Origin of the sequence: Delftia sp. DT-2, from assembly GCF_028401915.1 — a bacterium.
GTDB classification, from domain to species: Bacteria; Pseudomonadota; Gammaproteobacteria; order Burkholderiales; family Burkholderiaceae_C; genus Comamonas; species Comamonas tsuruhatensis.
Window position 1 is genome coordinate 282325 of record NZ_JAQOTI010000008.1, and the last position, 51360, is coordinate 333684.

General features: G+C 66.7%; 46 protein-coding genes. 31 read left to right on the forward strand and 15 right to left on the reverse strand.

Annotation, left to right across the window (positions count from 1 at the left end; all coding sequences use genetic code 11):
• The 4 genes from PO605_RS16535 to mnmG form a co-directional block, all read right to left on the reverse strand.
• Nucleotides 1-106 (reverse strand): ParA family protein (locus tag PO605_RS16535; RefSeq protein WP_272206661.1); only part of this gene is annotated, 106 nt, incomplete at its 3' end.
• A gap of 13 nt (nt 107-119) precedes the next feature.
• Nucleotides 120-734: a LysE family transporter gene (locus tag PO605_RS16540; RefSeq protein ID WP_016447290.1), complete on the reverse strand. Its 615-nt coding sequence runs from the start codon at nt 732-734 to the stop codon at nt 120-122.
• 106 nt (nt 735-840) lie between these two features.
• The gene (gene rsmG, locus PO605_RS16545) at nt 841-1503 is read right to left on the reverse strand and encodes a 16S rRNA (guanine(527)-N(7))-methyltransferase RsmG (RefSeq protein WP_047471583.1); all 663 of its coding nucleotides are present in this window, start codon (nt 1501-1503) and stop codon (nt 841-843) included.
• Nucleotides 1500-3479, reverse strand: a complete 1980-nt coding sequence (mnmG, locus tag PO605_RS16550) for a tRNA uridine-5-carboxymethylaminomethyl(34) synthesis enzyme MnmG (RefSeq protein WP_016447288.1) — start codon at nt 3477-3479, stop codon at nt 1500-1502. The genes rsmG and mnmG overlap by 4 nt, the downstream gene beginning before the upstream one ends.
• 302 nt (nt 3480-3781) lie before the next feature.
• On the opposite strand from mnmG, the gene PO605_RS16555 reads away from it, so the two are divergent.
• Nucleotides 3782-4369: an NADPH-dependent FMN reductase gene (locus PO605_RS16555; RefSeq protein WP_047471584.1), complete on the forward strand. Its 588-nt coding sequence runs from the start codon at nt 3782-3784 to the stop codon at nt 4367-4369.
• A 95-nt stretch (nt 4370-4464) separates the two neighbouring features.
• Nucleotides 4465-5073 (forward strand): glutathione transferase GstA, encoded by a 609-nt coding sequence (gene gstA, locus PO605_RS16560; protein ID WP_272206652.1) that lies wholly within the window; start codon nt 4465-4467, stop codon nt 5071-5073.
• 71 nt (nt 5074-5144) lie between these two features.
• Here the strand turns inward: gstA and PO605_RS16565 are convergent, their stop codons facing one another.
• A complete protein-coding gene (locus PO605_RS16565; protein ID WP_012201983.1) occupies nt 5145-5918 on the reverse strand; it encodes an IclR family transcriptional regulator in 774 nt (257 codons plus the stop codon).
• A gap of 114 nt (nt 5919-6032) precedes the next feature.
• Between PO605_RS16565 and PO605_RS16570 the strand changes: the two genes are divergently transcribed.
• From PO605_RS16570 to PO605_RS16595, 6 genes are all read left to right on the forward strand, one after another.
• Complete coding sequence (locus PO605_RS16570) at nt 6033-6788, forward strand: SDR family NAD(P)-dependent oxidoreductase (protein ID WP_047469596.1); 756 nt, start codon at nt 6033-6035, stop codon at nt 6786-6788.
• A 13-nt stretch (nt 6789-6801) separates the two neighbouring features.
• Nucleotides 6802-7188 (forward strand): NIPSNAP family protein, encoded by a 387-nt coding sequence (locus PO605_RS16575; RefSeq protein ID WP_047469599.1) that lies wholly within the window; start codon nt 6802-6804, stop codon nt 7186-7188.
• A gap of 12 nt (nt 7189-7200) precedes the next feature.
• The gene (locus tag PO605_RS16580; RefSeq protein ID WP_047469601.1) at nt 7201-7752 is read left to right on the forward strand and encodes a VOC family protein; all 552 of its coding nucleotides are present in this window, start codon (nt 7201-7203) and stop codon (nt 7750-7752) included.
• A gap of 64 nt (nt 7753-7816) precedes the next feature.
• The gene (locus tag PO605_RS16585) at nt 7817-8791 is read left to right on the forward strand and encodes a tripartite tricarboxylate transporter substrate binding protein (RefSeq protein WP_047469604.1); all 975 of its coding nucleotides are present in this window, start codon (nt 7817-7819) and stop codon (nt 8789-8791) included.
• Between the two features lie 4 nt (nt 8792-8795).
• Entirely contained in the window at nt 8796-9377 is a 582-nt protein-coding gene (locus PO605_RS16590; protein ID WP_047469608.1) for an NADPH-dependent FMN reductase, read from the forward strand.
• An 81-nt stretch (nt 9378-9458) separates the two neighbouring features.
• Nucleotides 9459-10577: an alkene reductase gene (locus tag PO605_RS16595; RefSeq protein WP_047469610.1), complete on the forward strand. Its 1119-nt coding sequence runs from the start codon at nt 9459-9461 to the stop codon at nt 10575-10577.
• A 105-nt stretch (nt 10578-10682) separates the two neighbouring features.
• Here the strand turns inward: PO605_RS16595 and PO605_RS16600 are convergent, their stop codons facing one another.
• Nucleotides 10683-12386, reverse strand: coding sequence for a methyl-accepting chemotaxis protein (locus PO605_RS16600; protein WP_016447285.1), 1704 nt, complete (start codon nt 12384-12386; stop codon nt 10683-10685).
• Nucleotides 12387-12686: 300 nt separating this feature from the next.
• Here PO605_RS16600 and PO605_RS16605 point away from each other — a divergent pair, with 300 nt between their 5' ends.
• Nucleotides 12687-12881, forward strand: a complete 195-nt coding sequence (locus tag PO605_RS16605; RefSeq protein ID WP_012201975.1) for a heavy-metal-associated domain-containing protein — start codon at nt 12687-12689, stop codon at nt 12879-12881.
• 21 nt (nt 12882-12902) lie between these two features.
• Nucleotides 12903-13340 (forward strand): Cu(I)-responsive transcriptional regulator, encoded by a 438-nt coding sequence (cueR, locus tag PO605_RS16610; RefSeq protein WP_043789533.1) that lies wholly within the window; start codon nt 12903-12905, stop codon nt 13338-13340.
• Here cueR and PO605_RS16615 read toward each other — a convergent pair.
• On the reverse strand, nt 13337-14128 hold the full coding sequence (locus PO605_RS16615; protein ID WP_047469613.1) for a TetR/AcrR family transcriptional regulator: 792 nt from the start codon (nt 14126-14128) through the stop codon (nt 13337-13339). The genes cueR and PO605_RS16615 overlap by 4 nt on opposite strands.
• Before the next feature lie 130 nt (nt 14129-14258).
• Here PO605_RS16615 and PO605_RS16620 point away from each other — a divergent pair, with 130 nt between their 5' ends.
• From PO605_RS16620 to PO605_RS16655, 8 genes are all read left to right on the forward strand, one after another.
• Nucleotides 14259-15143 (forward strand): ABC transporter ATP-binding protein, encoded by an 885-nt coding sequence (locus tag PO605_RS16620; RefSeq protein ID WP_272206653.1) that lies wholly within the window; start codon nt 14259-14261, stop codon nt 15141-15143.
• Nucleotides 15140-16021 (forward strand): branched-chain amino acid ABC transporter permease, encoded by an 882-nt coding sequence (locus PO605_RS16625; RefSeq protein ID WP_017406956.1) that lies wholly within the window; start codon nt 15140-15142, stop codon nt 16019-16021. Before PO605_RS16620 ends, PO605_RS16625 begins: the two co-directional genes overlap by 4 nt.
• 22 nt (nt 16022-16043) lie before the next feature.
• Nucleotides 16044-17081: a branched-chain amino acid ABC transporter permease gene (locus PO605_RS16630; RefSeq protein WP_046239407.1), complete on the forward strand. Its 1038-nt coding sequence runs from the start codon at nt 16044-16046 to the stop codon at nt 17079-17081.
• A 37-nt stretch (nt 17082-17118) separates the two neighbouring features.
• On the forward strand, nt 17119-18300 hold the full coding sequence (locus PO605_RS16635) for an ABC transporter substrate-binding protein (RefSeq protein WP_047217531.1): 1182 nt from the start codon (nt 17119-17121) through the stop codon (nt 18298-18300).
• Between the two features lie 25 nt (nt 18301-18325).
• Nucleotides 18326-19144, forward strand: a complete 819-nt coding sequence (locus PO605_RS16640) for an ABC transporter ATP-binding protein (protein ID WP_016447277.1) — start codon at nt 18326-18328, stop codon at nt 19142-19144.
• Between the two features lie 145 nt (nt 19145-19289).
• A complete protein-coding gene (locus tag PO605_RS16645; RefSeq protein WP_047473715.1) occupies nt 19290-21125 on the forward strand; it encodes an AMP-dependent synthetase/ligase in 1836 nt (611 codons plus the stop codon).
• A gap of 9 nt (nt 21126-21134) precedes the next feature.
• On the forward strand, nt 21135-21923 hold the full coding sequence (locus PO605_RS16650) for an enoyl-CoA hydratase/isomerase family protein (protein ID WP_272206654.1): 789 nt from the start codon (nt 21135-21137) through the stop codon (nt 21921-21923).
• A 99-nt stretch (nt 21924-22022) separates the two neighbouring features.
• Complete coding sequence (locus PO605_RS16655) at nt 22023-23210, forward strand: acetyl-CoA C-acyltransferase family protein (protein ID WP_016447274.1); 1188 nt, start codon at nt 22023-22025, stop codon at nt 23208-23210.
• Between the two features lie 64 nt (nt 23211-23274).
• Here PO605_RS16655 and PO605_RS16660 read toward each other — a convergent pair whose 3' ends face one another.
• On the reverse strand, nt 23275-24312 hold the full coding sequence (locus PO605_RS16660; protein WP_016447273.1) for a recombination-associated protein RdgC: 1038 nt from the start codon (nt 24310-24312) through the stop codon (nt 23275-23277).
• A 310-nt stretch (nt 24313-24622) separates the two neighbouring features.
• Between PO605_RS16660 and PO605_RS16665 the strand changes: the two genes are divergently transcribed.
• Together PO605_RS16665 and PO605_RS16670 are read left to right on the forward strand one after the other, a co-directional pair.
• Nucleotides 24623-25177 carry a Spy/CpxP family protein refolding chaperone gene (locus tag PO605_RS16665; RefSeq protein WP_141833093.1) on the forward strand — a complete coding sequence of 185 codons (555 nt, stop codon included), beginning with the start codon at nt 24623-24625 and terminating at the stop codon, nt 25175-25177.
• A 176-nt stretch (nt 25178-25353) separates the two neighbouring features.
• A complete protein-coding gene (locus PO605_RS16670; RefSeq protein WP_046984862.1) occupies nt 25354-25986 on the forward strand; it encodes an acyloxyacyl hydrolase in 633 nt (210 codons plus the stop codon).
• A gap of 1513 nt (nt 25987-27499) precedes the next feature.
• Here the strand turns inward: PO605_RS16670 and dinG are convergent.
• Nucleotides 27500-29674, reverse strand: coding sequence for an ATP-dependent DNA helicase DinG (gene dinG, locus PO605_RS16675; RefSeq protein ID WP_272206655.1), 2175 nt, complete (start codon nt 29672-29674; stop codon nt 27500-27502).
• 816 nt (nt 29675-30490) lie between these two features.
• On the opposite strand from dinG, the gene PO605_RS16680 reads away from it, so the two are divergent.
• The 5 genes from PO605_RS16680 (at nt 30491) to PO605_RS16700 (ending at nt 38448) form a co-directional block, all read left to right on the forward strand.
• Nucleotides 30491-31639 (forward strand): efflux RND transporter periplasmic adaptor subunit, encoded by a 1149-nt coding sequence (locus tag PO605_RS16680; RefSeq protein ID WP_016454185.1) that lies wholly within the window; start codon nt 30491-30493, stop codon nt 31637-31639.
• A gap of 21 nt (nt 31640-31660) precedes the next feature.
• Nucleotides 31661-34774, forward strand: a complete 3114-nt coding sequence (locus PO605_RS16685; protein ID WP_016447267.1) for an efflux RND transporter permease subunit — start codon at nt 31661-31663, stop codon at nt 34772-34774.
• Between the two features lie 196 nt (nt 34775-34970).
• Nucleotides 34971-36185: a TolC family protein gene (locus PO605_RS16690; RefSeq protein WP_231574395.1), complete on the forward strand. Its 1215-nt coding sequence runs from the start codon at nt 34971-34973 to the stop codon at nt 36183-36185.
• A gap of 153 nt (nt 36186-36338) precedes the next feature.
• Nucleotides 36339-37043: a response regulator transcription factor gene (locus tag PO605_RS16695; RefSeq protein ID WP_017407046.1), complete on the forward strand. Its 705-nt coding sequence runs from the start codon at nt 36339-36341 to the stop codon at nt 37041-37043.
• Between the two features lie 4 nt (nt 37044-37047).
• Complete coding sequence (locus tag PO605_RS16700) at nt 37048-38448, forward strand: sensor histidine kinase (RefSeq protein WP_046239392.1); 1401 nt, start codon at nt 37048-37050, stop codon at nt 38446-38448.
• 7 nt (nt 38449-38455) lie between these two features.
• On the opposite strand, the gene PO605_RS16705 is transcribed toward PO605_RS16700, so the two are convergent.
• The 3 genes from PO605_RS16705 to PO605_RS16715 all read right to left on the reverse strand — a co-directional run bounded on the left by PO605_RS16705 (nt 38456) and on the right by PO605_RS16715 (nt 40432).
• A complete protein-coding gene (locus tag PO605_RS16705; protein ID WP_013799932.1) occupies nt 38456-38854 on the reverse strand; it encodes a YkgJ family cysteine cluster protein in 399 nt (132 codons plus the stop codon).
• Nucleotides 38855-38984: 130 nt separating this feature from the next.
• Nucleotides 38985-39449 (reverse strand): MaoC family dehydratase, encoded by a 465-nt coding sequence (locus PO605_RS16710; RefSeq protein WP_034365445.1) that lies wholly within the window; start codon nt 39447-39449, stop codon nt 38985-38987.
• Nucleotides 39450-39460: 11 nt separating this feature from the next.
• A complete protein-coding gene (locus tag PO605_RS16715; protein WP_047468275.1) occupies nt 39461-40432 on the reverse strand; it encodes a tripartite tricarboxylate transporter substrate binding protein in 972 nt (323 codons plus the stop codon).
• Nucleotides 40433-40558: 126 nt separating this feature from the next.
• On the opposite strand from PO605_RS16715, the gene PO605_RS16720 reads away from it, so the two are divergent.
• Both PO605_RS16720 and PO605_RS16725 read left to right on the forward strand, forming a co-directional pair.
• Entirely contained in the window at nt 40559-41479 is a 921-nt protein-coding gene (locus PO605_RS16720; protein ID WP_047468272.1) for a LysR family transcriptional regulator, read from the forward strand.
• Nucleotides 41480-41573: 94 nt separating this feature from the next.
• Nucleotides 41574-42719: a CaiB/BaiF CoA transferase family protein gene (locus PO605_RS16725; RefSeq protein WP_082001449.1), complete on the forward strand. Its 1146-nt coding sequence runs from the start codon at nt 41574-41576 to the stop codon at nt 42717-42719.
• Nucleotides 42720-42800: 81 nt separating this feature from the next.
• Here PO605_RS16725 and gyrB read toward each other — a convergent pair whose 3' ends face one another.
• The 3 genes from gyrB to dnaA all read right to left on the reverse strand — a co-directional run bounded on the left by gyrB (nt 42801) and on the right by dnaA (nt 48229).
• Nucleotides 42801-45380, reverse strand: a complete 2580-nt coding sequence (gene gyrB / locus PO605_RS16730) for a DNA topoisomerase (ATP-hydrolyzing) subunit B (RefSeq protein WP_047468267.1) — start codon at nt 45378-45380, stop codon at nt 42801-42803.
• 202 nt (nt 45381-45582) lie between these two features.
• The gene (gene dnaN / locus PO605_RS16735; RefSeq protein WP_016447260.1) at nt 45583-46701 is read right to left on the reverse strand and encodes a DNA polymerase III subunit beta; all 1119 of its coding nucleotides are present in this window, start codon (nt 46699-46701) and stop codon (nt 45583-45585) included.
• A gap of 121 nt (nt 46702-46822) precedes the next feature.
• Nucleotides 46823-48229 carry a chromosomal replication initiator protein DnaA gene (dnaA, locus tag PO605_RS16740; RefSeq protein ID WP_016447259.1) on the reverse strand — a complete coding sequence of 469 codons (1407 nt, stop codon included), beginning with the start codon at nt 48227-48229 and terminating at the stop codon, nt 46823-46825.
• A 414-nt stretch (nt 48230-48643) separates the two neighbouring features.
• Here dnaA and rpmH point away from each other — a divergent pair, with 414 nt between their 5' ends.
• Genes rpmH through yidC form a run of 4 tightly spaced genes read left to right on the forward strand, consistent with a single transcriptional unit; the run spans nt 48644 to nt 51339 of the window.
• Nucleotides 48644-48778 carry a 50S ribosomal protein L34 gene (gene rpmH / locus PO605_RS16745; RefSeq protein ID WP_012207856.1) on the forward strand — a complete coding sequence of 45 codons (135 nt, stop codon included), beginning with the start codon at nt 48644-48646 and terminating at the stop codon, nt 48776-48778.
• Between the two features lie 58 nt (nt 48779-48836).
• The gene (locus PO605_RS16750) at nt 48837-49346 is read left to right on the forward strand and encodes a ribonuclease P protein component (RefSeq protein ID WP_047217511.1); all 510 of its coding nucleotides are present in this window, start codon (nt 48837-48839) and stop codon (nt 49344-49346) included.
• Nucleotides 49343-49633 (forward strand): membrane protein insertion efficiency factor YidD, encoded by a 291-nt coding sequence (gene yidD, locus PO605_RS16755; protein ID WP_016447257.1) that lies wholly within the window; start codon nt 49343-49345, stop codon nt 49631-49633. Before PO605_RS16750 ends, yidD begins: the two co-directional genes overlap by 4 nt.
• Nucleotides 49630-51339, forward strand: a complete 1710-nt coding sequence (gene yidC, locus PO605_RS16760; RefSeq protein WP_016447256.1) for a membrane protein insertase YidC — start codon at nt 49630-49632, stop codon at nt 51337-51339. The genes yidD and yidC overlap by 4 nt, the downstream gene beginning before the upstream one ends.
• Nucleotides 51340-51360 lie beyond the last annotated feature (21 nt).

The following is a 51360-nucleotide window of genomic DNA, read 5'->3' on the forward strand; positions in this document are numbered from 1 at the left end:
TCAGCACGCGCTGGCCGATCTTGGCCAGGCCCGCAGCAAGGTTGACGGCGGTGGTGGTCTTGCCGACCCCACCCTTTTGATTGGCGACACAGAAGATTTTGGCCATGGTATTTACACGCTTATTTGGCGATGGCCAGCTTGAGGCCAAAACCGATCAGGAACACGCCCGCAGTCTTTTCGAGAACCCGGGAAACCGCAGGATTGGCGCGCATGCGCTCGGCCAGATGCGCGGTCAGCAGCACCACGATCAGGCAATAGAGAAAGGTCAGAGCAGCCACCGTGGCCGCCATCACCGCGAACGTGAGCAGGCCCTGGTGGCTTGCGGGATCCACGAACAGCGGGAAGAAGGCCATGTAGAACACGATGGACTTGGGGTTCATCAGGGTGATCAGGCCGGCCTGGCGAAAGTAGTGGCGCGGCTCGATGTGCAGCACGGGCTTGTCGCCGGGCCTGGCTGTGAGCATCCTGAAACCCAGCCAGCCCAGGTAGGCGGCGCCCAGCCACTGCACGGCATGGAAGGCCGCGGGATAGGAGGCCAGCAGCGCGGCAACGCCCGCCACCGCCATCCAGATCAGTACCTGGTCGGCCGCCAGCACGCCGGCGCAGGCCGCCATTCCGGCACGTATGCCGCCCTTGCCGGTGGAGGTGATCAGCGCCAGATTGCCCGGCCCCGGAATCAGCAAAAACAGAAGAATGGCAACAACGAATGCGCTGAAATCGGAGATGCCGAACATGCTGACCCCTGAGCGATGAAAGCTGGGAGTTTATGCGAGGGCCATGGCCAGCGCATGGGGAACATGGCTCCGCCGCAACGCGGCAGTGTGCTATTCGGTAAAAAAATCAGGCTGCAGCAGTGCGCAGCCAGAGGATGCAGCGCTCGGCATCCAGGCCCGGCACCTTCAATGGTTCCACGTGAAACACCTGCACGTCGGCAGGCAGCGCGGCGATTTCCTCGTCGGGGTGCTTGCCCTTCATGGCCAGCCATGTGCCGCCCTCCTCCAGCGCCTGGCGCGACCAGCTGGTGAAGTCCGCCAGCGAGGCAAAGGCACGGCAGCTGATCAGCGGATAGCGCGTGGTCAACTGCTCCACGCGGCTGTGGATGCCGCGCAGGTTGGGCAGGCGCAGAGTGGCCGCCGCCTGCTGGATGAAGGCCGCCTTCTTGCCCACCGTGTCCACGCAGTGCACGTCGATCTGCGGGCAGCAGACGGCAAAGACCACGCCGGGCAGGCCGCCGCCCGATCCCACGTCCAGCATGGCGGTGCGCCCTGCGCGCGCAGGCATCTGGGCCAGGTGGCGCTGCAGGGGCGGCACGGCGGCCAGGCTGTCGAGCAGGTGGTGGGTCAGCATTTCCTGCGGATCACGCACTGCCGTGAGGTTGTAGACCTTGTTCCACTTGCCCAGCAGGGCTTGGAATTCCATCAGCGTATCGACCTGGGCAGGGGAAAGCTCCAGGCCCAGCGCCCGCAGGCCGGCCTCGAGAGGAGCGCGCAGTTCCTGGCTCATGCGGATGCCTCCTCGCCCTTCGCGTCTGTCACATCAGGGGCAAAGCCCCGAAAGCCCCCCTTCTTCAGGTGCACCATCAGCAGCGAGATCGCCGCTGGCGTCACGCCCGACATGCGCGATGCCTGGCCCAGCGTCTCGGGCCTGTGCTTTTGCAGCGACTGGCGCACCTCGAAGGACAGGGCCGGCACCTGCATATAGTCCAGCTCGGCCGGCAGGCGCAGGTTCTCGAAGTGGGCGGCGCGCTGCACCTCGTCCTTCTGGCGGTCGATGTAGCCTGCGTACTTGGCCGCGATCTCCACCTGCTCGACGACGGAGGCGCTGAGATCGCCCAGCACCTCGGGCTGCACATCGGCCGAGGCATAGCGGCCTTCGTTCAGGCTCATCAGCTTGCCGTAGCCCACATCGGGGCGGCGCAGCAGGTCGAAGAGGTTGTATTCACGCTCGATGGACTTGCCCAGCACCCGCTCCGATTCCTCGGGCGCGACGATGCGCGGATTGACCCAGGTGGACTTCAGGCGCTCTGTTTCACGTGAAACAGCATCGCGCTTGCGGCTGAAGGCATCCCAGCGCGCATCGTCCACCAGGCCCATGGCGCGGCCGGCCTCGGTCAGGCGCATGTCGGCGTTGTCCTCGCGCAGCTGCAGACGGAACTCGGCGCGGCTGGTGAACATGCGGTAGGGCTCGGTCACGCCCTTGGTGATCAGGTCATCGACCAGCACGCCCAGGTAGGCCTCGTCGCGGCGCGGCAGCCAGGCTTCCTGGCCGCGGCACTGCAGCGCGGCGTTGAGGCCGGCGAACAGGCCCTGGGCCGCCGCTTCCTCGTAGCCGGTCGTGCCGTTGATCTGGCCCGCGAAGAACAGGCCCTGGATCTGGCGCGTCTCGAAGCTGCTCTTGAGCGAGCGCGGATCGAAGTAGTCGTACTCGATGGCGTAGCCGGGACGCAGGATGTGCGCGTTCTCCAGCCCCTTCATGCTGCGCACCAGTTCGTACTGGATGTCGAAGGGCAGGCTGGTGGAGATGCCGTTGGGATAGAACTCGTTGGTGGTCAGGCCTTCGGGCTCCAGGAAGATCTGGTGGCTTTCCTTGTCGGCAAAGCGGTTGATCTTGTCCTCGACGCTGGGGCAGTAGCGCGGGCCCACGCCCTCGATCTTGCCCGTGAACATGGGGCTGCGGTCAAAGCCGCTGCGGATGATGTCGTGCGTGCGCTCGTTGGTGTGGGTGATCCAGCAGGGCATCTGGCGCGGATGCATGGCCGCATTGCCGATGAAGCTGAACACGGGCAGCACGCCTTCGTTGACACCGCCGGGCATGCCGTCGCCGGGCTGCTCCTCGCACTGCGAGAAGTCGATGCTGCGGCCATCCAGGCGCGGCGGCGTGCCGGTCTTCAGGCGGCCCTGGGGCAGCTGCAGTTCCTTGAGCCGCGACGACAGGCTGACGGCCGGCGGGTCGCCCGCGCGGCCTGCCGCGTAGTTGTTCAGGCCCACGTGGATCTTGCCGTCCAGGAAGGTACCCGCCGTGAGCACCACGGTGCGGCTGCGAAAGCGCACGCCGACCTGCGTGACGGCGCCCACCACGCGGTCGCCTTCGACCATGAGGTCGTCCACCGCCTGCTGGAACAGCCACAGGTTGGGCTGGTTCTCCAGCATGTCGCGGATGGCGGCCTTGTAGAGAATGCGGTCGGCCTGGGCGCGCGTGGCACGCACGGCCGGGCCCTTGGAGCTGTTGAGGATGCGGAACTGTATGCCGCCGATATCGGTGGCCAGCGCCATGGCGCCGCCCAGCGCATCCACTTCCTTGACCAGATGGCCCTTGCCGATCCCGCCGATGCTGGGATTGCAGCTCATCTGGCCCAGGGTCTCGATGTTGTGGCTCAGCAGCAGCGTCCTGCAGCCCATGCGCGCAGCAGCCAGCGCGGCCTCGGTGCCGGCGTGGCCGCCACCGACCACGATCACATCAAATTCCTGTGGGTACAACATGCTTATCACTCCGGGGGCCTGCCCGGCCCAAGCCCCCGACACGGAGCACTCACGCTCCGGCGCTCATGGCAGGTGGCCCTCGTTCATGTAGCGAGGGGAACCCAGCGGGGAACCCGCGATTTTCCCACCTTTGCCGCACCAGTGCCTTGCAAGGGGTCGGCCAGCCCTGCCACCGGGCCGGTACTCTGCCGGTGTTCCACGTGAAACAGGGCGGCGGGCGGCGGCATTCTCCGCAGGATGCTGCGCGCCGCCGCCCGCAACGCGGCCCGCTTGCAAGAAACATGTGCAGGGCCTGTGATGCAATGGCGGCCATGCAGATCCTCATCTTCGCGGGCAGTACCCGCCAACAATCGCACAACCGGCGCCTGGCCGCCGCCGCCGCCGACATGGCGCGCGAACTGGGCGCCCAGCCCACGCTGCTGGAGCTGTCGGATTTCGACATCCCCATGTACAACGCCGACCTGGAGGCCAGCGGCACACCGCCCAACGTGCTGCGCTTCAAGGCCGCGCTGCACAGCCACCCGGCCTGGCTGATCTGCTCGCCCGAGTACAACGGCAGCTACCCCGCCCTGCTCAAGAACGCCATCGACTGGGCTTCCAGCCCCGTGGCCGGTGATGCGGTCTGGTCCGACGGCACCCTGCCCTTTCGCGGCAAGGTCGTGGGCATGGCCAGCGCCTCGCCCGGCGGCCTGGGCGGCCTGCGCGCCCAGTCGCACCTGGCGCCGCTGCTGCTGAACCTGCAGTGCTGGCTGGCACCCGTGAGCCACGCCGTGGGCCAGGCAGGCCAGGCATTCGACGACGCCGGCCGCCTGCAGCGCCCCCAGGACCAGCTGGGCATGAAGGCCGTGCTGGAACAGGTGCTCTGGGCTGCACGGCGCCTGTCGGCCTGAACCCTGGCGCCAGCGCGGTCCCATCATGCGCAGCCCCGCCACATGGGGTTAGCATGGGCGCTTGTCTTTCTTACCCTGATCGGAAGCCATCCACCATGAAGCTCTACTACAGCCCTGGCGCCTGCTCTCTGTCTCCCCACATCGTCCTGCACGAGGCAGGCCTGACCTACGAGCCGGTCCTGGCCAGCACCAAGACGCACAAGCTGCAGGACGGCACGGACTACTACGGCATCAACCCGCTGGGCTATGTTCCCTTCCTCGTGCTCGACGACGGCGACACGCTGCATGAAGGCCCGGCCATCGTCCAGTACCTGGCCGATCTGGTCCCCGAGAAGAAGCTGGCGCCTGCCAACGGCACCATGGCCCGCTACCACCTGCAGGAGTGGCTGAACTTCATCGGCACCGAGCTGCACAAGGGCTTCGGTCCCCTGTTCAACCCCGCCACGCCCGACGACTACAAGCCCGTGGTGCGCCAGCGCGTGCTGGACCGCCTCAAGTGGGTGGACGGCGAGCTCAATGGACGCGACTACCTGATGGGCGAGCAGTTCACCGTGGCCGACGCCTACCTGTTCACCGTGACGGGCTGGGCCCAGTTCGTGGGCGTGGACATCTCCGAGCTGACCAACCTCCTGGCCTACCGCGAGCGCGTGCTGGCCCGCCCTGCCGTGCAGGCCGCGATGAAGGCCGAAGGCCTGCTCAAGTAAGCAGCGCCGAGCCCGGGCTCGGCGGCACAAGGGGCCGACAAGGGGCCGGCTGGTGTAGACCAGCCGGCCCCTTATCTTTTGCGCGTGCGGATGCGCTGCTCTATCTGGGCCGCCGCAGCGCGCACCTGCTGGGCGATGCGCCGCACGCGCGCCGCCGTCATGCGCTGGGTCAGCGCGGCCACGCTGACCGCCCCCATGGCCTGGCCCATGCTGTCGCAAAAATGCGCGCCCACGGCCGTCACGCCCAGGCTCACGCGGTTCTGTATCACGGCCACGCCTGCGCGGGCCGTTTCCTCGCAGGCCAGGCGCAGTCCCGCATCGGTGAGCTTGCCAAAGGCCGGCAGGGCGGGCGCCACGCGCTCGATGATGGCCTCGCGCTCCTCGGGCGCAATGGCGGCCAGCACGGCCAGCCCACCGGCGCCCACGCCCAGCGGGCGCCGGCTGCCGACCTGCAGCACCAGCGTGCGTATGGGGAAGTCGCCTTCGAGCCGGTGCAGGCACACGGCCTCGAATCCGCTGCGCACCACCAGGTAGGCCGTGTCCTCGGTTTCACGTGACAGCGCCGCCATGGCCGGCTCGCACAGGTCGCGTATGTCGTGCAGCATCGACCCGGCCAAGCCCAGCTCGAAGGCCAGCGGCCCCAGCCGGTAGCGGTGGGTCTGGGCGTCGTGCACCACCAGGCGCTCGGCAATCAGCTGCTTGAGGATGCGGTGGGCCGAAGGGTGGGGCACGCCGGATTTTTCGGCCAGTTCGCTGAGCGGGCAACCGCGCACGCCCCCGGTCGCCAGCAGCTTGAGAAAGGCCACGCCCCGCTTGAGGGAGCCGGCATCGGACGATGAGGTCATGTTCGTTTATCGGACAACTGAGTGGCGCCGCCGGGCGATTTGAAAACAATCGGAATGGCCGATCAACCACGGCCCGGCCAGGGCACGGCAAGGCCGGGCGCCACGGATTTCCGAATGATGCAACTCTCCCATCCGCCATTGCAAGACAGAATCGCCGTCGTCACCGGCGCTAGCAGCGGCATAGGCGCCGCCACGGCGCGGGCCCTGGCCCGCGAGGGCGCCACCGTCGTGATCGGCTACCACCAGGGCCGCGACCGCGCCCAGGCGCTGCGCGAGGAACTGCCGGGCAGCCACCACACGCTGCAGCTGTCGCTGCAAGACGAGGCCAGCCACGCCACCGCCGCTCAGTGGCTGCAGCAGCACCTGGGCCGGGTGGACCTGCTGGTCAACTGCGCGGGCTTCACCGAGCGCATCGCGCACGCGCAGATCGATGCGCTGGAGCCCGCGCTGTTCAACCGCATCCTGTGCGCCAATGTGGGCGGCACCTATGCCGTGACGCGGGCCCTGCTGCCGCTGCTGCGCGCCTCGCAGGATGCCGCCGTGGTCAACGTGTCCTCGGTCTCCGCCTTCACGGGCCTAGGCAGCAACATGGCCTATTGCGCCGCCAAGGCCGCGCTGGACACGCTGACGGTGTCCATGGCGCGCGCCTTCGGCCCGGTGCGCTTTCTCTGCGTCTCGCCCGCCGCCGTGGACACGGGCTTCGTGGGGGGCCGCAGCCGCCAGGAGCTGGAGAAAAAGGCCGCGCACACGCCGCTGGGCCGCGTGGTCGAGCCCGGCGATGTGGCGCAGGCCATCCTCGCCTGCGCCACGCATCTGCGCACGGCCACGGGCACGCGCATCGTGATCGACGGCGGCCACAGCCTCGGTTGAAAAAAGGCACGGCATGCTCGTCGAACAACGCACCTACACCGCCCACCCCGGCAAGTGGCGGGACTACCTGGCGCTCTACCAGGCCGAGGGCCTGGAGCTGCAGCAACGCATTCTGGGCCGCATGGTCGGCTACTACACCAGCGACTCGGGGCCACTCAACCAGATCGTCCACCTGTGGGCCTATACGGACCTGAACGAGCGCGCCGAGCGCCGCGCCCGCCTGCTGGCCGAGCCACGCTGGCAGGCCTATGTCGCGCGCATGCTGCCGCTGCTGCAAAGCCAGGAATCGAAGCTCCTGGTCCCGGCCCCCTTCTTCCAGCCCCAGTGGAGCGGCTGCCAGGAGCCGCTCCACGGCGCCACAGGCCCCGCGTCCACTTCCGGCCCCTTTTCCACCGACTGACAGGAGACATCCATGCTGTGCAAAAAGCTTCACCACGCCGCCTACCGCTGCAAGGACGCGGCCGAGACCGTGCGCTTCTATACCGAGGTGCTGGGCCTGCGCTTCACCCACGCCATGGGCGAGGACCATGTGCCCTCCACGGGCCAGTACAGCCCGCACATCCACATCTTTTTCGAGATGGAGGACGGCAGCTCCATCGCCTTCTTCGAGTGCCCCAGGGACCCGGGCCAGATGAAGGACATGGAGTCGCCGGGCTGGATACAGCACTTCGCCTTCGAGGTCGCCGACGTGGACACCGTGCTGCGCGCCCGGCAGGACCTGCTGGACCGGGGCATTGACGTGGTGGGCCCCACCAACCACGACGACTTCATCACCTCCATCTACTTCTTCGACCCTTCGGGCCACCGCCTGGAGCTGACCGCGCGCACGGCCGACGCGGCGCGCCACCAGGTCTTCGAGCAGGAGGCCATGCAGGTGCTGGCCCTGTGGAACGAGACCCACGACTGGTCGCAGCGCGCAAAGCTCTACGGCGCCCAGACCGGCTACGCGCGCGCGGACCGCTAGCAGCAACGCCAGCGAAGCCACTGGACACGTCCGCCGCGCGCAATACAAAAAAAGGAGACACGACATGAATGCCATCACCCGACGCGCGGCCCTGCTTGCAGGCGCCGCCTCACTCGCCCTGCCCACGGCCCGGGCCCAGGGCGGTTTTCCCAACCGGCCCATTCAATTGATCCACGGCTTTGGCGCGGGCGGCAATGCCGACGTGGTGGCCCGGCTCGTGGCCCAGAAGCTGCAGGAATCGCTCAGGCAGCCCGTGGTGGTGGAGATCAAGAGCGGCGCGGGCGGCTCCATTGCCAGCAACTTCGTGGCCAAGGCGGTGCCGGACGGCTACAGCCTGGTCATGCTCACGGGCGCGCACACCGTGTCGGCCGCGCTGCGCAAATCGCTGCCCTACGACGCGGTCAAGGACTTCGCCTTTGTCTCCACCGTCTCGTCCTTTCCCTTCGTGGTGGCCGTGCGCGCCGAGCATCCCGCCAGGACCCTCGCCGATCTGCTGGCCATGGCCCGCAAGGAGCCGGGACGCATCACCTTCACTTCGGTGGGCGTGGGCTCCACCCAGCACATGGCCGGCGAGCTGCTGGGCTCCACGGCCAAGGTGCAGCTGCTGCACGTGCCCTACCGGGGCGGCGGCGCACCCGTGCAGGCCGTGATAGCGGGCGATGTGGACGTGCTCAGCGACACGCTGACCGTGGCCATGCCGCACATCAAGTCGGGCCGGCTGCGCGCCCTGGCTGTCACCAGCGCCCAGGCCTGGCCCACTCTGCCCGAGGTGCCGCCGGCCTCGGCCGTGCTGCCCAGCTTCGAGGTGCGCTCCTGGCTGGGCCTGGCCGCGCCCGCAGGCACGCCCGCCGACGTGGTGCAAAGGCTGGCCGCCGAAACCCACAAGGCCCTGAAGGAGCCCGACCTGCTCCAGGCCCTGGCCAGCGCCGGCAGCGCGGCCACGCCCTGCAGCCCCGAGGAGATGCGTGGCATGGTGGGCGCCGAGATCGCGCGCTGGCGCGGCGTCATCCAGCAGGTCGGCATCGCGCTGCAGGCCTGACGCCATGGACATCATCGGACTGTGCGGCAGCCTGCGCCGCCATTCCCTGAACCGCCTGCTGCTGGAGCTGGCGGGCGAATGCCTGCCACCCCAGGCCACGATGCAGGTCTGCGACTGGCGCGCGCTGCCGCCGCTGGATGCCGACCTGCTGGCCACGGGCATGCCGGAACCCGTGCACCAGTTGCGCGAGCGCATCCGCCGTGCCGACGCCGTGGTGCTGGCCACTCCCGAGTACAACTTCTCCATTCCAGGCATGTTCAAGAATGCGCTGGACTGGATCTCGCGTGGCGACGACCAGCCCTTTCGGCACAAGCCCGTGGCCCTTGTCTCGGCCTCGCCGGGCCCGCTGGGCGGGGCGCGCGTCCAGTACGAACTGCGCAAGGTATTGCAGTGCATGGAAGCCGACGTGCTGGCCCGGCCCGAGGTGTTTGTGGGCCAGGCGGCGCAGAAATTCGACAGCCAGGGCCTGTGCACCGATGCCGCCACGCGCAGCTTCGTGACAGCGCAGATGCAGGCGCTGGGCCGACTCGTGGCACAGCACCGTCGCCTGCACGACAGCGCGCAAATCCCTGGCCTGCACGATTGATTCCATGGGCGTAATCTGTGCCGTACGCCGCGCCGCCCGCACGGGTGGCGCTTTTGCTTCACGCACAGAAAGCCCCGTTGCATGACCTCTCTGTTCGAACCCATACAGGCTGGCGAACTGCGCCTGCCCAACCGCATCGCCATGGCACCGCTGACGCGCAACCGCGCACCCCAGGCCCTGCCCAACGACATCATGGTCACCTACTACGCCCAGCGCGCCAGCGCCGGCCTGCTGATCAGCGAAGGCACGGCCATCAGCCACCAGGGCCAGGGCTATGCCCATGTGCCGGGCCTGTACGGCAGCGAGCAGCTCGACGGCTGGAGGCGCGTGACCGACGCCGTGCACAAGGCCGGCGGGCGCATCGTCACCCAGCTGTGGCATGTGGGCCGGGTCTCGCACACCTCGCTGCAGCCCGAAGGCCAGGCGCCCGTGGGACCGTCCCCGGTGGCGGCCAGATCCAAGACCTATGTGATCGACGAGGACTCGGGCAAGGGCCAGTTCGTGCCCACCTCCGCGCCGCGCGCGCTCGCCCAGCACGAGCTGCCCGCCATCGTCCACAGCTTCGCCGTGGCCGCGCGCAATGCCGTGGAGACGGCCGGTTTCGACGGCGTGGAGCTGCACGGCGCCAACGGCTACCTGCTGGACCAGTTCCTCAAGACCGGCGCCAACCGGCGCGATGACGACTACGGCGGCAGCATCGAGAACCGCGCCCGCCTGCTGCTCGAATGCACACGCGCCGCCGCCGATGCCGTGGGCGGCGGCCGCGTGGGCATCCGCCTGTCGCCCGTGACGCCGGCCAACGACATCGCCGATGCCGACCCCCAGCCGCTGTTCGAATACGTGGTGCGCCAGCTGGCGCCGCTGGGCCTGGCCTACATCCACATCATCGAAGGCTCCACCGGCGGCCCGCGTGAGTTGCCCGACCGGCCCTTCGACTACGCGGCCCTCAAATCCGCCTACCGCGAGGCCGGCGGCCAGGGCGCCTGGATGGTCAACAACGGCTATGACCGCGACATGGCCCTGCGCGCCGTGGAAAGCGGCCACGCCGATATCGTGGCCTTCGGCAAGGCCTTCATCTCCAATCCCGACCTGGTCCACCGCCTGCGCGACGACCTGCCGCTGAATCCCTGGAACTCCAGCCTGTTCTACGGCGGCGGCGCAGAGGGCTATATCGACTACCCGTTCGCGCGCCAGGCCTGATTGGCGGCCGCACAAACAAAAAGCGGAGTGCATCGCACTCCGCTTTTTTTATCCAGACGATTCACGTGGAACAGGGGCCGGGCCCCTGTCCCTGCGTCCGCTATCTCAGGCGTGTTCCAGCAGCTGGGTCTCGCGCGTGTCACGGCCAGAGGCCAGCGAGGCGCGGCCTGCGGCCGGCGCCAGGCTGGGCTGGCCCTGGGAGGGACGGCCGTAGGAAGCATGCGAGCCCATGGATGCCACGGCCGCACCGGCAATGCGGAACTGGCCCACCACCTGCGCCAGGCGCGCGGCCTGCTCGCGCAGCGACTCGGCGGCGGCAGCCGATTCCTCGACCAGGGCTGCGTTCTGCTGCGTCATGCGGTCGATATCGCCCACGGCCTGGTTGACCTGGCCGATGCCTCCCGACTGCTCGCTGGAAGCCGCCGTGATCTCGCCAATGATGTCGCCCACGCGCTGCACGCTGTCCACGATTTCCTTCATGGTCTTGCCCGCGTCCTCGACCTGGCGCACGCCCACGTCCACGGCCTGCACGCTGGTCTGGATCAGCGCCTTGATCTCGCTGGCCGCCTGGGCCGAGCGCTGGGCCAGGGATCGCACCTCGGCCGCCACCACGGCAAAGCCGCGGCCCTGCTCGCCGGCACGTGCCGCTTCCACGGCGGCGTTCAGCGCCAGGATGTTGGTCTGGAAGGCGATGGAGTCGATCAGGCCGATGATGTCGCCGATCTTGCGGCTGGAGGTCGTGATCTCCTGCATGCTGACCACAGCCTGGGCCACCACGTCGCCACCGCGCGTGGCCGTGGTCGAGGCAGAGGCCGCCAGCTGGTTGGCCAGCTGCGAGGACGATGCCGTCTGCTGCACCGTGGCCGTGAGCTGGGACAGCGAGGCCACGGTCTCCTGCACATTGCTGGCCGTCTGCTCTGTGCGCGAGGACAGGTCCTGGTTGCCCGTGGCGATCTCCTGGCTGGCCGTGGCGATGTTGCCGCTGGCGTCGCGCACCTGGGTCACCATGGAGCCCAGGCTCTGCTGCATCTGGTCCAGCGCGCGCTGCAGGTCGGCCACCTCGTCCTTGCCCTCCACCTTGACGCTCTGCGAAAGGTCGCCCTGGGCGATGGTCAGCGCCGTCTGGCGCGCCTGCACCAGGGGGCGGCAGATGGACAGCATGTTCATCAGCGTCAGCGGCACCACCACCAGCACCGTGAGCACCACGGCGGCGACGAAGATCCACTGCGTCTGCTCGGCCACGCCCTGCTCCTCGGCGGCCATGGCATCGACCTGCTGGCGCAGCAGCTGGTCGAGCTGGGCGATGAGCTTTTCGACCTCGGCCACCTCGGCCATGGCCTTGCCGCTCATGCGGTTGGCCGTGGTGGCCGTGTCGTAGCCACCGGCCTCCAGCTGGCGCGCAATGTGCTCGAACTGCTGGCGGTAGCGGTCCACACGGTCGGAGATGCCGCTGACGATGGCATCGTCGGCAGGGTCCTCGTCCTTCAGAAAACGCCCCGCCACGGCCTTGACGCGCTCGATGGCCGCCAGCCACTGCCCGTGGGCCTTGCGCACCTCGTCGGCACGCTCGTACTGGATGATCATGTCCTTTTCATGGGCGCGCACCGCGCCCAGCTCGGCGCGCAGCTCCACCATGTAGCCCATCTTGGCGTACGAGGTATGCATGAACTGCTGACTCATGCCATGGATGCGGAACATGCCCAGCATCCCGGCTCCGCCCAGCAGACCCAGCAGCACCAGCACCATGGCGATGGCACCCAGCATCCGCGTGCGGATCGTGAAAGCCCGCATCATTCCCAACAAGTTCATGACCGTTTTCCTCTCTGTCAGTCAGGGCGCACGCACGGTCTCCAAATGCATAGCGCCAACGTAAATACAAATTGTTGCAGTTTGTCAGATGATCGCCAATGGTCTATGACGGTTTTTGCATATTCACGGCTCTTTTCGATCTATCGGCCATTGCAGCGGATCATTGAGCCGGCCGACTCACATCGAGTTGGGCCAAATCAACCCTTGCCCAGCCAGGCGCTTGACCTTGCCATGGTGTCAGGGTTCAACATGCCGTCCATGGCTTGCGCCACTTCGGCGCGCCCCAACCAGGAGCTAGAAATGCAACATGTTTTCACCGTGCAGGGCATGACCTGCGGCCACTGCGAACGCGCCGTCACCCAGGCCGTGCAGGGCGTGGATGACCAGGCCCAGGTAAAAATCGATCGCGCAGCCCAGCGCGTGGAAGTCGACAGCAGCGCCAGCCGCGAGGCGCTGGGCGCGGCCATCGCCGAAGAAGGCTACAAGGTCGCCTGAGTCCCCGGAGTGACACGCACCATGTCCGCCCAAGCACAGCACTGGCCCGTCTCCATCGGCGAGGCCGCGCGCCGCGCCGGTGTCTCGGCGCGCATGGTGCGCCACTACGAAGCCCAGGGCCTGCTGCCGCCCATGCACCGCACGGACGGCGGCTACCGCCAGTACGCCGAGTCCGACGTGCACGCCCTGCGCTTCATCCGCCGCGCCCGCGACCTCGGTTTCTCCATGGACGAGATCGCCACCTTGCTGGGCCTGTGGCAGGACAAGAGCCGTGCCAGCAGCCAGGTCAAGGACATCGCCCAGCGCCACATCGACGCACTGACCGAGCGCATCGCCGCCATGCAGGCCATGCAGCGCACGCTCAAGACCCTGGTGCACTGCTGCCACGGCGACGACCGGCCGGACTGCCCGATATTGGATGATCTGGCAGCGCAGGACGAGGGCAGTACGGCGCCCTAGCCTGCTGCCCCGCCGGGCGGTTGTCCTGGGCCTCGGGCCTCGGCTGCTGCACGTTTCGAATCCGGATTGCGCGCCCGCTTCTTTTGCTGTGCAGGGGCCTGGTCCCTGCGCAACACCCCCCCCATCAAGGTATCAATGCACTGCTGCGCCACTTCCTCGGCCGAGTACTGGCCGCCGGGCTGGTACCAGCGGCCTATCCAGCTGAGCGCGCCGGCAATCACGAAGGCCGTCATCTTGGGGTCGCAGGGGGCCAGGGAGCCCTCCTGCACGCCGGCGGCCACCAGGCGGCGGAAGGCCTGGTCTATGGCGGCCTTCTGGCGGCGCAGTTCGCGGCGGCTGTCGGGGGGGACCTGTTCGTCGCCGACACGGATCAGGCACATGCCGAAGTCCATGGTGACGATGCGCGCATAGACCTGCATGCAGGCGCGCAGCTGGTCCACGGCCTGGCCACCTGCGCGGCGCGAGGCCTCGATGCCTTTCAGCGTCATGGCCAGGCCCTGGTTCACGCACTGCAGCAGGATCTCGTCCTTGTTCTTGACGTAGTAGTACAGCGTGGGCTTGCTCACGCCCAGCCGCGCGGCGATGTCGTCCAGCGAGGTGGCGGAGAAGCCGCGCTCGTTGAACAGCTGCGCGGCGGCCTGCAGCACGGCTTGGCGCTTGGCCTCGCGCTGCTGCTCGCGGTCGGGCGTGCCGCTCCAGGGCGAGTCCACGGCGGGCGCCGCACGGCCTTTGCGGGCGCGGGTTCCGGGGCTGGGTCGGGTCTTGGTTTCAGGGCTCGATGGCTTCATGGCGGCGGGTGCACCGGGGAAATCACCGATGCTGCATGCGGTGGGCGACAACCAGAATCTACTCCAAAGTAAACAGCCTACGCACCAGTAGGCTCCTGCCCGGCTCGACGAACCAACGCACGAGACAGCCATGGAGACACACCCCGACGGCGGCCCGCCCGCCCCCTTGCTGCAGGTCGATGGCATCACGCTCGCCTTTGGCGGCGTGAAGGCGCTGTCGGGCGTGGGCTTCGATGTGCAGCCCGGCTCGATCACGGCCGTGATCGGTCCCAACGGCGCGGGCAAGACGTCGCTGTTCAACACCATCTCGGGCTTTTACCGGCCGACGGGCGGCTCCATCCGCTTCCAGGGCGAGGACATCACGCGCGTGCCGGCGCCGCGCCGCGCGCGGCTGGGCCTGGGGCGCAGCTTCCAGAACATTGCGCTGTTCCGGGGCATGACGGTGCTGGACAACATCAAGCTGGGCCGCCACGCCCACCTGCGCACCAACGTGTTCGATGCCCTGCTCTATCTGGGCCGCGCTCGCCGCGAAGAGGCCGAGCTGCGCCGCGACATCGAGGAGCGCATCATCGATTTCCTGGAGATAGACCACATCCGACATGCGCCCGTGGCCGCCCTGTCCTACGGCCTGCAAAAGCGCGTGGAGATGGCGCGCGCCCTGGCCATGCAGCCGCGCATCCTGATGCTGGACGAGCCCGTGGCCGGCATGAACCGCGAGGAGACCGAGGACATGGCGCGCTTCATCCTGGACGTGCGCGCCGAATGGGGCGTGACCGTGCTCATGGTGGAGCACGACATGGGCATGGTCATGGACCTGTCCGACCATGTGGTGGTGCTCAACTTCGGCCAGGTCATCGCCCAGGGCACGCCCGCCGTGGTGCAGGCCGATCCCGAGGTGAACCGGGCCTACCTGGGCGCCGGTGATGTGGGCGAGCTGCGGCGCCGGCTGCGCGGCGCGTCCGCCCGGCCGGAGCCCGCCACGCAGCAGCCTGCCCTGGCACAGGAAGCCGCATGATGGACTGGGCCTACCTGTTCGAGATTGCCCTCACGGGCCTGGCCGGCGGCGGCCTGTATGCGCTGGCCGCGCTGGCCTTCGTGGTGGTCTACAAGGCCACGCGCGTGGTCAACATCGCCATCGGCGAGCTGCTGATGGTGGGCGCCTACCTGTTCTTCACCTTCGCGGCCATGTTCGCGCTGCCGCTGTGGCTGGCCATTCCCGCCGCCGTGCTGGGCACGGGGCTGCTGGGCGCGCTGATCGAGCGCACCATGATCCGGCCGCTGCTGGGCGAGCCGCCGATCTCGGTGTTCATGGTCACCGTGGGCCTGGCCTCGGTGCTGGTGGGCCTGGTGGAGCTGATCTGGACGGCCGACCAGCGCCGCCTGCCCGAGTTCATGCCCACGCAGCCCGTGATGATCGGCGAGGCCTTTCTCGCGCCCAAGGTGGCCTGGGGCGCAGCCGTGGCCGTGGTCTTCATCGCGGCCGTGCTGCTGGTGTTCCGCTACTGGCGCGGCGGCGTGGCCCTGCGTGCGACGGCCAGCGACCAGGCAGCGGCTTATTCGGTGGGCATCAATGTGCCGCGCGTGTTCTCGCTGGCGTGGGCGGTGTCGGCCATGATCGCCGCCGTGTCGGGAATCATCGTCGGCTCCATCGGCGGCATCTCGTCGAGCATGGGCGTGTTCGGCCTGTCGGTGCTGGTGGTCGTCATCGTGGGCGGGCTGGACAGCGTGCTGGGCGCCCTGGTCGGCGGCTTGTTCATCGGCCTGGTGGAGGCGCTGGCCGGCGCCTACCTGGGCGGCGAATACAAGCTGCTGGCCACCTTCATCGTGCTGGTCGTGGTGCTGATGCTCAGGCCCTACGGCCTGTTCGGCACGCACGAGATCGAGCGGCTCTAGACAGTTTCGCAAGGACGGCAGCATGCGCATAGGCACCCTCAAGGAAAGCTACATCGCCGACGCGGCGCTGTTCGACTCCCGCACGCAACGCATCTGGCTGGCCGTGGCCGGCGCGCTGCTGGTGCTGTTCCCCTTCATGGCCAGCGACTACTGGCTGTACCTGGCCTGCCTGGTCAGCATCAACGTGGCCAGCGCCACGGGGCTGAACATCCTCACGGGCTACACGGGCCTGGTGAGCCTGGGCCAGGCCGCCTTCATGGGCCTGGGCGCCTACACGGTGGCCATCGTGCAGGCGCGCTGGGGCACGCCCGTGCTGTTCAACCTGCTGGCGGGCGGCTTCGTGGCCATGCTGGGCGGCATCGTGGTGGGCCTGCCCTCGCTGCGCGTCAAGGGCCTGTACCTGGCGATTGCCACCATCGCGGCCTCGTTCATCGCGCACTTCCTGTTCGCCAACCTCAGGCTCACGGGCGGCACGGCCGGCCTGACGCTGCAGCCGGCCACGGTGTTCGGCGTGGCGCTGGATACGTCGTTCCGGCTGTACTGGGTGATCGTGCCGGTCACGCTGCTGATGCTGCTGGGCGCGGCCAACCTGTTTCGCACGCGCACAGGCCGCGCCTTCATCGCCATCCGCGACCGCGACATCTCGGCCGAGGTGCTGGGCATACCGCTGCTGCGCTACAAGCTGCTGTCGTTCGGGCTGTCCTCGTTCTACGCGGGCGTGGCGGGCGGGCTGTGGGCGTACTTCTTCCGCGTGGTCACGCCTGAGAGCTTTCCGCTCTTGATGTCCATCTTCTTTCTGGCGGCCATCATCGTCGGCGGCATGGGCTCCATCCTGGGCTCCATCCTGGGCGCAGTCTTCATGACCATGGTGCCGGAGCTGCTCAAGCTCATCGTGGACCTGCTGCCCGGCGGCTCCGAGCTCACCGTCTTCCTGTCGCCCGTGCGCACCATGGTGTTCGGGCTGCTGATCATCGTCTTTCTGGTCTTCGAGCCGCAGGGGCTCGCACAAATGTGGCGGCGCCTGCGCCGCTTCTTCCACCTGTGGCCCTTCCGCAATTGAGGCGGCGCCGCGCACGACAAGCAAAAGGAGACAAGCAATGCAGCAACACCCGACTTCCTCGCGCCGCCGCAGCCTGCTGCTGGCGGCCGGCGCCAGCCTGGCCGCGCCGCTGGCGGCCCGCGCCCAGGCCGGTGGCGAAGACATCGTGATCGGCGGCTCCATCCCCATGACGGGCGTGTTCGCCTTCGCGGGCGTGGGCATCAATGCCGGCATGGGCGACTACGTGAAGATGGTCAACGAGGCCGGCGGCATCAAGGGCCGCAAGGTCCGCTACGTGCCCGAGGACACGGGCTACAAGGTCGATGTCTCGGTGGCCGCGTTCAAGAAGATCACCAGCCAGAACAAGGTCAACCTCTACTACGGCGACTCCACGGGCTTTTCCAAGACCATCAACCCGGAGCTGGACCGCAACGGCGCCATCCTCATGGCGGGCGCCTCCTTCGCCACCGAGCTCAACAACCCGGCCAAGTACCCGAACCAGTTCCTCGTGGGGCCCGACTACACGGAGATGTTCGGCATCCTGCTCAAGCACATCGCCAAGGAAAAGCCGGGCGCCAAGGTGGCCTTCGTCTACTCCGACTCCGAATTCGGCCGCGACCCCATCGAGGCCAGCGAAGCGGCGGCCAAGAAGCTGGGCCTGAACATGGTGGCCAAGCTGATGACGCCGCCCGGCAGCGTGGACGTGTCCACCGAAGTCATCAAGCTGCGCCGCGCCGCGCCCGACTACACCATCTTCCACGGCTACATCCTCGCGCCCATTCCCGAGTTCATCCAGCAGGGCAAGCAGATGGGCATGACCAGCCGATGGATGGGCACCTTCTGGACCATGGACAGCTCCACCGTCATGAAGATGGGCGAGGCCGGCGACGGTTTCATGGGCGTCATGCCCTACCGCTACTACTACGACACCTCGGCCAAGGCGCCCATGCTGGACAAGATCCGCGCGCTGCGCCCCGAGTACCAGAGCACGGCCTATATCCAGGGCTTTCTGGCGGCCATGCTGTTCGTGGAATCGGCCAGGCGCTGCCTGGACGCGGGCAAGCCGCTCACCGGCCCCAACCTCAAGGCAGCGCTCAACTCCATCAAGGACTTCGACACGGGCGGACTGATCGGCGTGCCCATCACCATCAAGGGCAATTCGATTCCCGTGGGCCGCGTCTACAAGGCGGACATGAAGGCGCAGAAGATGCTGCCTGCGTCCGACTGGATCGCACTTTGACCGTCGTCCGAACAGACGCCCGCACATGACCGAGCAGCCCACGGACAAGGTCCTCGAAATCAACAACATCGAGGTCATCTACAACAAGGTCGTGCAGGCCCTGCGCGGCCTGTCGCTGGCCGTTCCGCGCGGCCAGATCGTGGCGCTGCTGGGCAGCAACGGCGCGGGCAAGAGCACCACGCTCAAGGCCGTCTCCGGACTGCTGGCGCTGGAGGACGGCCTGCTGGCCAGCGGCAGCGTGCGCTACAACGGCCAGTCCACCGCGCAGTACGCGCCCCAGCAGCTGGTGCGCCTGGGGCTGTCGCATGTGATGGAGGGCCGGCGCGTGTTCGAGGACCTCACGGTGGAGGAAAACCTCGTGGCCGCGACCTACGCGCTCACGGGCCGCCATCAAGTCAAGCCCGACTTCGACCTGGTCTACAGCTACTTCCCGCGCCTGCATGAGCGACGCAAAGGCCTGGCCGGCTACCTGTCGGGCGGCGAGCAGCAGATGCTGGCCATTGGCCGCGCGCTGATCGCCGAGCCCCAGCTCATGCTGCTGGACGAGCCCTCGCTGGGCCTGGCGCCCAAGCTGGTGGAGGACATCTTCACCATCATCGCGCGCATCAATGCCGAGCGCGGCACCTCCATGCTGCTGGTCGAGCAGAACGCCACCGTGGCCCTGGCCGTGGCGCACAGCGGCTACATCATGGAGAACGGCAAGATCGTCATCGACGGCCCGGCCGAACGCCTGGCCCAGGATGCCGACGTGCGCGAGTTCTACCTGGGCATGGGTGGTGGCGGCGAGGCAAAAAGTTTTCGCGACCTGAAGCACTACAAGCGCCGCAAGCGCTGGTTGTCATGAAGCACCCCCTGAGTCGCTTCGCGCCTTCCCCCTCTCTCCCGCTTCGCGAGGGAGGGGGACAGCACCCTGGGTGCGGGGCGGCCCTTCCTCGGTGCTCCCGTGTGGGGGCACGCCAGTGTCACAGGCAGCGCGATGGGTCATTGATATGAAGAACCTTCCCGAACTCACCCTGCCCCAGATGCTGGCCGAACGCGCGCGCAGCGATGCCCGGCGCGTGGCCATACGGCAAAAGGACTTCGGCATCTGGAAGCCCACCAGCTGGGCGCGCTACCACGAGCGTGCCAGCCACTTCGGGCTGGGCCTGGCGCAGCTGGGCCTGCCGCCAGGCGGCCACATGGGCGTGATCTCCGAGAACCGCATCGAGTGGGTGCTGGCCCAGATGGGCGCGGGCCTGATCGGCGCCATCACCGTGGGCGTCTACCCCACCAGTCCCACGCCCGAGGTCGCCTACGTGGCCGGACACGCGGACATCGCCATCATGGTGTGCGAGGACCAGGAGCAGACCGACAAGCTGCTGGCCGCCCTGCCCGAGCTGCCGCAGCTGCAGAAAATCATCGTCATGGAGACCAAGGGCCTGCGCAGCCTTGCGCCCGAGCTGCGCGCCCTGATCACCACCTTCGACGAGGTCGAGCGCCTGGGCGCCCAGGCCGCCAGCCGCGCCCCCATCGAAGAGGCGCTGGCACGCCAGACGCTGGATGACGTGGGGCTGATGATCTACACCTCGGGCTCCACCGGCAAGCCCAAGGGCGCCATGATCACCTACCGCAACATCCGCGGCGTGGTGCCCGGCATTGCCGAGCGGCTGAGGCTGGATGGCGGCACGCGCCACCTGTCCTACCTGCCGCTGTGCCACGTGGCCGAGCAGATGCTGACCAGCTTCGTGCCGGTCTACCTGGGCTCGCAGGTGCACTTCGGCGAGTCCATCCGCACGGTGCAGGAAGACCTGCGCGAAGTCGCGCCCAACATGTTCCTGGGCGTGCCACGCATCTGGGAAAAGCTGCATGCGGCCATCAGCATCAAGATGCAGGAGACCGGGCCGCTGCGCCGCACGCTCTACCGGCGTGCCATGGCGGCCTGCGCGCCGCTGGCCGAAAAGCCCCGCAGGCAGTGGAGCCTGGCCGAGCGCCTGACCTGGGCCGCCAGCTACTGGAGCGTGCTGCGCGCACTGCAGAACTTCATCGGCCTGCGCCAGGTGCGCGTGGCGCTCACGGGCGCCGCGCCCATACCGCCCGACGTGGTGCGCTTTTTCCGCACGCTGGGCGTGCCGCTGATCGAGGTCTACGGCCTGACCGAATCCACGGGAATGGTCACAGGCCACCGGCTGGACGACGTGTCCGTGGGCAGCGTGGGCGTGGCCACCGAAGGCGTGCAATGGCGCATTGCCAGCCTCGGCAGCAACGCGGGCCACGAGGGTGACGACAGCGGCGAACTGCAGATCAAGGGCGACATGGTCTTCGCGGGCTACTACAAGAACCCCGAGGCCACGGCGCAAAGCATCCAGGACGGCTGGCTGCACACGGGCGACGTGGTGCGCGTGCAGGGCGGCCAGCTGCGCATCGTGGACCGCCTCAAGGACATCATGATCACCGCCGGCGGCAAGAACCTCACGCCCTCGGAGATCGAGAACACCATGAAGGCCAGCCCCTTCATCAAGGAGTGCATCGTCGTGGCCGAGGGCCGCAAGTTCGTGGGCGCGCTGGTGCAGATCGACTACGAGACCGTGGGCCAATGGGCACAGGCGCGGCGCATTGCCTTCACGCATTTCCGCTCCCTGGCCGAGATGCCCGAGGTGCGCGCGCTCATCGAGGCCGAGATCGCGCAGGGCAATGCGCGCCTGGCCCAGGTCTCGCATGTGCGGCGCTTCCATCTGCTGACCAAGGAGCTGGACCACGACGATGGCGAAGTCACGGCCACGATGAAGGTGCGCCGTTCTTCCATCTACAAGACCTACGCCGCCGAAATCGACGCCCTGTACCACTGATCCGCTCCCATGACCGACACGCAAGACACCCCGCTGCGGCTGCACCGCGAAGGCGCCATCGCCACGCTGACCTTCCACCGCCCCGCCGCCCTCAACGCCATCGACGTGCCCATGGCACTGGCGCTGCGCGACGCCGTGCGCGCCCTGGCCCAGGACCGCGCGCTGCGCTGCGTGGTGCTGGAAGGCGCAGGCCGCGCCTTCATGGCGGGCGGCGACCTGGACACGCTGGCCGCCGACCCCGTGCGCGGCGCGGCCGAGCTGCTGGGCCCGCTCAACGAGGCCGTGGCGCTGCTGGGCCAGCTCGATGCGCCCGTCATCGCCAAGGTGCATGGCGCGGCGGCAGGCGCAGGCCTGTCGCTGATGCTGCAGGCCGACTTCGTCTACGCGGCCGAGGGCACACGCTTCAACCTGGCCTACATCAACCTGGGCGCCAGCTGCGACGTGGGCGCCTCCTGGGCGCTGCCGCGCATCGTGGGCCTGCGCAACGCGCTGGAGATCGCCATGCTGGGCGAGACCCTGGACTGCGCCCAAGCGCAGCGCCTGAGCCTCATCAACCGCGTCCTGCCGCGCGCCGAACTCGACGCCGCCGTGCAGCAGCTGGCCCAACGCCTGGCCGCCGGTCCCACGGTGGCGCTGGGCCATATGCGCCGCCTCATGCGCGCGGGCCTGGACCGCAGCCTGCGCGACCAGCTGGCCGCCGAGGCCTGCGCCTTCGACGCCTGTGCGCGCACGGCCGACCTGCCGCGCGGCATTGCGGCGTTCCACGCCAAGCAGGCGCCGCAATTCGAGGGGCGTTGACCTGCGCCCGGAACTGACGCCGAGGCGGCTGCGCTGCCTGCCGCCTGCCCGGCACAATGCACTCCATCCCCCGTGTTCATCGCTTCGAGGAGCTTCACCATGACCCCACGCGACGTCTTCGTCGTCGGCACTGCGCGCACCGCCATCGGCACCTTCGGCGGCAGCCTCAAGGACGTACCCAACACCCAGCTGGCCACCACGGCCGTCAAGGCGGCCATGGAGCGCGCGGGCCTGGCGCCCGACGCCGTCGGCCACGTGGTCATGGGCAATGTGATCCCCACCGATACCAAGGACGCCTACCTCTCGCGCGTGGCCGCCATCGATGCGGGCTGCCCCATCGAGACGCCGGCCTTCAACGTCAACCGGCTGTGCGGCTCCGGCCTGCAGGCCATCGTCTCTGCCGCCCAGGCCATTGCGCTGGGCGATTGCGACGTGGCCATCGGCGGCGGCAGCGAGTCCATGAGCCGCGGCCCCTACTTCGACCAGGCCGCGCGCTGGGGCGCGCGCATGGGCGACGCCAAGAGCATCGACTACATGCTGGGCATCCTGCACGATCCCTGGCAGAAGATGCACATGGGCATCACGGCCGAGAACGTGGCCGAGCGCTATCACATCAGCCGTGAAATGCAGGATGAACTGGCAGCGGCCAGCCACCAGCGCGCGGCCGCTGCCATCGCGGCCGGCCACTTCAAGGAGCAGATCGTTCCCGTGGAAATCGCCACGCGCAAGGGCGTCGTGGTCTTCGACACCGACGAGCATGTGCGCGCGGCCACCACCATCGAAGTGCTCAGCGCCATGAAGCCGGCCTTCCGCAAGGAAGGCGGCACCGTGACGGCCGGCAATGCCTCGGGCATCAACGACGGCGCGGCCGCCGTGGCACTGGCCGCAGGCGATCGCGTGGCTGCCCTGGGACTGAAGCCGCTGGCGCGCCTGGTCGGCTACGCCCATGCCGGCGTGGACCCCGCCTACATGGGCATAGGCCCCGTGCCGGCTACGCAGAAGGTGCTGCAGCGCACGGGCCTGAAGATTGCAGACATGGACGTCATCGAGGCCAACGAGGCCTTTGCGGCCCAGGCCTGCGCCGTGATCCAGCAACTGGCGCTGGACCCGGCCAAGGTCAATCCCAACGGCTCGGGCATCTCGCTGGGCCACCCGGTCGGCGCCACGGGCGCCATCATCACCACCAAGGCCATCGCCGAACTGCAGCGCACGGGCGGCCGCTATGCGCTGGTGACCATGTGCATAGGCGGCGGCCAGGGCATCGCAGCTATCTTCGAAAGGGTCTGAGCGCCCTGGGGGCGTGGCGATGTTTCACATGAAACATTGCCGGCCCGGGTGCCTTGCTGCTGGCTCAGAACGGCGCTTCTTCAGGCGCCGTGTCCACGGGTGCAGTGGCCGGCCCCGTCAGCGCTCCACGGCCCGATGCCGCTGCGCGCGGTGCCGTCGCGGGAGCGTGGGCAGCAGGCGTCTGCAGCGATGCGGGAAGATCCTGGCCCAGGCCCGTGCGCCCTTCCCCGCCCAACGCCTCGATCAGATCGGGGATGAGCCTGGACAGCTCGCCCGTGGCAATCGCCACGTCGGCATCGAAGCCGCCGTCGTCCTGCGACTGGCCTTCCATCACGGCATCGAGCAGCGCGATCTTGCGGATCTGCAGACCCTCGGTCAGCACAAAGCTCACGCGGTCGTCCCAGGTCAGCGCCAGGCGCGTGGGCAGCTTGCCGTGCTCGATGTGCTGGCGCACCTCGTCGATGTCCAGCGGATGGCGCGCATAGCGCACCACGGCCTTGGATTCGTCGGCGGCCTTGAGCTCGCATTCACGGTCAATCGAAAAGCCGGCCGGGCTTTCCTGCGTGGTCAGCCAGTGCGCCATGGCGGCCTGTGCGCTGGTCTGCGTATCGACCAAGGCCAGCGCAAAGCCTGTGAGGCCCTCCACCAGCGAGCTGACCACCTCGTCGGCGCGCGCCTGGCTGCCGGTGTCCAGCACCAGGGTGCGGGCCTGCGGGTCCAGCCACACCCACATGGAGCCCTGCTTGGTGAAGGCCATGGGCAGCAGGTCCAGCTTGGCCTCGTCCTTGAGTTCCTTCTTTTCCTTCTTGCCGGGCTTGCGGCCTTCGGTGGCCTCGATGTGGGCGGCCTTCTCGTTGACGCGGCGGTTGAGCACGCTGGCCGGCAGCATCTTGGCCTCGGTCATGAAGCGCATCACCCACTGATTGGCCACGGACTCGGCCAGCGGGCCATGGGGCTCGCCGCGCGGCGGCACCCAGCCGGCACTGCGTTCCTGCGTGGCGCCGCACTCGGCAAACGGGCTCTTGCCCAGGGCTTCTTCAAGCTGCTGCAAATCGCCCTGCCAGCTCTCGGCAATGCGATAGACGATCATGTTTTTGAACATAGCGAACCTTTGCTCGGACGGACTGCGGCTGCGCCGCAGCAGGGGTGTGCAACACCGGGCTGCGCCGCCTCCATCCAGAGGGAGAAAACAGAAAAAACAGCAGGGGCGCCATGCCTTGGCGCCCCGCCCGGCCATTGTGCATGCCTGGCACCGGACGGCGCTGCACAAGCTTGTCAATTCTTTACAAGCCGTGCGCAAAACCTCACTGCCCCGATACATCGGACGACCACACTTCAACCATCCGCTGCACAGGGCCCGCCAAGTGCCTTGACGGCGGCCTTCAGTCACCCTCTCCAGAAAGGATTTTGGAATGACCACCACCTTCCGCCGCACCCTCGCCAGCGCCGCCGCTGCCACCGCCTTGCTGGCCTCGTTCGCCCTGCCCTCGTACGCCCAGACCGCCGCGCCGGCAGCCCCCGCCGCCGCCGCTACCACCACAGCGCCCAAGCCCGATCGCGCCATGCACAAGCACGGCGACCGCATGGAGCACATGCAGCAGCGCATCGCCAAGCTCAAGGCCGACCTCAAGCTCACGCCGGCCCAGGAAACCGCATGGAACACCTATGCGGCCACCTTCAAGCCCGGCGAGCGTCCCCAGCGCATGGAGCGCGAGGACTTCGCCAAGCTGACCACGCCCCAGCGCATCGACAAGATGCGTGAAATGCGCGCCCAGCGCGCGGCCGATGCCGATCGCCGCGGCGAAGCCACCAAGGCCTTCTACGCCCAGCTGGATGCCAGCCAGCAAAAGACCTTCGATGCCGCCACGCTGCACAAGGGCCACCCCGGCCACCACGGCATGGACCACGGCCCGCGCCATGACCACAAGAGCGGCCAGGCCCGCCCTGCCCCGGCACCCGCCCAGTAAGCAGCCACCTGGCCTGCCCGCCACCAGCGGGCAGCCGGATTGCTTGCGCCAGCCCTTGCACGGACGCCTTGTCGGGCGACCGACAGTGCAAGGGCTTTTTTGCTGACGCCCCGGTCTTCACCAGCCTCCCTAGAGTGCTACAGGCACAGCAACGTGTGCCGCTCCCGGAGAAGATCATGGCCCTCAAAATCATTCAAACGACGCCATCCAGCTACCAGCGCCTCGCCAAGGCACGCATCCATCCGCCAGCACGCCTGGCAGCGACCGTGATGCTGGCCTGCGCAGGCGCTGTCCTGCCGATGGCGACCCAGGCGCAATCCTTGGCGCCGGAATCCACCCCTTCCCTGTACCTGCAATATGGCGCGGCCGAGCGCAGCGCCGACAGCTGGACCCTGGGCGTTACCGTGCCTTGGCGCAACTGGCGCCATGCGCTGTGGGGCGGCCAGCTCAGCGGCTACTGGGATATCTGGGGCGCGCGATGGTCAGCCCCCCTGGAAGGCAGCCACCGCAGCACCTGGGTGGTGGGCATCAATCCCACGCTGCGCTGGCGTGGCAGCAACGGACAGTCGCCCTGGTTTGCAGAAACCGGCGTGGGTCTGAGCTGGGCACTGAACCGGCGCTACGTCACGGACGAGAAGGAATTCCCGACCCGCTACAACTTCGCCACCCATATCGGCGTGGGCTACCTGTTTGGCAACCAAGGCCAGCATGAACTGGTGCTGAGGCTGGAGCACCATTCCAACGCTGGCATCAAGAAGCCCAACCCCGGCGAAAACTTCCTGCAGCTGCGCTACGCCCACCATTTCTGACCATCGCTGCAGCCCAGCCCCGACCACCCGCGAGGTGGTCTTTTTTTTGCCCGCTGCAGGCCTGTGGAAAAACCTGGGTGTAAAAACCTTGTAAATCCATGCTTATCCACATGATGGATGCATCGCGGAAAGTTGTTCCCAAAACGGGTGCAGCTGCAAGGCAGCATCCACCACAGGGTTTGCATACTCATAACTTATTGATTTTCCATGTGAAAAATCAGTTATCAACAATTAAGCGCTTCACTTACTACTACTACTAACTAAAAAATAGAAGAAATAGGAATAACAGCCGAGCTCGGTTTTTCACAGCACGAACGCCGATCTGGATAAAAAAAGCAGCCCCCTTGCCCAGGAAAAGCTGCTTGTCAACAGATCACAGCATGGTCAGACCCTGTGTTCATCCATGCATCACAGGTCTGTCTTCTGACTGATAAACGCTTAAATTTCTTTTAAATCAATAACTTACGAGAAAACATCACAAAAAAAGCCTGTCATGCAAAACTGTGGATAGAAGATGATCAACTTTCAAGTTATCCACAGAAAAATCCGTGACATGCAATCTATCCCCGTTGGCAAGACACCGGGAACAGGGCGTTGACCACATATTTTTCAGTACGCTAGATCCTTGTTTTTTTTAAGGTAATGGCAGTTATCCACAGAGATATCATGCCTCTACTACTACGACTATTCTTTATAAGAAGATCAAAGAACAACCAAAGGCGAAGTCACGCCGGGAAGCCAAGGCAGCCAGGTTTGCCAAAAAAAACAGACGCGTGAGCTTGGCTGGAGCCAGGCATGTGCAAAGAAGGACTGCGCTCCAGCGAAATTGGCGCGCCTGTCTGCAAAAAATCCGCAAGACTCCTGGGCGATGGCCTTGCTCATGAAGACAAGACGTCACCCGTCACCCGGTTGGCATGCAGGTGAACGACGGCCTTTTTCACGCCAGGCTGTGAACAACCAGGGAAAACTTCGAGGAAACGGCGTCTCTCGCACGGGCACATGCGGACACGCCAGAGGCCGCCGTTGTTCATTCAAAAAAATTCAATCCTTGATCTGGGCCCTGCCAGCGGCCTGTGCATCCGAATCAGGAGCAGTTGATCCAGCACTGGCAAGGGCAATCACGAAAAGTGATGGCTGCAGCACTGCAGGGAGAAAGGATGGGAATCAGGCCGTCTCTCCAACGGCCCGCAGACAGCGCAAACACCAGGCAGATGCCAGGACCCCTGCAGGGGCGCCAAAGCGCTTCCTGGGGCCGCCTGATGGCCTGTGGGCCGAGATCTACGGGGGTGTGGCCTGCGAGGTCGCGCAGGTCCTTTGAACCTGTTGCCGGGCGCCGCATGCATGAACGGATCCCGTGGAGTGAAGTTGCCCACAGGCTGTGTGCAAATGGCCTGTGGGCAATCGGGAGGATGGTTTTCAGGAAAATTGCCTGAAATCAAGGACTTGTGTGGATGGGGGAAGGTGGAGGAAACGGAGAGGGGCTGGTTTCCCCGTTCTTTCCACAGCTTTCGTCTCAGCGTGCCGGGCGGCGCTGCAGGGCAAAGGGCGGCAGGCCCTTGAGCAGCTGCTGGCCATAGCTGGTGTTCACCAGGCGCCGGTCATAGCAGTAGACATGGGCCTGGTCTTCCTCGGTGCGGATGGCGCGGCCCACCCACTGGGCCAGCCGTATCGCCGTGGCCGGCACCACGAGTTCGTTGAAGGGGTTGCGGCCGCTGCTGCGCAGCCATTCGGCGCGGGCCTCGCCCACGGGGTCGTCGGGCGGGGCAAAGGGCAGTTTGGTGATGAACAGGGACTCGCACAGTGCGCCGGGCAGGTCCAGTCCCTCCCCGAAGGACTGCATGCCGAAGATGATGGAGGGCTCGCCCATCTCCACGGCATCGCGGTGGCGTGCCAGCAGCAGGGCGCGGGGCATGGCCGTCTGCACCAGCACCTGCGAGCGCATGGCCGTGGACAGCGCATCCACCGCCAGGCGCATCTGCTCGCGCGAGGTGAACAGCACCAGGGCGCCGGCCTGCACACGGGACAGGTCGCCCAGCAGCGCATCCACCATCTCCTGGGTGAAGCGGGCGGCTTCCTTCGGATCGGCCACGGTTTCGCGCGCCACCAGGGTGCCCTGGCGCGCGTAGTCGAAGGGGCTGGGCACTTCCAGCGTGGTCACGGCCGCATCGTCGTGCAGGCCGGCCTCGCGTAGGAAGAAGTCGAATTGTCCACAGCTGGTCAAGGTGGCCGACGTGAGCACCGCGCCGCGCACCTGGGACCACAGGTGATGGCGCAGCGTGGCGCCGGGCAGGATGGGGCTGGCATGGGCCTTGACCACGATGTACTCGCCATCTGTCTCCAACGTGAACCATTTGGCATTGGGTACGCGGCTACTGTCGTCATCCTGCGCCGGCTGCTGCATCAGCAACTGGGCCGTGTCATAGACGGATTCCAGGCGGGGTGCCAGTGCGCCAACCTGTGCATAAGCTGCAGACAGCCTGCGTGCTTCCTCTGGATTGTCCTTGATGGCGGCGCGCAGCGCCTTGGAGATGGCGCGCAGCGCGTCCAGAAAGCTGTTGGCATGGTGGGCCGCCCTGCCCAGCGGCTCCAGCAGGGGCTCGGGCAGCATGCCGCGCGGCACGCGCACCCGGGCCGGCCCCCAGCTGTCCTTTTGTGACTTGAGCGTATCTCCGTACAGCTCCATCACCAGGCGCGCCAGTTCCTGCAGCTGCTGGCGCAGCTGGCTTGCATGGCTGGGCAGGTCGGCCAGTTCCTCCACTTCGACCAGGGTGTTCACGCGCAGGGCGCGGCTGGTCAGCTTGTCTATCCAGCCCAGGCGGCTCAGGTCCATCTCGCCGGCGAACTGGCCCAGCGCCGTGGCGGGCAGATGGTGGGCTTCGTCCAGCACCAGAAGGCAGTTGTCCAGCTCGGGCAGCAGCCGCGCGCCCAGGGAGGACAGCAGCAGATCGTGGTTGGCCACGATGACCTGGGCGGCCACCAGGTCCTTGCGGCGCTCGTAGTAGACGCAGTTGCTGAAGGCCGGGCAGTGCTTGCCCGTGCAGGACGAGGATTCAGCCGCCACGGGGCTCCAGGCCTCGGCCTCGGGCGGGGTTTCCAGAGAGTCGCGGTCGCCGTCCCAGGCCTGGCTGGCCAGCGCGTTGGCCATGCTTTTGTAGAACTGCATGCGCGCCTCCAGCTCCAGGGCCGGGCGTGCCACGCGGCTTTGGGCCTGGGCCTTTTCCTCGGCGAACAGATCGTCCAGATCCTCGTCCTGGGCCTCGCCGGTGCTGGCCAGCCGCTCCAGCTTCAGTTTGCAGACAAAGCGGCCCCGGCCCTTGGCCAGCGCGAACTTGAAAGGCTGCTCCAGCTGCTGGGCCAGCGCGGGCAGATCCTTGTTCACCAGCTGTTCCTGCAGCGCCACGGTGGCCGTGGAAATCAGCACCCGGGTGCCGCGCGCCAGCGCCATCGAAATGGCGGGAATGCTGTACGCCAGCGATTTGCCCACCCCCGTTCCGGCCTGCACCACGGCAATGGACCGGGTGGGCTCCGGCGCGCCCTCATCGATTTTTCCCAGCTGGGCCTGGCTGAAGGTCTGCGCGACCTGGGCTGCCATTTTTCGCTGCCCCTCACGATTTCGGAACCCCGGGATGGCTCCGACCACGTCATCGAAGGATTTCAGGGCTTGGTCAGCCCATTTTTTTTCATGCATTTCGGCGTATTTCGACCAGATGGATCACTTTGGTCCGTCTGTTTATAAGGATTCGTACAGTGATATGTATTAAATAAGATGCGAAATCTTATGGAATACAGCGCACAAAGCGCGTTTTTCGTATGCCGTACAGCCTACAAGCTGCACGTCATATGGATCACTGCACCCGCCAATCGCATGTGCGTACAGGTGGGTATCGGTGGCCGGGATGGACATCTGTCCACCGGCTGTTCCTGGATTGTTCCCATGGCCGTTGATGGCTGTGCGCGTGGCTGCATCCACAGTCTTGCCCACAGCTGCCAGGGTGTGCGGCCTGTGGTCAATCTTGTGTGCATGCTGTTGGCATGCCTGTGGATTGATGGAGTGATTGTCGCGATTCATCGTTGATTTGCAACGAATTTTTCGCGGATTCAGGTTTGCTGCAATTTGCAGAAGGTGATGGAAGTTGTCACCACTGTGGAAAACAGGGCCTGTGCAGATCTCTGGCTTTGCAGGGTGCATTTTTCCCCGGGATATCCACAGGTCTGCCGCCGCTGCGGCCTGGCCTGGGTCCCACGCCAGGCGGCAGGTCCGGGGCCGCGCAGGCTGTGCGCCGCGGACCGCGCCGGATCTCGCAAAAGTCCGGCAAAGGCACAGACCATCCCCGCCGGGAACAGGTCCCGGGGGCGAGCCCAGGGCATGCGAGTGCCTTACCAAACGGTAATGAAGGCTTCACGCACGCCGGAAGATGCGTTTTCTAGCATCTGTTTCATCTCAGGAGACAAGGGTCGGCTCGCTGCAGTCCCTGCGCTCCAGGCATGGATTGAAGGGGCAAGAATGATCAAGACACTTGCGGGCCTGCCCACGGCAGCCCGGTTTCCGGCGGCCTCGGCATGCGCCGTCATCGCCGTGGCCTGCCTTGTGGCGGGCTGCGATGCATCCAAGGCATCGGCACAGAACGAGCCTGCCGCTCAGGCACCCGCGCCCGCCGGCGTGGTGCGGGTCAAGCCCGAGTCGCTGAAGATGCTGGACATCGCCGCGGTGGCCGATCCGCAGGGCACGCAGATGGCCTGGGCGCCGGCGCGCGTGACCTTTGCCGAGGACCGCGTGGCGACCGTCTCTGTGCCGCTGGCCGCGCGCGTGGTGTCGGTTCGTGCCCACGTGGGTGACATCGTCAAGGCCGGCGACGAGCTGGCCACCCTGGTCAGCCCCGAGGCGCTGCGCGTGCGCTACGAGGTGGAAGCTGCCCGCAGCGCGCATGACGTGGCCACCGTGGAAGTGCGGCGCCAGCAGACCATGGTGGACAAGGGCGTGGGCGTGGAGGTGGATCTGCGCGCGGCCCAGGCAAAGCTGCGCGAGTCGGCCCAGGAGCTGGCGCGTGCCCAGGGCACGTCGGCGCTGCTGGGGCAAGGCGGCGGCGACCGGCTGGTGCTGCGTGCGCCGCGCGCCGGCGTGGTGGCCGAGCGCAAGGCCGTGGTCGGCGCCTCGGTCGAGCCCAGCGGCGAGCTGTTCCTGATCGGCGATCCCGCCGCCATGAACGTGGTGGCCGATGTCTTCGAAAGCGATCTGCCCGGCATCCGCCTGGGCAGCGCCGTGCAGGTCGATGTGCCGCAGCTGCCCAAGCCCCTGACCGGCACGGTGCGCCACCTGGGCGCCACGCTGGACAAGGAATCGCGCCGCGCCTCCGTCATCGTGCAGCTCGATGCGCAAAACCCCGTGCTGCGCTCCGGCATGCAGGCGCGCGTGGGCCTGCAGGTCTCCAACGAGCACGAGATGCTGATCCCCGTGACGGCCGTGCTCATCAAGGATGAAAGCCGCAGCATCGTCTTCGTGCAGACCGGCGAGCTGCAGTTCGAGGCCCGCACCGTGGTGCTGGGCCGGCCCTCGCGCGGCATGGTGCCCGTGGTGTCGGGCCTGAAGTCGGGTGAGAAGATCGTCGTGCGCGGTGGCCTGCTGCTCGACGGCGCAGCCAGCCAGCTGCTCTGATCGCGGCAAGGAGTCCCATCAATGCTGCGTTCCCTGATAGCGTTTGTGGTGCACCGGCGGCTCGTCGCCCTGTGCGCCACCCTGATCATCGCCATCTATGGCGTGTATTCGTACCTGCACACGGCCATCGAGGCCTATCCCGATGTGACCAATGTGCAGGTGGGCGTGATTGCCCAGGCGCCGGGCCTGGCCCCCGAGGAGGTGGAGCGCCAGATCACCCAGCCGCTGGAGCGCGAGCTCAACGGCACGCCGGGCCTGGTGTCGCTGCGCTCGGAGAGCTACTTCGGCCTGGCCATGATCAACCTCGTCTTCAATGACGAGGCCGACAGCTTCCATGCGCGCGCCGAGGTGTCGCAGCGCCTGCCCCAGGCCAATCTGCCCGACGGCGTCACGCCCGAGATGGCGCCCGACTACACGCCGCTGGGCAAGATCTTCTACTACCGCCTGAAGAGCGACCGCCACACGCTGGCGCAGCTGCGCACCGAGCAGGAATGGCGCGTGGTGCGCGTGCTCAAGCAGGTGCAGGGCGTGGCCGACGTGGTCAGCATCGGCGGCTTCGTCAAGGAGTACCACGTCGAGGTCGATCCCGAGAAGCTGTATGCGCTGGGCCTGTCGCTGGAAGACGTGAGCGATGCCCTGTCCAAGTCCAACCGCAACGTGGGCGGCGGCCTGATGCGCCGCGGCGAGCAGTCGCTGATCATCCGCGGCATCGGCCTGCTGCGCACGCCGCAGGAGATCCAGGGCGTGGTCGTGGCCATGCGCGGCAGCGCGCCCGTGACCATTGGCGACGTGGCGCGCGTGGTGCAGTCGCACACGCCGCGCCAGGGCTCGGTGGGCATGGACGATGCCGACGACGTGGTCCAGGGCATCGTGCTGCTCAAGCGCGGCGAGAACCCCTCGGTGGTGCTGGACCAGATCCATGCCAAGGTGGCCGCGCTCAATGACGGCGGCCTGCCCGAGGGCATGCACATGGAGACCAACTACGATCGCTCCGATCTGGTCGGCCACACGCTGGGCACGGTGCAGCACAACCTGCTGTTCGGCGCCACGCTGATCGTGGGCGTGCTGTGGCTGTTCCTGCGCAGCCTGCGCGGCTCGCTGATCGTGGCCACGGTGATCCCGCTGTCACTGCTGGTGGCCTTCATCGGCCTGCACCTGCTGGGCATGCCGGCCAACCTGATCTCCATGGGCGCCATCGACTTCGGCATCATGGTGGACGGCGCCGTGGTGCTGGCCGAGAACATCATCCGCAACGCCCGCCTGCGCAAGCCGCAGACGCAGGCGGACATGCGCCACATCATCATCGACTCGGCCGTGGCCGTGGCCAAGCCCACGCTGTTCGCCATGGCCATCGTGATCGCGGCGCTGATCCCCGTGTTCTCGCTGGAAAGCATCGAGGGCCGCATCTTCCGTCCGCTGGCCATGACCTACAGCTTCGCGCTGCTGGGTGCCCTGGTCTTCGCCATGGGCCTGGTGCCGGCGCTGTGCGCGCTGTTCCTCAAGCCCCAGCACGTAATGGTGGAAGAGCCCAAGATCTTCGACCGCGCGCACCACGGCTACCAGCACTGGATCGGCAGCCTGCTGGGCGCCGGGCGGCGCCGTGTCATGGTGGTGGTCGCCTCGCTGGCCATCCTGGTGGCGGCCGGCCTGTCGGCCGCCTGGCTGGGCACGGAATTCCTGCCCGAGCTCGATGAAGGCGACGCCTACGTGCTGGTGCAGATGCCGGCATCGATCTCGCTGGAAAAGGGCCAGGAAGTGCTGCGCGACGTGCGCCTGCGCCTGAAGACCTTCCCCGAGGTCATCACCGTCACCACCGAGCAAGGCCGTCCCGAGTCCGGCACCGACAACGAGACGCTGAACCTGGCCAAGGTGCTGGTGCGCCTGAAGGGCCACGGCGAATGGCGCAAGGGCCTGACCAAGCCCCAGCTCATCGAGCAGATGCGCGCCACGCTCAGCGAGATTCCGGGCGTGTCGTTCAACTTCGCCCAGCCCATCCGCGACAGCGTGGAGGAATCGACGTCCGGCGCGCGCGGCCAGGTGGTGCTCAAGGTCTTCGGCCCCGACATTCCGCAGCTGCGCTCCATCCTGCAGCAGACCGTGGACCTGGTGAAGGACATCGACGGCGTGGTCGACCTGGGCCTGTACCGCGACGCGCCTGCGCCCCAGGTGCACGTGGAGTTCGACCGCCAGGCGCTGGCGCGCCAGGGCATTGCCATGGAGACCGCGCAAAAGACGCTGGAGGCGGCGCTGGCCGGCAACATCTCCACCACGCTGTGGGAAGGCGAGTACCCCGTGCCCGTGCGCGTGCGCCTGCCCTACGTGGACCGCATGGACGAGGAACGCATCCGCAACATCGCCATCCCCCTGCCCAATGGCGCTGCGGGCGGCTCGGTGCCGCTGCACTCGGTGGGCCAGGTGGCCATCAAGATCGGCAACTCCTCCATCTTCCGCGAAGGCAATGCGCGCTACATGGCGCTCAAGTTCAACGTGGAAGGCCGTGACATCGGCTCCGTGGTCAAGGACACGCTGGCCACGTTCAAGAAGAACGTGAAGATCCCCGAAGGCTACCAGGCCGTCTGGGGCGGCGAGTGGGAGAACCAGCAGCGCGCGGCCGCGCGCCTGAAGATCGTGGTGCCGCTGTCGCTGATCATCGTCTACGCCCTGCTGTTCGGCGCGCTGGGCCAGGCGCGCAGCGCCGGCATCATCTTGCTGTGCGCGCCCTTCACCATGGTGGGCGGCATCGCGGCCCTGCACTTGGCGGGCATCGAGCTGTCCATCAGCGCGGCCATCGGCTTCATTGCCTTGCTGGGGCAGGTGGCGCTGGCCGGGCTGCTGGTGATCTCGGCCGTGGAGGAGCTGCGACGGCAGGGCATGCCCATGATGCAGGCCCTGGTCGAGGGCGCTGCCGAGCGCATGCGCTCCATCGTGCTCGTGGCGCTGCTGGCGCTGCTGGGCCTGCTGCCCATGGCGCTGTCCACGGGCGTGGGCAGCGAGACGCAAAAGCCCTTCGCCTCCGTGATCGTGGGCGGCATGGTGGTGCTGCCCCTGGTGGCCCTGGTGCTGCTGCCCGTGCTCTATGCGCTGCTGGGCCCCAAGAACATGTTGACGCAGGAAGAACTCGATGAAAAAGAGTAAGCACCCCCTGAGCGGCTGCGCCGCTTCCCCCTCTCTCGCTTCGCGGGAGGGGGACGACGCCATCGCCGCGAGGCGGCTCTTGCTTGGCGTCTCTGATTTGGGCCGTGCCGGTTTTGCGGGTCGTTCACCTTATCGGGCCCTGTTTGTGGCTGTGGCGCTGTGCTGGGGGACGGGTTCTGCGCTTGCGCAGCAGGCTGTGCCCGCTGTGCCGGCCATCACTGCGGCGCCTGCCTCCGAGGTGGCTCCGGCGGCTGCGCCGCAGCAGCCGGTGGGGATGCAGGAGTATCTGCAGATGGTGGTGCGCAACCAGCCCCAGCTGGCTGCGCAGCGGCTGCAGATCGGGATTGCGCAGGCGGACAGCCGCACGGCGGCGGCGTTTCCCAATCCTTCGGCGTCGTACAGCAGCAAGCCGGGCGAGAAGCAGTGGGGCATAGAGCAGCCGCTGCCCATCTTCGGCCAGCGGCGCCTGCGCATGGAGAACGCGCGCAAGGGCGAGACGGCGGCGCGCGCCAATGTCGAGGTGGCCGTGGCCACCACGCTCAACGATGCAGCCACGGCCTTCATTGATCTGCTGATGACGCAGCAGCGCCTGAAGGTCTGGCAAGAGGCGCAGGAGGCCCTGAACAGCGCGGGCAATATCGTGCGCGGACAGATCGAGGCCGGTGCGCGCAGCCGCTATGACGGCGCGCGCCTGAGCCTGCAGCAGGCCCAGATGGCCATGCAGGTCAGCCAGGCCCAGTCGGACTGGCAGGATGCCGCCTCGCACGCCGCCGCCCTGGCCGCCCTGCCCCAGTGGGCACCGCGCGCCACGGGCAGCCTGCAGGCCGTTCCCGTGGCCCAGCTGTTGCACGAGCAGGAACTTTGGGAGGCCGCGCGCCTGCGCCTGCCGGCCCTGGTGGCCGCCCAGGCCGAGCTGGACCAGCTGCGCCACAAGGTCGAACTGGAACGCCGCGAAGCCCTGCCCACGCCCAGCATCAGCGTGGCGCGGGTGCGCAACCGGCTGGACGGCAACTACAACCAGATCGGCGTGTCGGTGGAGCTGCCGCTGTTCGATCGCCGCGAAGGCCCCATCGCGCGTGCCCAGGTGGAGGCCGAGCAGGCCCAGCTGCGCTACGACGCCGCGCTGATCGAGGCGCGTACCGAGCTGCAGCGCGCCATCAGGCAGCTGAAGCTGCGCCGCGATGCCGTGCGCGCCTACGAAAAGCAGGGCCTGGCCCAGATCGCGCCGCTCAACCAGATGGCCCAGGATGCCTACAAGCTGGGCCAGGGCTCCATCCTGGAGCTGATCGATTCGCTGGGATCGATCAACGAGCACCGCCTGGAGCACCTGGACCTGGTCAAGGAAATGATGCTGGCCGAGTGGCAGGTGCGCGTGGCCAGCGGCGATCTGCCGATGTGGGCAGCGCCCTGACGGTTTCATGCGGCGCGGTGCTCTGGGATGCCGCGCGGCCCTGCCCCTAGCTGGAAAGAGGTGGTCAACATGCCGGCACCCCCACCGATCTCGGCGGAGTCTGGCGCGCCGTATAGTGTCTGCCTCAGTTTCGAGTCAGGCCCTGCCGCCCGCATGTACCGCTATCTCATCATCGAAGACGACGCGCTGAACGCGCGCTACATCGCCGAAGGCCTGCGCCAGCAGGGCGCGCAGGTGGCGGTGTGCAGCGATGGTGTGCAGGGCATCGCCATGGCCGTGGGCGAGAGCTGGGATGTGATCATCCTCGACCGCATGCTGCCCAACGGCTTCGACGGCCTGCAGATCCTGCAGACGCTGCGCTCCATGGGCAAGCAGACGCCGGTGCTGGTGCTCAGCGCCCTGTCGGCCACGGACGAGCGCGTGCGCGGCCTCAAGGCCGGCTGCGACGACTACCTGACCAAGCCCTTTGCCTTCTCCGAACTCTCGGCGCGCCTGGAGGCCCTGGTGCGCCGCGCCCAGATCCCGGCCCCTGCGCGCGAGATGCGCCTGGCCGACCTGCGGCTGAACCTGCTCACGCGCAGCGCCGAGCGCGCGGGCCAGCCGCTGGCGCTGCAGCCGCGCGAGTTCCGCCTGCTGGCCTTTCTGATGCAGCACGCGCACCAGATCGTCACGCGCACCATGCTGCTGGAGTCGGTGTGGGACTACCGGTTCGACCCGCAGACCAATGTCATCGACGTGCACATCAGCCGCCTGCGCGGCAAGGTGGACAAGGGCTTCGAGCCCGCGCTGATCCACACCGTGCGTGGCGTGGGCTACAGCCTGTCGGACCGGCCGCAGGACCTGCCGCAGGTGGCCTGATCCCATGTCGCTGGCCAAGCCCTGGAGCTCCACGGCCTTCCGGCTGGCACTGACCTACGGCGTGCTGCTGGTGCTGACCATGTCCATCGTGCTGTCGGTGTTCTACGTGCAGACCGTGGGCGTGCTGCGCATGCGCATGGACCGGCAGGCCGAGAACCACATGCGCCGCCTGGTCGAGCACCGCGACAAGTACGGCGAGCCCGCGCTGGAGGCCGAGATCCAGCAGACCCTGCTGGACGGCGTCAACACCGATACCGAAATCCTCATCCTCATGGATGGCGACGGCAATCCCATCATCGGCAACGCCGACGTGGTGCCCGCACGCCGCCTGACGGAGATGGGCGTGCGCGATCTCAAGGTGCGGCGCAACGGCCGCATCATCGCGGGCCGCGTGGCCGTGGCCCAGCTGTCCGACGGCAAGCTGCTGGCCGTGGGCAGCGACATGCAGGTGCAAAGCGATGTGGAGGAGCTGTTCGGCCGCGCCAGCCTGCTGGCCGGCCTGGTGGCCCTGGGCATGGCCGTGCTGGGCGCCGGGGCCTTCCGGCGCGTGGTGGAAGAGCGGGCCGCCGACATCCGCAGCACCATGGCGCGCGTGGCCACGGGCGACCTGCGCCAGCGCATTCCGGTCACGCGCCGCGACGATGAGTTCACGCTGCTCAACCGCGACATCAACACCATGCTGGACCGGCTGGAACTGCTGATGGACGGCATACGCCATGTCTCCAACACCATCGCCCACAACCTGCGCACGCCGCTGACGCGCATCCTGCTGCGCCTGCGCAATGCCCAGCAGGCCACGCCCGAGGAAAAGAACGAGACGCTGGCGCTGGTGGCCCAGGAAGTGGCCGAGCTGGGCGTGGTCTTCGACAAGCTGCTGCAGATTGCCGAAGTGGAAAGCGGCGCCAGCCGCAAGAACTTCGCGCCCGTGGACCTGCGCGCCCTGCTGGTCGACGTGGTGGAGTTCTACGAACCGCTGGTCGAGGACGCAGGCGGCGTGCTGCGGCTGCAGGTCGAAGGCACGCCCATGGCGCTGGGCGACGGGGACCTGCTGGCCAGCGCCGTGGCCAACCTCGTGGACAACGCCATCAAGTACGGATCACTGCCCGACAGCGACCACGGCGCCGACATGCTGCTGCGCGCGGGCGTGGCCCACGAACACGGCATGGACGGCGGCGCCTGGGGCGTGGAAATCATCGTGCAGGACCGAGGCCCCGGTGTGGACGCGCAGACGCGCGAGAAGATGAGCACCCGCTTTTACCGCGCCGAATCGGACCGCGAAGGCTACGGCCTGGGCCTGGCCAGCGTGCTGGCCATCGTGCAGCTGCACGGCGGCAAGCTGGGCTTCGAGAACATGCATCCGGGCCTGCAGGCGCGCATCTGGCTGCCCGGGTTGCCCACGGCCTGAAGCCGTTTCAGCGGTCCTTGTGACCGTAGGCGCAAAAGCCGGGCTTGGGGCCCTTCTTGGGGTGCAGGCGACAGGTTTCGGGCCGCTTGTCGTAGACCGTGCAGCGCCGCGACTTGGCATCCAGAAAATTGCAGTCCCCGCTGGCGCGCCGCGCCATGGTGAAGATGTTGTGCTTGGGGTTGTAGTGGTCGATCAGCCGCATCTTCATCAACCGCTTGGCGATGAGCTTGGGCTCCACGTTGTCCACCTCGAACGGATCCACCAGTTCCAGCCGCACCAGATCGGGCAGCTGCACCTCCAGCGGCATGGTGCAGCAGTTGGCCGCACAGCTGTCGCACATGCCGGGCTTGTATTTGCTCCAGGAGTCGAGGCGGTCGACGTCGACGATGCTGATGGGGGATCTCATGGTGGGGGGATGGGCGTGTGCAGGGCCGCTATTTTTCGCCAGAAAGCCCGGCGGCGGTTGCCGCGCCGGCGTAGCCAAGCGAGGGGGCGGGTCTTTGGGGGACGCCGCCCCTGCATCCATCCCCTGGCCTTCAGGCCGGCCGCTTCCTCAACAGGTATTTCTGAAACCCGTCGGACACCCGCTCGGCGCGCTGGTTCAGCACCTCGGTGGCCAGGGTCAGCACGCCCGTGGTGTTGCCGGGCTTGAGCTCGGACACCGTCAGCGTGCAGTACAGCGTGTCGCCTACATAAACGGGGGCCAGGAAGCGGCTGCCCTGCTCCAGAAAGCCCTTGAGCGATTCCTCGACCATGTGCGGGAACAGGCCGGCGCCTGCCGCCGTCTGTATGGCCACCTGGTAGCCGTGGGCCAGCATATGGGGCATGCCGCGCGCGCGGCAGTACTCCACGTCGTAGTGCACGGGATGGTTGTCGCCGCTGGCCAGCTGGAAGGCGGCGAACAGGGCGTCGGTCATGGTGCGCGATGGCAGGGCGAAGACCTCGCCCAGCGCGAAGTCTTCAAAGTAGCGCTGGGCGCACAGGGATGGATGGCGTGGCATGGCGACTCTCCTCAGTTCGCGCTCATGTGGGCGGCCCGGGCGACCTTGCCCCATTTGTCCAGCTCCTGCTTGAGGAAGGCGGCCAGCGCCTGGGGGCGCGGCTGCTTTTCCAGCACCAGGCCCATGTCGTAGGCCTTTTTCTGCAGCCCGGCATCGTCCACCGTGGCCTGCAGGCTGGACTGCAGGCGGGCAATCAGCGCTGGCGGCGTGCCTGCGGGGGCGAACACGGCGTTCCAGGTATAGGCCTCGTAGCCGGGCACCTGCTCGGCAATGGCAGGCGTGTCGGGCGTCTGCGGCAGGCGCTGGACCATGGTGGTGGCCAGCAGGCGCACCGTGCCCGCCTTGACCTGGGCCAGGCCCGTGGGCGCGCTGTCCAGCATGAAGGCCAAGTGCCCGCCTATGAGGTCCTGTATGGCTGGCGCACTGCCCCGGTAGGGCACATGCTGGGCCCGGGTGCCCGCCATCAGGTTCAGCAGCTCCGCGCCCAGGTGCGGTGCGCTGCCCACGCCCGCCGATGCATAGCTGACCTGGCCGGGCCGCGCCCGCAGATAGGCCAGGAAATCCGGCAGGCTCTGCACGGGCAGCCGCTTGTCCACCACCAGCACCAGCGGCGCCCTGGCGAGCAATCCCACAGGCGCGAAGTCTTCCTCCGTGCGGTAGCCCAGCTTGTCGTGGATATAGGGATTGACGGCATGCGCCACCGTGGTCAGCAGCAGGGTGTAGCCGTCAGGGGCTGCCTTGGCAACCGCCTCCGTGCCCACCAGGGTGCCGGCGCCCGTGCGGTTTTCGATCACCACGGGCGTGCCCAGCTTCTGGCTCCAGACATCGGCCATGGCGCGGCCGAAGGTGTCGGTGGGGCCGCCTGCCGCGTAGGGAATCACCAGCTTGATGGGGCGCGCCGGATAGTCCTGCGCTGCGGCCGCGCCTGCGGCCAGAAGCAGGGCGGTGAGAAGGGTTTGGCGTCTTGCCGTCTTGAAGTCCATAATTTTCTCCGTTGTCTCCTGGCGCCGACTATAGAAATGCGCTGCCAATGCAGCCAGTCGAATCATTGATAGGGCGGTTAGAAACCGTCTAACACCAAGGAAATGCTCCCGGCGGGCATGCAACGGATGCGATATGAATTGACGGATCTCAGGGTTTTCCTTGCGATTGCCCAAGCCAAAAGCCTCAGCGCAGGCGCGGCTGAAATGCATTTGACGGCGCCATCGGCCAGCTACCGGCTCAAGAATCTGGAGCAGGCCATGGGCGCATCGCTGTTTGAAAGAACGTCCAAAGGCATGGTGCTGACCCCGGCGGGAATGACGGTCAAGAAATACGCCGATTCCATTTTCGGCAGCGTGGACCGCCTGCACGGAGAAATGCAAAGACACATCAACGGAATATCAGGCCATATCCGCGTCTTTGCCAACAGCAGCACGCTGACGGGAATCGCGCCCGTGCTCAGCCGCTATCTGGCCCATTATCCGAACGTCAATGTGGACCTGGAGGAGCGCCTGAGCGAAGACACGGTGCGCGCCGTGCTCGACGGCAGTGCCGACGTGGGCCTGGTGGCTGGCCAGATCGATCTGCATGGCCTGCACGCCATCACCTATGGCCGCGATGAACTGGTGTTTGTGGTGCCCGCTGGCCACCCCTTGGCCGCCAGCAGCAGGGTGCCGCTGGAAACCGCGCTGACCTACGACCTGGTCTCGATCGGCCGCAAGACCAGCAACTTCCTCTACCTCCAAGGCATGGCATCCAGGCTGGGCATGAATCCCAGGGTACGTGTGCACGCACCAACATTCGAGGCCGTGCTGCAGTGCGTGCAGGAAGGCGTGGGCATTGCGCTGGTGCCGCGCTCCATTGCCCGGCCGGCGCTGCAGGCGCGCAGGCTGGCTGCCGTGGGCCTGGACGAGGCCTGGGCGCAGCGCGAGCAGAAGGTGGTCACGCGCGAACCCGAAACCCTGCCCGCCTATGCCCGCGATTTCGTGGCCTATGTGGCGGCCCAGCCTTTGCCCGAGGAAGGCGCCGTGCAGGAATCCCTGCCTTAGAAGATTTGGAATTCCGCTTAGAAAATGCCGACTGGCTGGGTGATGGTCGCACTTCTAGAATGCGGCGAATCGAATATTCGCCTCGTTCAAGAAAATGCAGACACGCCCATTGGATGGTTTGACGGTATTGGCCATGGAACACGCCGTGGCAGGGCCTTTTGCCAGCCGGCAACTGGCGGACCTGGGGGCCAGGGTCATCAAGCTGGAGCGATTGCCCGATGGGGATTTTGCGCGGGGCTATGACGACAAGGTCCATGGTGAATCATCCTTTTTTGTCTGGGCCAATCGGGGAAAGCAAAGCCTGGCCGCAGATATCAAGACCGCCGAAGGGAAGCATATCGTCGGGAAAATACTGGAAAAGGCCGATATCCTGATCCAGAACCTGGCCCCGGGTGCCATGCAGAGAATGGGCATGGATTTCGACAGCCTGCATGAGAAATATCCGCGTCTCATCGTCTGCGATATATCGGGCTATGGCGAAGGCGGCCCGCTCAGCGACAAAAAGGCCTACGACCTGCTGATCCAGGCGGCAGCCGGCCTGATCTCGGTCACGGGCACGCCCGACCAGCCCGCGCGCGTGGGCATTTCCATCGCCGACATCGCGGCCGGCATGTATGCCTACTCGGGCATGCTGTCCGCCCTGCTGCAGCGCGCCCGCACCGGCCGGGGCCTGCGCGTGGAGGTGTCCATGCTGGAGGCGCTGGCCGAATGGATGGCCTACCCGCTGAACTTCGCTCACTACGGCGGCGCGGCGCCTGCGCGCAGCGGGCTGACCCATCCTTCCATCGCGCCCTATGGCCAGTACACGGCCGGTGATGGCCAGAGCCTGATCTTCGGCCTGCAGAACGACCGCGAATGGCACAGCTTCTGCACCCATGTGCTGCAGCAGCCCGCGCTGGCGCAGGACACGCGCTTTGCCACCAACCTGCAGCGCGTGGCGCACCGCGCGGAACTCGATGCGGTGATCGCCTCCGTGCTGGCCTACCTGAGCCGCGAACAGGCCATGCAGCGCCTGGATGCAGGCGGCATCGCCAACGCGCCGCTCAACGACATGCACGCGGTCTGGAACCATCCGCAATTGCAGGCGCGCGAACGCTGGCGCGAGGTGGCCACGCCCGCCGGCAGCATCCAGGCCCTGCTGCCCCCGGCCACGCTGTCGGATGCCGAAGCCGCCATGGGCGCCGTGCCCGCGCTGGGCGAGCATACGCAGGTGCTGTGGGAGGAGTTTGGCGGGCGGTGAACATGGCCAGGGGCGCCAAGGTCCGGCCATGAAAAAAGCGCTCCTTGCAGAGCGCTTTTTGCAGTGTGCCGTTCGGCTGGATCAGACGTCGATATTGCCCGCCCGCAACGCATTCGTCTCGATGAAGTCCCGGCGCGGCTCCACCTCGTCGCCCATGAGCATGGTGAACACGCGGTCGGCCTCGATGGCGTCGCCGATCTGCACCTGCAGCAGGCTGCGCACGGTGGGGTCCATGGTGGTCTCCCACAGCTGCTCGGGGTTCATTTCGCCCAGGCCCTTGTAGCGCTGGCGGGCCGTGGTGCGTTCGGCCTCGTGCAGCAGCCATTGCATGGCCTGGCGGAAGTCGGTGGCCTTGTCGCTCTTGGCCTTCTCGCCTTCGCCGCGCGTGACCTTGGCGCCTTCGCCCAGCAGGCCGTTGAAGTTCTGGGCTTCGTCGGCCAGTGCGGCGTAGTCGTGGCTGCGCACGAACTCCTGGGTGAGGATGGAGCTCTTGATGTTGCCGTGGTGGTGGCGGCTGATGCGCAGCACGGGCTTTTCGGAGACCGGGTCGATTTCGGCCGTGACCTCGGCGGGCACGCCCGTGGTGGTCAACTCGCGCAGCTTGGCCTCCAGGATGGGGGCGCAGGCCTGTGCCGCCTCGATGCTGTCCAGCGTGATCTGCACGCCGTCGGCGATGGCGCGCAGGGCCTCGGCATCCATGAAGTTGGACAGGCGGTCGATGACGGTCTCGGCGGCCAGGTGCATGTTGGCCAGCTTGGCCAGTTCCTCGCCGTCCAGCGTGCGCGGGTTGGCGCCGCCGGTGCTGACGCTGGCGTTCATCAGCGCGATGCGCAGCAGGTACTGGTTGAGCGCGGGGCCGTCCTTGATGTACAGCTCTTCCTTGCCGTTCTTGACCTTGTACAGCGGTGGCTGGGCGATGTAGATGTGGCCGCGCTCGACCAGGTCCGGCATCTGGCGGTAGAAGAAGGTCAGCAGCAGGGTGCGGATGTGGGCGCCGTCCACGTCCGCGTCGGTCATGATGATGATGCGGTGGTAGCGCAGCTTGTTGGGGTCGAAGTCGTCGCTGCCGCTCTTGCCCGATTCGGCCGTGGCCTTGCCGATGCCGGTGCCCAGGGCCGTGATCAGGGTGACGATTTCGTTGCTGGACAGCAGCTTCTCGTAGCGGGCCTTTTCCACGTTCAGGATCTTGCCGCGCAGCGGCAGGATGGCCTGGAACTTGCGGTCGCGACCTTGCTTGGCGGAGCCGCCGGCGGAGTCACCCTCGACGATGTAGATCTCGCACAGCGCCGGGTCCTTTTCCTGGCAGTCGGCCAGCTTGCCGGGCAGGCCCATGCCGTCGAGCACGCCCTTGCGGCGCGTCATCTCGCGGGCCTTGCGCGCGGCTTCGCGGGCACGTGCGGCATCGACGATCTTGCTGCACAGGATCTTGGCGTCGCCCGGCTTTTCTTCCAGGTAGTCGGTCAGCGCCTTGGCGACGATGTCTTCCACGGGCGCGCGCACTTCGCTGGAGACCAGCTTGTCCTTGGTCTGGCTGCTGAACTTGGGTTCGGGCACCTTCACGGACAGCACGCAGCACAGGCCTTCGCGCATGTCGTCGCCGCTGACTTCGACCTTGGCCTTCTTGGCCAGTTCGTTCTGCTCGATGTACTTGCCGATCACGCGCGTCATGGCCGCGCGCAGGCCCGTCAGGTGGGTGCCGCCGTCGCGCTGCGGGATGTTGTTGGTGAAGCACAGCACCTGCTCGGCGTAGCTGTCGTTCCACTGCATGGCGACTTCGACGCCGATCTCGGTGCCGGGGATGCCGCCGTAGCTTTCGGCAGGGCGGCTGCCTTCGGCGTGGAAGGCCGTGGGATGCAGCACCTTCTTGTTGGCGTTGATGAACTGCACGAAGCCCATGACGCCGCCGGCGCCGGAGAAGTCGTCTTCGCGGCCGTCGCGCTCGTCCTTGAGGCGGATGCGCACGCCGTTGTTCAGGAAGGACAGTTCGCGCAGGCGCTTGGCCAGGATCTCGTAGCGGAACTCATGGTTCTGCGTGAAGATTTCCGTGTCGGGCAGGAAGTGGACCTTGGTGCCGCGCTTGTCGCTCTTGCCGACCACGCGCATGGGCGAGACCTCGACGCCGTCCACGATCTCGATCGGGCGGTTCTGCACCTGGCCGCGCGAGAAGTCGATTTCGTAGACCTCGCCATCGCGGCGCACGCTGAGCTTGAGCCAGATGGACAGCGCGTTCACGCAGGACACGCCCACGCCGTGCAGGCCGCCCGAGACCTTGTAGCTGTTCTGGTTGAACTTGCCGCCCGCGTGCAGTTCGGTGAGGGCGATTTCGGCCGCCGAGCGCTTGGGCTCGTGCTTGTCGTCCATCTTCACGCGCGTGGGGATGCCGCGGCCGTTGTCGATGACGGACAGGGAGCCATCGGCATGGATGGTGACAAGGATGTCGTCGCAGTAGCCGGCCAGGGCTTCGTCGATGGAGTTGTCCACCACTTCGAAGACCAGGTGGTGCAGGCCCGTGCCATCGGAGGTGTCGCCGATGTACATGCCGGGGCGCTTGCGCACGGCCTCCAGGCCTTCGAGGATCTGGATCGCACCTTCGCCATAGCCGCTGGAGTCTGAGCCTTCGGGGGCAATGGTCTGGTTTTCTGGCTTGTTCTCGTCGGTCATGGAAGGCCCTGGGGTAGTTCCGTCGGAAGCTGTCGCTTCGCTTGAAAATGTTCGATTCGGCCGCTGGCGCGGTGCGTAGGGACGCGCGCTGCGGGCTACGAGTCGGATAGGGTGGTTGCGCGCCTTGCACCGGCTTGTGCCACCGGGCGGCGGGTGCAGGGGCTGCGCAATGTGTCAGGCATCGGGTAGGTGTGGCGCGCGCTCAGATGCGCATCGGCATCACGACGTACTTGAAGCTGTCGTTCTCGGGGATGGTCAGCAGCGCCGAGCTGTTGCCGTCCTGCAGGTCGATCCTGATCATGTCCTGGCCCATGTTGGACAGGGCGTCGATCAGGTAGGTGACGTTGAAGCCGATCTCGATGGTGTCGCCACCGTAGTCGATGTCCAGCTCGTCCATGGCCTCTTCCTGCTCGGCGTTGTTGGAGGCCACGCGCAAGGTGCCGGGCTCCACCGTCAGGCGCACGCCCTTGAACTTGTCGCTGGTCATGATGGCCGTGCGCTGCAGGCTGGCCAGCAGCGGGGCGCGGCCCAGGGTCACGCTGTTGGTGTGGTTGCGCGGGATGACGCGGTTGTAGTCGGGGAACTTGCCCTCGACCAGCTTGGTCACGAACTCCATGCCGCCGAAGGTGAACTTGGCCTGGTTGTTGGCGAACTGCATCTCGATGTGGGGCTGGTTCTCGCCGCCGGCATCCGACAGCAGGCGCTGCAGCTCCAGCACGGTCTTGCGCGGCAGGATCACTTCCTGCTTGGGCACTTCCACGTCCAGCTGGCTGCTTGCAAAGGCCAGGCGGTGGCCGTCGGTGGCCACCAGGGACAGCTGCTTGCCCTCGGCCACGAACAGGATGCCGTTGAGGTAGTAGCGGATGTCCTGCACGGCCATGGCGAAGGAGACCTGGCCCAGCAGGTCCTTGAGCACCTTCTGCGGCACGCTGAACGACGGGCCGAAGGCCGCAGCCTCCTGCACCAGCGGGAAGTCCTCGGCCGGCAGGGTCTGCAGCGTGAAGCGGCTCTTGCCGCCCTTGAGCACCATCTTGGCCTGCTGGGTCTCCAGGCTCACGGTCTGGTCGCCGGGCATGGTCTTGAGGATGTCGATCAGCTTGCGCGCGCCCACGGTGGTGGTGAAGTCGCCGGTGTCGCCGCCGAGTTCGGCGGTGGTGCGGATCTGGATTTCCAGGTCGCTGGTGGTCAGCTGCAATGCGTTGCCGGTCTTCTTGATCAGCACGTTGGCCAGGATGGGCAGCGTGTGGCGGCGTTCGACGATGCCGGACACCGATTGCAGGACCGCGAGAACTTTGTCTTGTGTGGCTTTCAGGACGATCATGTCAACCTCTGATTTAAGGATGCGGGTCTCGGTGGGAGCGGCGGCTCACACATGAGCCCCCTCTTGCCGCTCGAATCCCCCATTTTGCCGCGTACGCAGGGCCTGAACGGGGGAGTTTTCATCAACCTTTGAGAGTTTGCTCCAGCACGTGCAGCTGCTGGTTCAGCTCGGTCAGCTGCTGGCGTTCGCCGGCGATCTTGCGCACCGCGTGCAGCACGGTGGTGTGGTCGCGTCCGCCGAACAGCTCGCCGATCTCGGGCAGGCTCTTCTGGGTCAATTCCTTGGCCAGGTACATGGCAATCTGGCGCGGCCGGGCAATGCTGGCCGGGCGCTTCTTGCTGTACATGTCGGCCACCTTGATCTTGTAGTAGTCGGCCACCGTCTTCTGGATGTTTTCCACGCTGATCTGGCGGTTCTGGATGGACAGCAGATCACGCAGGGCCTCGCGGGCCAGCTGGATGGAGACTTCCTTCTGGTTGAAGCGCGAATAGGCCAGGATCTTGCGCAGCGCGCCTTCGAGCTCGCGCACGTTGGAGCGCACGTTCTTGGCCACGAAGAAGGCGACTTCCTCGGGCATCTCGGCGTTCTCGGCGCGGGCCTTGTTGATCAGGATGGCCACGCGCATCTCCAGCTCGGGCGGCTCGATGGCCACCGTCAGCCCGGAGTCGAAGCGCGAGACCAGCCGCTCGTGGATGTTGGCCAGACCCTTGGGATAGGTGTCCGAGGTCATCACGATGTGGCTCTTCTTGGCCAGCAGGGCCTCGAAGGCGTTGAAGAACTCCTCCTGCGTGCGGTCCTTGTTGGCGAAGAACTGCACATCGTCGATCAGCAGCAGATCCAGCGAGTGGTAGCGCTCCTTGAATTCGTCAAAAGTGCGGCGCTGGTAGGCCTTGACCACATCCGAGACGAACTGCTCGGCGTGGATGTAGAGAACTTTCGCGTCGGGCTTGTCGGCCAGCAGCTTGTTGCCCACGGCATGCACCAGGTGGGTCTTGCCCAGGCCCACGCCGCCGTAGATGAACAGCGGGTTGTACAGGTGGCCGGGCGAGCCCGCCACATGCATGGCGGCCGAGCGTGCCATGCGGTTGGCCGTGCCTTCCACCAGGGTTTCAAAGGTCAGCGCGGCGTTCAGGCGCGTACGGAAGACCGGCGCTGCCGCGTCTTCGCCAGTGACCGTGGGCACCGAGGTGACAATGGTTTCCGGTGGGGCCGAGCGCTCGCTGGAAGATGGGCGAACATAAGTACGCACAACGCTTTCCCGTTGAGCGAGCGCTAACTCAAGTGTCACCGGCTGGCCATAGAGCGACTCCAGCATGGCCGAGATGCGGCCTGCATATTGGGCGCGGATCCAGTCGAGCTTGAAGCGGTTGGCCACGTAGACGGTGACTTTGGAGAAGTCTTCGGCGACGTGCGCGGTCAGGGGCTTGATCCAGGTGTTGAACTGCTGCTCAGGCATTTCCTGCCCCAGTTGCTCAACGCAGACTTGCCACAGGCCCTGGCCTGCATCGTTCGTAGGTTCCTCTGTCATTGTCGAAGTCTAGTTGTGGATAGGAGGAACTGTTGCGAGGCTGCCATTGTAGCTTTTGCGGAAGTTATCCACAAAATATCAGGAGCTTGTCCTCTGCCCTGTCGCAAAATGGGCAGGCATCCTTCGGGTTCGAAGGGCATTGCATCAAGTGGGCAACGCTGTGATAATCGCGGGTTTCCCTGAATGTGTTCAGGGTGATATGTCCCGCCCGTCTGCATCGGGTCTGCATGCTGCTGCTGGTTGCCTTGGGCGAAACCTTCCCGGTTCGCGCTCCTGGCCGCACATGGCAAGTGCATCGTGCAGATTTTTGGCAGGTGGCCTGGCGGTTTGCCTTTGTGGCGGCTGCTGGCTGCACTGCGTGTAGCGTGCCGGATACGGGACCGGTGCAAAACTGAACCTTCTCTAGGAACCAACATGAAACGTACTTACCAACCCTCCAAGACCCGTCGCGCCCGCACCCACGGCTTTCTGGTCCGCATGAAGACCAAGGGCGGCCGCGCCGTGATCAACGCTCGCCGCGCCAAGGGCCGCAAGCGTCTGGCCGTCTAAGGCCAGCCATTGCTGGGCGGTTTGCTCGCTGCACTGAACCCCTGAAAGGGGTGCTGGAATGCAACGGCTGAAAACACGTCCGCAGTTTCAGGCCGCCATGGCTGCCGGTACGGTTTCGCGTACCGCGCACTTCGCCCTGCACCGTCTCGTTCTGACGGAGCAGGTCGCTGCCATGCCGCCACCGACAGGGCCCGGATCGCAAGATCCGCAGGCCCTGTTCGGCGTTGGCGCGGTGCGCCGGGATGCCTGGCTGGGTGCCATGGTGCCCAAGCGCTGGGCGCGCCGATCGGTGACACGCCACACCATCAAGCGGCAGATCTACGCCGTGGGCGGCGAGCACGAGGCCTTGATGCTCCATGGCGCGCATGTGGTGCGATTGCGCTCGGGCTTTGACCGGCGCCAGTTCGTGAGCGCCACGTCCGATGTGCTCAAGCAGGCGGTTCGTGCCGAGCTGCAGCAGCTGTTCGCCCATGCCGCGAAACGCCTGTCGCAGCCGGCACCCGGGTTGCCTCAGCCAGCGCAGGAGCCGGCCGCTGCCGCTGGCGAGCCTGCCGGAGCCACGCCATGATGCAGCGGCTGCTGATGGCGCTGGTGCGTGGCTATCGGCTGATGCTCAGTCCCTGGCTGGGCTCGGCCTGCCGCTTCACGCCGACCTGCTCTGCCTATTCCCTTGAAGCGCTGGAGCAACACGGCGCTGCGGTAGGCTCCTACCTGACACTGCGCCGACTGGCGCGCTGTCATCCGTGGTGTGACGGGGGGCATGACCCTGTGCCAGAGCACAAGCCCAGGCTGTTCACCAGCCTGACGGCTGCGCCCGAAAACACCCAACCTTCCTCACCTAAGAAGTCTTCATGAACGATATTCGCCGCACCATCCTGTGGGTGATATTTGGCTTTTCGCTGGTCTTGCTATGGGACAAATGGCAAGTGCACAACGGCAAGAAGGCCACTTTCTTCCCCGCGCCGGCCGTGGCCACGGCCCCGGCACCTGAAACGGGCAAGGCGCCCGGCGACGCCAGCGTGCCCTCGGCAGCGACTGCGGCAACGGCCGGTGCCGGCGAAGTGCCTGGCGGCGCTGCCGCGCCCGAGGCTGCTCCGCGCCAGAACGTGACCATCAGCACCGACGTGCTGCGCCTGACCTTCGACAGCCAGGGCGGCACGCTGCGACATGCCGAGCTGCTCAAGTACGCCGATTCCGCCCACAAGGACAAGCCGGTCGTGCTGTTCGACGAGAGCGTGCACCGTGTGTACCTGGGCCAGTCGGGCCTGATCGGCGGCGGTTTCCCCACGCACAAGACGACCATGACCGCGCTGCCCGGTGCACGCGAGCTCAAGGACGGCGAGGACCAGATGGAGCTTCGCTTCGAGTCGCCCGACATGGGCGGCGTGAAGCTGGTCAAGATCTGGACGCTCAAGCGCGGTGCCTACGACATCGGCGTGCGCCATGAAGTGGTGAACACCGGCACGACTGCCGTGAACCCGCAGCTGTACCTGCAGCTGGTGCGCGACGGCAACAAGCCCGAAGGCGAAGAGTCCACCATGTACTCCACCTTCACGGGCCCGGCCGTCTACACCGACGAGAAGAAGTACCAGAAGGTCGAGTTCAAGGACATCGAAAACGGCAAGGCCAGCGTCGAGAAGTCGTCCTCGGGCGGCTACGTGGCCATGGTCCAGCATTACTTCGCCAGCGCTTGGCTGCTGGCCGAAGGCGTGCAGCGCGAGAACTTCCTGCGCAAGGTGGACAGCAACCTCTACGCCGTCGGCATGATCACGCCCGTGGGCACCATCGAGCCCGGCCAGAGCAAGAGCGTGGAAGCGCGCCTGTTTGCCGGACCCCAGATCGAAAAGCGCCTGGAGGCTCTGGCCCCCGGCCTGGAACTGGTCAAGGACTATGGCTGGCTGACCATCCTGGCCAAGCCGCTGTACTGGCTGCTGGACAAGCTGCACGGTTTCCTGGGCAACTGGGGCTGGTCCATCGTGGCCCTGGTGCTGCTGCTGAAGATCGCCTTCTACTGGCTCAATGCCAAGGCCTACTCCTCGATGGCCAAGATGAAGGCCATCAACCCGCGCATCATGGAAATGCGCGAGCGCCTCAAGGACAAGCCCCAGCAGATGCAGCAGGAGATGATGCGCATCTACCGCGAGGAAAAGGTCAACCCCATGGGCGGCTGCCTGCCCATCATCATCCAGATCCCGGTGTTCATCGCGCTGTACTGGGTGCTGCTGTCCAGCGTGGAAATCCGCAACGCCCCCTGGATCGGCTGGATCACCGACCTGTCGGCCAAGGACCCGCTGTTCATCCTGCCCGTGCTGATGACCCTGTCGTCGCTGCTGCAGACCGCGCTGAACCCCGCTCCGCCGGATCCGATGCAGGCCAAGATGATGTGGATCATGCCCCTGGTCTTCAGCGTGATGTTCTTCTTCTTCCCGGCCGGCCTGGTGCTGTACTGGCTGACGAACAACATCCTGTCCATTGCCCAGCAGTGGATCATCAACACCCGCATGGGCGTGCCGCCGCAGTTCAATCTGCCCAACTTCGGCAAGACCAAGCCTGCCAAGTAAGCCTGCGAAGGCCCTGGCTCC

Coding starts and splice junctions, on each gene's coding strand:
- PO605_RS16540 (WP_016447290.1), bottom strand. CDS start 734: ATGTTCGGCATCTCCGATTTCAGCGCATTCGTTGTTGCCATTCTTCTG.
- rsmG (WP_047471583.1), bottom strand. CDS start 1,503: ATGAGCCAGGAACTGCGCGCTCCTCTCGAGGCCGGCCTGCGGGCGCTG.
- mnmG (WP_016447288.1), bottom strand. CDS start 3,479: ATGTTGTACCCACAGGAATTTGATGTGATCGTGGTCGGTGGCGGCCAC.
- PO605_RS16555 (WP_047471584.1), top strand. CDS start 3,782: ATGGCGGCCATGCAGATCCTCATCTTCGCGGGCAGTACCCGCCAACAA.
- gstA (WP_272206652.1), top strand. CDS start 4,465: ATGAAGCTCTACTACAGCCCTGGCGCCTGCTCTCTGTCTCCCCACATC.
- PO605_RS16565 (WP_012201983.1), bottom strand. CDS start 5,918: ATGACCTCATCGTCCGATGCCGGCTCCCTCAAGCGGGGCGTGGCCTTT.
- PO605_RS16570 (WP_047469596.1), top strand. CDS start 6,033: ATGATGCAACTCTCCCATCCGCCATTGCAAGACAGAATCGCCGTCGTC.
- PO605_RS16575 (WP_047469599.1), top strand. CDS start 6,802: ATGCTCGTCGAACAACGCACCTACACCGCCCACCCCGGCAAGTGGCGG.
- PO605_RS16580 (WP_047469601.1), top strand. CDS start 7,201: ATGCTGTGCAAAAAGCTTCACCACGCCGCCTACCGCTGCAAGGACGCG.
- PO605_RS16585 (WP_047469604.1), top strand. CDS start 7,817: ATGAATGCCATCACCCGACGCGCGGCCCTGCTTGCAGGCGCCGCCTCA.
- PO605_RS16590 (WP_047469608.1), top strand. CDS start 8,796: ATGGACATCATCGGACTGTGCGGCAGCCTGCGCCGCCATTCCCTGAAC.
- PO605_RS16595 (WP_047469610.1), top strand. CDS start 9,459: ATGACCTCTCTGTTCGAACCCATACAGGCTGGCGAACTGCGCCTGCCC.
- PO605_RS16600 (WP_016447285.1), bottom strand. CDS start 12,386: ATGAACTTGTTGGGAATGATGCGGGCTTTCACGATCCGCACGCGGATG.
- PO605_RS16605 (WP_012201975.1), top strand. CDS start 12,687: ATGCAACATGTTTTCACCGTGCAGGGCATGACCTGCGGCCACTGCGAA.
- cueR (WP_043789533.1), top strand. CDS start 12,903: ATGTCCGCCCAAGCACAGCACTGGCCCGTCTCCATCGGCGAGGCCGCG.
- PO605_RS16615 (WP_047469613.1), bottom strand. CDS start 14,128: ATGAAGCCATCGAGCCCTGAAACCAAGACCCGACCCAGCCCCGGAACC.
- PO605_RS16620 (WP_272206653.1), top strand. CDS start 14,259: ATGGAGACACACCCCGACGGCGGCCCGCCCGCCCCCTTGCTGCAGGTC.
- PO605_RS16625 (WP_017406956.1), top strand. CDS start 15,140: ATGATGGACTGGGCCTACCTGTTCGAGATTGCCCTCACGGGCCTGGCC.
- PO605_RS16630 (WP_046239407.1), top strand. CDS start 16,044: ATGCGCATAGGCACCCTCAAGGAAAGCTACATCGCCGACGCGGCGCTG.
- PO605_RS16635 (WP_047217531.1), top strand. CDS start 17,119: ATGCAGCAACACCCGACTTCCTCGCGCCGCCGCAGCCTGCTGCTGGCG.
- PO605_RS16640 (WP_016447277.1), top strand. CDS start 18,326: ATGACCGAGCAGCCCACGGACAAGGTCCTCGAAATCAACAACATCGAG.
- PO605_RS16645 (WP_047473715.1), top strand. CDS start 19,290: ATGAAGAACCTTCCCGAACTCACCCTGCCCCAGATGCTGGCCGAACGC.
- PO605_RS16650 (WP_272206654.1), top strand. CDS start 21,135: ATGACCGACACGCAAGACACCCCGCTGCGGCTGCACCGCGAAGGCGCC.
- PO605_RS16655 (WP_016447274.1), top strand. CDS start 22,023: ATGACCCCACGCGACGTCTTCGTCGTCGGCACTGCGCGCACCGCCATC.
- PO605_RS16660 (WP_016447273.1), bottom strand. CDS start 24,312: ATGTTCAAAAACATGATCGTCTATCGCATTGCCGAGAGCTGGCAGGGC.
- PO605_RS16665 (WP_141833093.1), top strand. CDS start 24,623: ATGACCACCACCTTCCGCCGCACCCTCGCCAGCGCCGCCGCTGCCACC.
- PO605_RS16670 (WP_046984862.1), top strand. CDS start 25,354: ATGGCCCTCAAAATCATTCAAACGACGCCATCCAGCTACCAGCGCCTC.
- dinG (WP_272206655.1), bottom strand. CDS start 29,674: ATGCATGAAAAAAAATGGGCTGACCAAGCCCTGAAATCCTTCGATGAC.
- PO605_RS16680 (WP_016454185.1), top strand. CDS start 30,491: ATGATCAAGACACTTGCGGGCCTGCCCACGGCAGCCCGGTTTCCGGCG.
- PO605_RS16685 (WP_016447267.1), top strand. CDS start 31,661: ATGCTGCGTTCCCTGATAGCGTTTGTGGTGCACCGGCGGCTCGTCGCC.
- PO605_RS16695 (WP_017407046.1), top strand. CDS start 36,339: ATGTACCGCTATCTCATCATCGAAGACGACGCGCTGAACGCGCGCTAC.
- PO605_RS16700 (WP_046239392.1), top strand. CDS start 37,048: ATGTCGCTGGCCAAGCCCTGGAGCTCCACGGCCTTCCGGCTGGCACTG.
- PO605_RS16705 (WP_013799932.1), bottom strand. CDS start 38,854: ATGAGATCCCCCATCAGCATCGTCGACGTCGACCGCCTCGACTCCTGG.
- PO605_RS16710 (WP_034365445.1), bottom strand. CDS start 39,449: ATGCCACGCCATCCATCCCTGTGCGCCCAGCGCTACTTTGAAGACTTC.
- PO605_RS16715 (WP_047468275.1), bottom strand. CDS start 40,432: ATGGACTTCAAGACGGCAAGACGCCAAACCCTTCTCACCGCCCTGCTT.
- PO605_RS16720 (WP_047468272.1), top strand. CDS start 40,559: ATGCGATATGAATTGACGGATCTCAGGGTTTTCCTTGCGATTGCCCAA.
- PO605_RS16725 (WP_082001449.1), top strand. CDS start 41,574: ATGCAGACACGCCCATTGGATGGTTTGACGGTATTGGCCATGGAACAC.
- gyrB (WP_047468267.1), bottom strand. CDS start 45,380: ATGACCGACGAGAACAAGCCAGAAAACCAGACCATTGCCCCCGAAGGC.
- dnaN (WP_016447260.1), bottom strand. CDS start 46,701: ATGATCGTCCTGAAAGCCACACAAGACAAAGTTCTCGCGGTCCTGCAA.
- dnaA (WP_016447259.1), bottom strand. CDS start 48,229: ATGACAGAGGAACCTACGAACGATGCAGGCCAGGGCCTGTGGCAAGTC.
- rpmH (WP_012207856.1), top strand. CDS start 48,644: ATGAAACGTACTTACCAACCCTCCAAGACCCGTCGCGCCCGCACCCAC.
- PO605_RS16750 (WP_047217511.1), top strand. CDS start 48,837: ATGCAACGGCTGAAAACACGTCCGCAGTTTCAGGCCGCCATGGCTGCC.
- yidD (WP_016447257.1), top strand. CDS start 49,343: ATGATGCAGCGGCTGCTGATGGCGCTGGTGCGTGGCTATCGGCTGATG.
- yidC (WP_016447256.1), top strand. CDS start 49,630: ATGAACGATATTCGCCGCACCATCCTGTGGGTGATATTTGGCTTTTCG.